The 57,671-nt window shown below is 60.4% G+C and carries 51 protein-coding genes, 4 tRNA genes and 1 riboswitch (2 of these 56 only partly in view); of the genes, 17 read left to right on the forward strand and 38 right to left on the reverse strand.

The window, feature by feature from the left end; translation table 11 throughout:
* From KUV45_RS17395 to KUV45_RS17415, 5 genes are all read right to left on the reverse strand, one after another.
* Window positions 1-605, reverse strand: partial view of a toll/interleukin-1 receptor domain-containing protein gene (locus tag KUV45_RS17395; RefSeq protein WP_222163593.1) — the 5' portion only. Its footprint begins 250 nt before the window's first position; the window shows 605 of its 855 coding nt (coding positions 1-605); it begins with the start codon at window positions 603-605; its stop codon lies beyond the left edge, outside the window.
* 962 nt (window positions 606-1,567) lie between these two features.
* Complete coding sequence (locus KUV45_RS17400; protein WP_222163595.1) at window positions 1,568-2,554, reverse strand: IS481 family transposase; 987 nt, start codon at window positions 2,552-2,554, stop codon at window positions 1,568-1,570.
* Between the two features lie 682 nt (window positions 2,555-3,236).
* Window positions 3,237-3,797, reverse strand: coding sequence for a hypothetical protein (locus KUV45_RS17405; RefSeq protein ID WP_222163597.1), 561 nt, complete (start codon window positions 3,795-3,797; stop codon window positions 3,237-3,239).
* Window positions 3,797-4,489 carry a hypothetical protein gene (locus tag KUV45_RS17410; protein ID WP_222163599.1) on the reverse strand — a complete coding sequence of 231 codons (693 nt, stop codon included), beginning with the start codon at window positions 4,487-4,489 and terminating at the stop codon, window positions 3,797-3,799. Before KUV45_RS17410 ends, KUV45_RS17405 begins: the two co-directional genes overlap by 1 nt.
* A 139-nt stretch (window positions 4,490-4,628) precedes the next feature.
* The gene (locus KUV45_RS17415; protein WP_222163601.1) at window positions 4,629-5,549 is read right to left on the reverse strand and encodes a hypothetical protein; all 921 of its coding nucleotides are present in this window, start codon (window positions 5,547-5,549) and stop codon (window positions 4,629-4,631) included.
* A 1,021-nt stretch (window positions 5,550-6,570) separates the two neighbouring features.
* Between KUV45_RS17415 and KUV45_RS17420 the strand changes: the two genes are divergently transcribed.
* Window positions 6,571-6,867, forward strand: a complete 297-nt coding sequence (locus KUV45_RS17420) for a damage-inducible protein J (protein WP_222163609.1) — start codon at window positions 6,571-6,573, stop codon at window positions 6,865-6,867.
* A gap of 196 nt (window positions 6,868-7,063) precedes the next feature.
* On the opposite strand, the gene KUV45_RS17425 is transcribed toward KUV45_RS17420, so the two are convergent.
* Window positions 7,064-7,780 carry a GntR family transcriptional regulator gene (locus KUV45_RS17425; protein WP_224852061.1) on the reverse strand — a complete coding sequence of 239 codons (717 nt, stop codon included), beginning with the start codon at window positions 7,778-7,780 and terminating at the stop codon, window positions 7,064-7,066.
* A gap of 288 nt (window positions 7,781-8,068) precedes the next feature.
* Here KUV45_RS17425 and KUV45_RS17430 point away from each other — a divergent pair, with 288 nt between their 5' ends.
* The 4 genes from KUV45_RS17430 (at window position 8,069) to KUV45_RS17445 (ending at window position 12,747) form a co-directional block, all read left to right on the forward strand.
* Window positions 8,069-9,478: a flagellar biosynthesis protein FlgA gene (locus KUV45_RS17430; RefSeq protein WP_222163611.1), complete on the forward strand. Its 1,410-nt coding sequence runs from the start codon at window positions 8,069-8,071 to the stop codon at window positions 9,476-9,478.
* Between the two features lie 74 nt (window positions 9,479-9,552).
* Entirely contained in the window at window positions 9,553-10,521 is a 969-nt protein-coding gene (locus KUV45_RS17435) for a tripartite tricarboxylate transporter substrate binding protein (protein WP_222163619.1), read from the forward strand.
* Between the two features lie 137 nt (window positions 10,522-10,658).
* A complete protein-coding gene (locus tag KUV45_RS17440; protein WP_222163621.1) occupies window positions 10,659-11,207 on the forward strand; it encodes a tripartite tricarboxylate transporter TctB family protein in 549 nt (182 codons plus the stop codon).
* A 46-nt stretch (window positions 11,208-11,253) separates the two neighbouring features.
* The gene (locus KUV45_RS17445) at window positions 11,254-12,747 is read left to right on the forward strand and encodes a tripartite tricarboxylate transporter permease (protein WP_206943470.1); all 1,494 of its coding nucleotides are present in this window, start codon (window positions 11,254-11,256) and stop codon (window positions 12,745-12,747) included.
* Between the two features lie 208 nt (window positions 12,748-12,955).
* Here KUV45_RS17445 and KUV45_RS17450 read toward each other — a convergent pair whose 3' ends face one another.
* The 6 genes from KUV45_RS17450 to KUV45_RS17475 form a co-directional block, all read right to left on the reverse strand.
* Window positions 12,956-13,261, reverse strand: a complete 306-nt coding sequence (locus KUV45_RS17450; RefSeq protein WP_222163623.1) for a YrhK family protein — start codon at window positions 13,259-13,261, stop codon at window positions 12,956-12,958.
* Window positions 13,262-13,586: 325 nt separating this feature from the next.
* Window positions 13,587-13,662 (reverse strand) — tRNA-Asn (locus tag KUV45_RS17455).
* 109 nt (window positions 13,663-13,771) lie between these two features.
* A tRNA-Asn gene (locus KUV45_RS17460) sits at window positions 13,772-13,847 on the reverse strand.
* A 46-nt stretch (window positions 13,848-13,893) separates the two neighbouring features.
* Window positions 13,894-13,969, reverse strand: a tRNA-Asn gene (locus tag KUV45_RS17465).
* A 263-nt stretch (window positions 13,970-14,232) separates the two neighbouring features.
* Window positions 14,233-14,309, reverse strand: a tRNA-Met gene (locus tag KUV45_RS17470).
* 134 nt (window positions 14,310-14,443) lie between these two features.
* Window positions 14,444-15,325 (reverse strand): choline ABC transporter substrate-binding protein, encoded by an 882-nt coding sequence (locus tag KUV45_RS17475; RefSeq protein ID WP_224852086.1) that lies wholly within the window; start codon window positions 15,323-15,325, stop codon window positions 14,444-14,446.
* A 277-nt stretch (window positions 15,326-15,602) separates the two neighbouring features.
* Between KUV45_RS17475 and betI the strand changes: the two genes are divergently transcribed.
* The 4 genes from betI (at window position 15,603) to KUV45_RS17495 (ending at window position 22,433) form a co-directional block, all read left to right on the forward strand.
* On the forward strand, window positions 15,603-16,199 hold the full coding sequence (gene betI / locus KUV45_RS17480; RefSeq protein ID WP_206943477.1) for a transcriptional regulator BetI: 597 nt from the start codon (window positions 15,603-15,605) through the stop codon (window positions 16,197-16,199).
* Window positions 16,200-16,370: 171 nt separating this feature from the next.
* Entirely contained in the window at window positions 16,371-17,840 is a 1,470-nt protein-coding gene (gene betB, locus KUV45_RS17485) for a betaine-aldehyde dehydrogenase (protein WP_222163624.1), read from the forward strand.
* 157 nt (window positions 17,841-17,997) lie between these two features.
* On the forward strand, window positions 17,998-19,755 hold the full coding sequence (gene betA / locus KUV45_RS17490) for a choline dehydrogenase (protein WP_224852060.1): 1,758 nt from the start codon (window positions 17,998-18,000) through the stop codon (window positions 19,753-19,755).
* A 227-nt stretch (window positions 19,756-19,982) separates the two neighbouring features.
* Window positions 19,983-22,433 (forward strand): acyl-CoA dehydrogenase, encoded by a 2,451-nt coding sequence (locus tag KUV45_RS17495; protein ID WP_222163626.1) that lies wholly within the window; start codon window positions 19,983-19,985, stop codon window positions 22,431-22,433.
* Window positions 22,434-22,510: 77 nt separating this feature from the next.
* Here the strand turns inward: KUV45_RS17495 and KUV45_RS17500 are convergent, their stop codons facing one another.
* The 3 genes from KUV45_RS17500 to KUV45_RS17510 all read right to left on the reverse strand — a co-directional run bounded on the left by KUV45_RS17500 (window position 22,511) and on the right by KUV45_RS17510 (window position 26,600).
* Entirely contained in the window at window positions 22,511-24,541 is a 2,031-nt protein-coding gene (locus KUV45_RS17500; protein WP_222163628.1) for an SLC13 family permease, read from the reverse strand.
* 86 nt (window positions 24,542-24,627) lie between these two features.
* On the reverse strand, window positions 24,628-25,194 hold the full coding sequence (locus KUV45_RS17505) for a carboxymuconolactone decarboxylase family protein (RefSeq protein ID WP_222163630.1): 567 nt from the start codon (window positions 25,192-25,194) through the stop codon (window positions 24,628-24,630).
* Between the two features lie 62 nt (window positions 25,195-25,256).
* Window positions 25,257-26,600: an aspartate aminotransferase family protein gene (locus tag KUV45_RS17510; protein ID WP_222163632.1), complete on the reverse strand. Its 1,344-nt coding sequence runs from the start codon at window positions 26,598-26,600 to the stop codon at window positions 25,257-25,259.
* 312 nt (window positions 26,601-26,912) lie between these two features.
* Here KUV45_RS17510 and KUV45_RS17515 point away from each other — a divergent pair, with 312 nt between their 5' ends.
* Window positions 26,913-27,830: a MurR/RpiR family transcriptional regulator gene (locus tag KUV45_RS17515; protein ID WP_222163634.1), complete on the forward strand. Its 918-nt coding sequence runs from the start codon at window positions 26,913-26,915 to the stop codon at window positions 27,828-27,830.
* Window positions 27,831-27,902: 72 nt separating this feature from the next.
* On the opposite strand, the gene KUV45_RS17520 is transcribed toward KUV45_RS17515, so the two are convergent.
* A complete protein-coding gene (locus tag KUV45_RS17520; RefSeq protein WP_222163636.1) occupies window positions 27,903-28,880 on the reverse strand; it encodes an NADPH:quinone reductase in 978 nt (325 codons plus the stop codon).
* Window positions 28,881-29,250: 370 nt separating this feature from the next.
* Here KUV45_RS17520 and azu point away from each other — a divergent pair, with 370 nt between their 5' ends.
* Window positions 29,251-29,745, forward strand: a complete 495-nt coding sequence (gene azu / locus KUV45_RS17525; protein ID WP_224852059.1) for an azurin — start codon at window positions 29,251-29,253, stop codon at window positions 29,743-29,745.
* 214 nt (window positions 29,746-29,959) lie between these two features.
* On the opposite strand, the gene KUV45_RS17530 is transcribed toward azu, so the two are convergent.
* Complete coding sequence (locus KUV45_RS17530; protein ID WP_222163637.1) at window positions 29,960-30,571, reverse strand: hypothetical protein; 612 nt, start codon at window positions 30,569-30,571, stop codon at window positions 29,960-29,962.
* Between the two features lie 290 nt (window positions 30,572-30,861).
* Between KUV45_RS17530 and KUV45_RS17535 the strand changes: the two genes are divergently transcribed.
* Window positions 30,862-31,626, forward strand: coding sequence for a glycerophosphodiester phosphodiesterase family protein (locus tag KUV45_RS17535; RefSeq protein ID WP_206943493.1), 765 nt, complete (start codon window positions 30,862-30,864; stop codon window positions 31,624-31,626).
* Window positions 31,627-31,794: 168 nt separating this feature from the next.
* A complete protein-coding gene (locus KUV45_RS17540) occupies window positions 31,795-32,643 on the forward strand; it encodes an alpha/beta fold hydrolase (protein WP_222163639.1) in 849 nt (282 codons plus the stop codon).
* A gap of 19 nt (window positions 32,644-32,662) precedes the next feature.
* On the opposite strand, the gene KUV45_RS17545 is transcribed toward KUV45_RS17540, so the two are convergent.
* The 13 genes from KUV45_RS17545 to cobT all read right to left on the reverse strand — a co-directional run bounded on the left by KUV45_RS17545 (window position 32,663) and on the right by cobT (window position 45,866).
* Window positions 32,663-34,126, reverse strand: coding sequence for a cobyric acid synthase (locus KUV45_RS17545; protein ID WP_222163641.1), 1,464 nt, complete (start codon window positions 34,124-34,126; stop codon window positions 32,663-32,665).
* Between the two features lie 89 nt (window positions 34,127-34,215).
* Window positions 34,216-34,842 carry a cob(I)yrinic acid a,c-diamide adenosyltransferase gene (cobO, locus tag KUV45_RS17550; protein WP_222163642.1) on the reverse strand — a complete coding sequence of 209 codons (627 nt, stop codon included), beginning with the start codon at window positions 34,840-34,842 and terminating at the stop codon, window positions 34,216-34,218.
* A complete protein-coding gene (locus tag KUV45_RS17555; RefSeq protein ID WP_222163643.1) occupies window positions 34,808-35,731 on the reverse strand; it encodes an ABC transporter ATP-binding protein in 924 nt (307 codons plus the stop codon). The genes cobO and KUV45_RS17555 overlap by 35 nt, the downstream gene beginning before the upstream one ends.
* 9 nt (window positions 35,732-35,740) lie before the next feature.
* Entirely contained in the window at window positions 35,741-36,739 is a 999-nt protein-coding gene (locus KUV45_RS17560) for an iron ABC transporter permease (protein WP_222163644.1), read from the reverse strand.
* Window positions 36,726-37,643, reverse strand: a complete 918-nt coding sequence (locus tag KUV45_RS17565) for a cobalamin-binding protein (protein ID WP_224852058.1) — start codon at window positions 37,641-37,643, stop codon at window positions 36,726-36,728. Before KUV45_RS17565 ends, KUV45_RS17560 begins: the two co-directional genes overlap by 14 nt.
* Window positions 37,640-39,592, reverse strand: a complete 1,953-nt coding sequence (locus KUV45_RS17570) for a TonB-dependent receptor domain-containing protein (protein ID WP_224852057.1) — start codon at window positions 39,590-39,592, stop codon at window positions 37,640-37,642. Before KUV45_RS17570 ends, KUV45_RS17565 begins: the two co-directional genes overlap by 4 nt.
* Window positions 39,593-39,798: 206 nt before the next feature.
* Window positions 39,799-40,017: riboswitch (cobalamin riboswitch) on the reverse strand.
* Between the two features lie 116 nt (window positions 40,018-40,133).
* Complete coding sequence (locus tag KUV45_RS17575) at window positions 40,134-40,553, reverse strand: bifunctional adenosylcobinamide kinase/adenosylcobinamide-phosphate guanylyltransferase (protein ID WP_222163645.1); 420 nt, start codon at window positions 40,551-40,553, stop codon at window positions 40,134-40,136.
* The gene (locus tag KUV45_RS17580; protein ID WP_222163646.1) at window positions 40,505-41,143 is read right to left on the reverse strand and encodes a histidine phosphatase family protein; all 639 of its coding nucleotides are present in this window, start codon (window positions 41,141-41,143) and stop codon (window positions 40,505-40,507) included. The genes KUV45_RS17575 and KUV45_RS17580 overlap by 49 nt, the downstream gene beginning before the upstream one ends.
* Complete coding sequence (locus KUV45_RS17585; protein ID WP_224852085.1) at window positions 41,095-41,868, reverse strand: adenosylcobinamide-GDP ribazoletransferase; 774 nt, start codon at window positions 41,866-41,868, stop codon at window positions 41,095-41,097. Before KUV45_RS17585 ends, KUV45_RS17580 begins: the two co-directional genes overlap by 49 nt.
* Before the next feature lie 68 nt (window positions 41,869-41,936).
* The gene (locus tag KUV45_RS17590; protein ID WP_222163647.1) at window positions 41,937-42,521 is read right to left on the reverse strand and encodes a bifunctional adenosylcobinamide kinase/adenosylcobinamide-phosphate guanylyltransferase; all 585 of its coding nucleotides are present in this window, start codon (window positions 42,519-42,521) and stop codon (window positions 41,937-41,939) included.
* Window positions 42,518-43,663 (reverse strand): threonine-phosphate decarboxylase CobD, encoded by a 1,146-nt coding sequence (cobD, locus tag KUV45_RS17595; RefSeq protein ID WP_224852056.1) that lies wholly within the window; start codon window positions 43,661-43,663, stop codon window positions 42,518-42,520. The genes KUV45_RS17590 and cobD overlap by 4 nt, the downstream gene beginning before the upstream one ends.
* Complete coding sequence (gene cbiB, locus KUV45_RS17600) at window positions 43,660-44,763, reverse strand: adenosylcobinamide-phosphate synthase CbiB (protein ID WP_222163648.1); 1,104 nt, start codon at window positions 44,761-44,763, stop codon at window positions 43,660-43,662. The genes cobD and cbiB overlap by 4 nt, the downstream gene beginning before the upstream one ends.
* A 35-nt stretch (window positions 44,764-44,798) precedes the next feature.
* Entirely contained in the window at window positions 44,799-45,866 is a 1,068-nt protein-coding gene (gene cobT, locus KUV45_RS17605) for a nicotinate-nucleotide--dimethylbenzimidazole phosphoribosyltransferase (RefSeq protein ID WP_374107043.1), read from the reverse strand.
* A 690-nt stretch (window positions 45,867-46,556) separates the two neighbouring features.
* Here cobT and KUV45_RS17610 point away from each other — a divergent pair.
* From KUV45_RS17610 to KUV45_RS17620, 3 genes are all read left to right on the forward strand, one after another.
* Complete coding sequence (locus KUV45_RS17610) at window positions 46,557-48,113, forward strand: arylsulfatase (RefSeq protein WP_222163649.1); 1,557 nt, start codon at window positions 46,557-46,559, stop codon at window positions 48,111-48,113.
* A 401-nt stretch (window positions 48,114-48,514) separates the two neighbouring features.
* Window positions 48,515-49,261 carry a nucleotidyltransferase domain-containing protein gene (locus KUV45_RS17615; RefSeq protein ID WP_222163650.1) on the forward strand — a complete coding sequence of 249 codons (747 nt, stop codon included), beginning with the start codon at window positions 48,515-48,517 and terminating at the stop codon, window positions 49,259-49,261.
* Between the two features lie 425 nt (window positions 49,262-49,686).
* Complete coding sequence (locus KUV45_RS17620; protein ID WP_222163651.1) at window positions 49,687-50,739, forward strand: PA0069 family radical SAM protein; 1,053 nt, start codon at window positions 49,687-49,689, stop codon at window positions 50,737-50,739.
* Window positions 50,740-50,778: 39 nt separating this feature from the next.
* Here KUV45_RS17620 and KUV45_RS17625 read toward each other — a convergent pair whose 3' ends face one another.
* The 8 genes from KUV45_RS17625 to KUV45_RS17660 form a co-directional block, all read right to left on the reverse strand.
* Window positions 50,779-51,474 (reverse strand): glutathione S-transferase family protein, encoded by a 696-nt coding sequence (locus tag KUV45_RS17625; protein ID WP_222163652.1) that lies wholly within the window; start codon window positions 51,472-51,474, stop codon window positions 50,779-50,781.
* Window positions 51,475-51,548: 74 nt separating this feature from the next.
* Window positions 51,549-52,385: a DUF2797 domain-containing protein gene (locus tag KUV45_RS17630; protein WP_374107044.1), complete on the reverse strand. Its 837-nt coding sequence runs from the start codon at window positions 52,383-52,385 to the stop codon at window positions 51,549-51,551.
* Window positions 52,369-52,653 carry a YeaC family protein gene (locus KUV45_RS17635; protein ID WP_206943524.1) on the reverse strand — a complete coding sequence of 95 codons (285 nt, stop codon included), beginning with the start codon at window positions 52,651-52,653 and terminating at the stop codon, window positions 52,369-52,371. Before KUV45_RS17635 ends, KUV45_RS17630 begins: the two co-directional genes overlap by 17 nt.
* A gap of 9 nt (window positions 52,654-52,662) precedes the next feature.
* Window positions 52,663-53,508: a rhomboid family intramembrane serine protease gene (locus KUV45_RS17640; protein ID WP_222163653.1), complete on the reverse strand. Its 846-nt coding sequence runs from the start codon at window positions 53,506-53,508 to the stop codon at window positions 52,663-52,665.
* A 201-nt stretch (window positions 53,509-53,709) separates the two neighbouring features.
* Complete coding sequence (locus tag KUV45_RS17645; protein WP_222163716.1) at window positions 53,710-54,696, reverse strand: metallophosphoesterase; 987 nt, start codon at window positions 54,694-54,696, stop codon at window positions 53,710-53,712.
* A gap of 10 nt (window positions 54,697-54,706) precedes the next feature.
* Complete coding sequence (locus KUV45_RS17650; protein ID WP_206943535.1) at window positions 54,707-55,588, reverse strand: NAD(+) kinase; 882 nt, start codon at window positions 55,586-55,588, stop codon at window positions 54,707-54,709.
* A gap of 71 nt (window positions 55,589-55,659) precedes the next feature.
* Window positions 55,660-56,529: a DMT family transporter gene (locus KUV45_RS17655; RefSeq protein ID WP_206943538.1), complete on the reverse strand. Its 870-nt coding sequence runs from the start codon at window positions 56,527-56,529 to the stop codon at window positions 55,660-55,662.
* Between the two features lie 184 nt (window positions 56,530-56,713).
* Complete coding sequence (locus tag KUV45_RS17660; protein WP_222163654.1) at window positions 56,714-57,355, reverse strand: YqaE/Pmp3 family membrane protein; 642 nt, start codon at window positions 57,353-57,355, stop codon at window positions 56,714-56,716.
* Between the two features lie 277 nt (window positions 57,356-57,632).
* On the opposite strand from KUV45_RS17660, the gene KUV45_RS17665 reads away from it, so the two are divergent.
* A protein-coding gene (locus KUV45_RS17665) for a dihydrolipoyl dehydrogenase (protein ID WP_222163655.1) crosses the window boundary here: on the forward strand, window positions 57,633-57,671 show its 5' portion. 1,428 nt of this gene lie beyond the right edge of the window; the window shows 39 of its 1,467 coding nt (coding positions 1-39); the start codon lies at window positions 57,633-57,635; its stop codon lies off the right edge, out of view.

The following is a 57,671-nucleotide window of genomic DNA, read 5'->3' on the forward strand; positions in this document are numbered from 1 at the left end:
ATTAGCCCATGATCAATACTTCGACGCAAACTATCACCAACTTTCAGTGTGAATTCATCATACCATACCTTGACGCCTTCGGCAGAAAGCGCTTCGGCTAGAGGCCGAACAAAATCATCCTTATCCTCGGAAGCATGAGATATGAAAATGTCATAATCTGCTCTTAGTACAGATTCCGATTTTCTTTCAAGATTTTCAGCAAGGTGAGAAGTGCTTTCGATTTCTCGTTTCAGCCTTCGATGAAACTCTAATTTATCTCTTTGTTGTTTTTTCTCTGCATCAGCTATTTTCTTGCGCTCTATTTCCTCTTCTTTGGCCAGGTCTTGCTTGTACTTCAATAATGTGGCTATTTTATCCGCCTCTTTCTTTGAAAGGTCGGATTTTTTCGCTTGCACTTTGGCGACTTGGCTCTGCTTCCTTTGAATATCAGATAGCTTAGATGTCAAGCTACTTGCGCTAGTTGACTTAGTTATAGACTTCTCAACCTGAAGTATTTGCCTCATCAAATCAGATTCTTTTTTCGTCTCTTGACTGATCTTTTTACTTAAATCAGCTATTTCCTTCTGGATCCTTGCGATGTTGCTACTAATTGAAGATATAGACATTAATCCATCCTCATTACAATTAGATCAAGGCATGCCGCCCGCCATCAGGCCTCCAGGTTTTTACATCGCCTGCCTGGCATTGTTATGAATTCACTTTCAGGTAGAAAAATCGTGATAATGAAAGCAAGGCACACTGGTACCATCGCTACGCGCCAAACTCTCCTCACAGTACGGGAAAACTTAACTTTGAGAGTGATAGTGGCTATCGCCTCACCAAGAATTTCGAGATAGTGGTTCTGTTCCAAGTTTTTCTGAGATGAAATCTGATTTAAATGTAGTAGAGGCTGATCATGCTTTAACTCGATCCAGACCTCGGCCCTCTTCATATCGTCGCACTCATAGATACTATTCATTGCCTACTACCATGTAATTCATAACGCCTACCATGAGAGGAGTTTTGGGATTGGAACGCAAAGCGCGTACCGGAAAAGCGTCCCTCTCCATGGTACTCATGATATGGCCTTGAAAATACTCTAACGGAAATTCTGGATAGCTAAAGCTAGGAGTAGCACTGAAACCAAACCGACAATAATAAGCGGGGTCTCCCACCAACAGACAACCTACGGCACCTTGATCTTTCAGCATCTCTAATGCGTTGATGATAAGCGCTGAATCGATAACTTTGCGCTGGTATTCCGGTGATACTGAGACTGGACCGAGCGCGTACCAGCCCAAGCCACCAGCCGAGATCGAGACTGCTGAAATTGCAATGCGGAAAACAAGACTGGAGTTAACCTTGGCAACCTATGAGATTGACAATGCCCGTCTAACTCGAAGTGCATCAACGGTTAAGTACTCCGTGTGAGCAGCGTGCGGCGCATTCAGAAGTACTTCCTTTGTGAGTGCGTGAATTGCATTTGTATCTGACGATTTTTATGCACGTAGCATCATTTGCTTGATATCCTGACTTTGGGCCTAAAGCCTGTAGCTGCGACAAATAGCAAGCACAGTGAGTAATTTTCCTACATGTCAGGTCCCGGATGATTAATTACACGCTTGGTGAATAGTTCAGGACGCCGGTTCTGCCAGTCTTTCATCGCAGAAATTGGGGCCTGGTGCTTCAATGCCTTCTGCGGGATGTGATGATTGTACAGCCAGCAGTGCCGTTTAAGCGTTTGCTCCAGGTCTTCTCCGGAGATATAGCGTCGCGTCGATAAGACGTCACTGATACGGCCATTGAAGCGTTCGACCATTCCGTTGGTTTGAGGGTGGCCCGGTCGAATCAGGCGGTGCTCCACGTGGTGCTCTGCACATGCCTGGTCAAACGGATGCTGTCCGGTGGGCTTGCGCTCTCCACTAGAGGTGAAGCGATCTGTGAAGCTCTTGCCATTGTCCGTCAGCACCTTTTGGACCTTGAACGGGGTCTTCTCAACGACCCGATGAAAAAACGCTTCAGCATCGCGTGCTGCCTGGCTGGAGCGTAGCTCTAGATAGACCCAGCGCGTAGCTCGGTCGATGGCAACGTACAGATAGCGGCGCTGCGTCTCATCAGGCATCTGCGGCAGATACTTGATATCGATATGGAGGTGGCCCGGTTCGTAGTCTCGAAAGGGCTTGGGGGCGTCCTTCTTGCCCTCCTGGTCCTTCTTAGCCAATTGGGCCAAGGTGGGCACCTGGCGGCGTTTCAGCATCCGGTGGAGCGCCGCTCTGGATAGCGTGGGGTGCAAGCACTCTCGGGCGACGACGAGCAGGTCGTCGAGCCCGAGACGAAGGAATTCGCGTACCGCAATCAGCACCTCTTCCTGCTCGTGGTTGAGCGTTGCCTTGAGGTTGTGACGGGTGTGTGGGCGATCATAGACATCGTCGCGGTGCCGCCACCGACGTATCGTCATGTCACTGACGCCAAAGCGCTCCGCCGGCGCCGTATCGGTAATGTGAGCGGGAGCCGCCTGGATCTCAGCGCGGATCTTTGGGGTCGTCCTCGCTTGTTTATGAAGTTTGATATCCACGGCCATGCTCCTGGATGAATTGACGGAGAAGCCCACGGGCGGCTATCAAAGGATAGCTTCTTTTTATCAATTGAACATCCGAGACACTACACCTACAGCCTACACTTGTTACGCGGTGCCACCCTCTGCTAGAACCTTTAAGATAGCGAATGCACCACCTATGAATGTTACCCATATTGGTATTAGAACCGTCCATCTTTGACTGCGGCGAACTTGCCTGCCATGTAACTCTATTGCTGAATTTAGTAGAGCTTGTGTATGCTCAGGAGAAAGTGGTGGCCGATTTTTATAACTCCCCCTCGATACATGTCGAGTTACCAACGATATTGGATATTTTCGTCCTTCAATAACCCGAAAAAATTCCTGATGCTCCTTTGCCAGTTGAAGCCAACTGCCAGCCGAGTTTGGCAATGCTGGAAGCACCAATTTCACACCTTCCTCGCTTCGATGCGAAGTCTTATCGAGAGCCAATACTTGAATCAAAGCCAGCACATCTTCTAGGCGACCATTTTTGAGATACTTATATTTTCTTCTATAGAAACACATGTGGTATTTTCTTTAACGCGTAACGCCGCGTTAGCGTATGAGCCCCTACACCCAAGCCTCCGCTTGTACCTTATTCACTTAACTTATTGAAGACACAAATGCTGCGGGGCAAATCACTGGTTAACGCTTTGTTATATCAATTTTTACTACCTCGAGGAGCTATTACATAGTAAACAACCTTGTTATCGCTAGAGTTATAGCGGTAATTTTCATCGACAGAAACACACAACTTACCATCGCAATTCGTGACGTAACCATACTGATTAAGCCTCTCTATCTGAGCTTGAAGTTGCGCTTTCTCACCTCTTAGCTCGTTAACCTCATTTATAGTGGGAACATCTTTGAAAAATAGCAACCAAATACTAACTACAACACCAATTAATGATAAAAGCATAATAAAGGATAGTTTTAATACCGAATATCTGCTTGCTTTCTCATACCTTAACGCTGCTTGTTCTGCTTTAATATGCGCATGCTCAAGTTTTTTTAATAATTGCTCTGAAACCTTATCCGCTATTTCATTTGATGCATTTTGGGTAGACTCTCTTATTGCTATTTTAGTCTCCGACTCAGCTCTGCTAACACTCCGGATAGTCTTTTCCATTGACGCGATTGTGGTAGAAAATTTTTGTTCATTTTTCTCACTTGCAGCAAGTAAATTAGCAGCTGCATCAAATAACTTATCTAACCTATCCATTACCGACTTATCCCAATATTGAAACTTCTGGTTTTATTAATACTTTTTTTCGCCTCTATACTTTTATTAAATTGATTCTTTATATCATTCACATATTCTTTATGTTGCAACCTGAGCTGCATAATGTCCGTAAACTGGAAATACTTAATACCACTCTCAGAAACGGCGATAATTATACCTCCAGTTCCCACCTCTCCTGTACCTTGGCACCTAGCAACCAAACTCAAATAGTTTTTAAAGTCATCATCGCTAAAGGTGGTGTCGTTACTAAATACATCGTCTACAATTTTTTCAATAAAAGTTTCTAACGTAAAACTGTCGTTAACATAACCATCGAAGGCATCCAGATAAGGTTTAATGTTGTTTACACAAAGATCATTAAAAGGCTCGGTTTCAACATACCAATGAATACTCTTAGACAAAAAAATATTTGCATAGCCTTTTCCCAATGCAGATTTTAATTGAGAGTGTCTTTGCATCTCTTTTTTTAAGCTACCAGCTTTGTTTTTAAACTCTATGAGTCTTACGACTCCAGGATATTCTAAAAGTACATCGCCCAGCTCTTTGTCTGCTGGCGTTTGTTGCAGCAGGTTTACAACTGACAAAACCTCATTTCCACCTTTCTTAGCAGCAACAGCGTAGCCTAATCCGTAAAGAAAGTTTCCAATGACTACATTTTCATATAGTTTCATTATTTTTGAGCCTATCCCTAGATTTTTATAACACCCAATTAAAGTGCTAGCCCCGACTCCCAAGCCAAAGGTGCGCACCGTAAACAATTAACTCACTGAAACCATTAAAGCACTGGTGCGAGTCATTTTGAATTGTTTGTTATGCGTAAATTGCGACCGGAATAATCTGGAATGCTGGCCCCTCCAAATCCAATTTTATTTCGGGAATATTGAACCCATCATCAGTACTCAAACCTGACATTTTTTCAAATGCTTGCATCTGTACAGTAGACGGCATTTTGCTCATTGCAGTTTTACGCAACAGGCTGATTTTGTCTTCTTCTCCAACACTTTTAATTACTTTCCCCAACACCCTAAAATTTCCGTCAACTAGGTCAGACATCTGCGGGTCATTTAAGAATGCCGTTTCAACCGTAATTAGTGCATTGTGCCCTGATTCCAGGTTTTCGATGGTCAAATCCGTAGTATTACCTGCTTTTAAGCTATCTGAAAATTGTAGCATTTGCTGACGCATTAATTTGTATTCATTCGTTTGACCACCCTTACCTTTTGGCGGTTTGGGCGTTTGATCGAACATCTCGGCCATTTCCATCATTTGAGCCATACTATCGACGGTTTCAACGATAGGATTGCGAGATAAAGAACCCTCAAACTCAATAAAATCACCCGCTTTAACATCGCAGGTTTCTGACAATAGCGATAAGTATTCTTTTTCAATTAGTAAGTTACGCAATTTAAAAAAGAGAGATGCTGGTGTATGAACTTTCTCTTCATTTGTTTCCAACGAATTTGTATCGGACTCGCGCTTACCTTGGCTTCCTGATAAATCGATTTTAAGTAAGGTTGAAAATGCTTCGCTTAAACCAAAACCAACTGAAAGCTTTTCACTTTGAGACGAAGAGTCTCCAGAAGTAGTATTAATAGCTTTGACTGTACTGATGCCATCTTGAAGCATTGCCAACAAATCGAACACTAGCTTTTGGTTTAAGTAAACTGGTACTATTAATTTTTCCACATATCCTCCATTACGAGTAACATTTTTATTAAACGGAACACTCATTTTTTCACAAACCTGTCTAGGTTGCAGACTATACCTTTAAATTATCAGGCAGTTTTCTCAATCTACGGGCATTAATCCGTAATAAAACGTGCATACTCATATTCAAAGCGCGCATTCCCAAAAACGCTCTTCTGTAATTTCAGCGCCATTGATTATCCGTAACTTTAAAACGCCCATGCGCAATAAATACGCTCTAAAATTCACCATCTCGAGCATGCCATTAAATTCTGTGCTCTATTTCGTATACACGTATGCATATTGCATGCAGAGAAGCACCAACACCATGTCACCGGGAGGTAAGGTACACCTCCCCTTTCACTTACAAACTACCGAACAGCCACGCTACCGCCACGGCGGCCACGGGAAATGACCACCCAGGCGACGAAGGCCGCTGTGCGATCAGGAGAAGGGGGGAGTCAGTGCGGGCAACCGGGTACGCAGCATCCCGCCAATTAGATGGCGCCGTGCTGCATTTAACGTCAGATTAGCGTTGGCTGGTTATCCCTTGCCATAGTCGGCTTTCCTATCCCTGCGCATGATCGTTTTGTCGTGCTCTAAACGGCACTTTTATGGCTTGGTATGTGCCAATGAGAGCAGAATAGACAAAATATGCGTGGAATGGGAAAGAATTTTCGCGTTTTTTAGCCTATGTCTTATAAGCTGTTGAAATTCGAAAACTCATTTCTGGGCCCAGCGTCTTACATAAGAACCGTTGAGAGAGATTTATGCTGATAGGATTGCGCCAACCCGCATGAGCAAGCGATCACTCACTTATGGCTGACGGAATTATGTCCTATTCATCTTGTCGCCGGATAATCACGATGTGTTGCAGATCAAGCCTGAGATACTTAGCCACCGTTGACGGGAACGGCTTCGCGCGTTTCTGAGGCTCCGCTTCCGAGGTAACTCTGTCGAGAGACGTCTTCATACCTACCTCTGCAACAGGACCTAGATTGCCTCATTGGACACCAAGACGAGCTAACATCTGTGTGCACGTCGGAATGAGCTATGAGGCCTTCAGATGGATACCCATATACAGTTTCGTATCGATGAAGAGACAAGGCGCCTAGCCCAGCGTATGGCAGAGAGCCAGGGCCACACGCTCAATGGCGCCTGCAGGGAATTGGCGGAACAGCTCGCCGAGCAACAGCGCCAAGCAACGTCACACCACGACTGGTTATCACTTCAGGTCAAGCGAGCGTTTGACAGGCTAGAAACCGGTGCGGCGACCTTTGTCGATCACGAAGCGGCTAAATCCCGGATGGAAGAACGAAAGTCACGGATCCGCGCCCGTTACCTTCCCCGCAGTCATCGGTAATGCGACTCCCGGGCTTGGCTGATGGAATTATCCCCGCAACATCACGCAACCGCCTAGTCAGCCGGCCCGGCCCCTTCGCTCGAGTCACTACCTCATATGCGCTGAACCTTGCCTACAAGTGCCTTGCTATCTCGACCATGGCTGGCCGGCGCCGCCTGCCTCGCCTACCGCACCTTCCTCCCTACTGGTCCCTCACCTACTGGCCGCTCTCGGTATCGGTATCGACATCGGCGTAGGGCTGGTCCTCCGCCGCGGGGTTGGCGTACTTCATCCACGTCTTCCCCAGGTGGTTGCGCAGTTCATTACCCACCTGCTTGGGGTCACGGGCTTCCAGGGCGGCCATGATCGCTTCGTGTTCTTCCATGGCCACCGACCACTTTTCGTTCTTCAGGTTGGAGAGGTAACGCACGCGATAGAGCTGTCGGCTCAGGGTGGCATGGATCTCGATCAGGGAGTTGTTGCCGGAGAGCGCGACGATGCGGTTATGAATCGCCTGGTTCAAGCGAAAGTAGTTCTGCCGGTCGCGACGCAGGAAGGCGGCTTTCATCTCGAAGTGCAGGGCCTGCAGTTCGGCGATGTCATCGTCGGTGGCATTGGCGCAGCAGAGCTCTGCGGCGGACTGTTCCAGCACGCTCAGCACGTAGGCCTTTTCCTGTACGTCCTGGGGGCTGACGTCGGCGACCACGGCGCCTCGCCGCGGAGAAATGACGACCAGACCCTCGGCCGCGAGGATCTTGAAGGCCTCGCGCATGGGGGTACGTGAGACGTCCAACTCTTCGGCCAGCTTGCGCTCTGGCAGCCGTTGCCCGGGCTGAAAACGGTCCATCACGATGTGCTCGCGCAGGTAGTTCGCCACCTTCTCTACCAGCCCTTCCCGTGGGTCCATTGCCGCTTCATCCATCGTCGTCGCCATCATGATCCTGAGGTGCGATAAGAATGGCATACCAAAAATTCTCAATCAAACTTGGCCGTGTTATGACACAAACTTTTAATCGTATACTTTTCATGTGCTTATACCTAAAGAACCGGGAATTACTACCAAGGTCTAGGTGCCCAATGTTTGACCTTAAAAATGGTATACCACTAAATTTCACAGCATCCATGAACCACTCGCCCCACCCAGCCCGCCGCCTGAAGCGAGCAAGGCTGCCCCTCAACAGCGGGGCGAAATGGGCCAGCCAGCACGGAGATGCCTCACTACATGAACTACTTACATCACTTTGATACCGCCGCTACCGTCGAAGCCTGCGTGGCAGGTGCCGGCGACTTTGGCCGAGGCATCCTCCGTCAGGCCCAGCAGATGCCGGGCATGAATGCCCGTATCGCGGTCGACATCAACGCCGCAGTAGCAGCAGAAGCCCTTGAAAAGGCGGGAATTCCGCTTTCGCGTATCGCGGTATGCCATTCTGCCGAGGAGGCTTCGGCTGCGTGGCAGGCTGGCCACTATCTGGCGACCGGTGACCTGGAGATCGTCAAGCACCTGGATTTCGATATCCTGGTGGAAAGCACTGGTATACCAAATGCAGGTGCGGCTCACGCTGCCAGCGCACTCAAGGCAGGTAAGCATGTTGGTATTGCTACCAAGGAAACAGAATCCGTGGTCGGTCCCTACCTGACCCGCCTGGGCAATCGTCACAATCGCCTGTTCACACCACTGGACGGTGACCAGCCGAGCCTGTTGATTGGACTGGTCAGCTGGGCGCAGACACTGGGATTCGACATCATCGCTGCCGGCAAGAGCAGTGAATACGACTTTGTCTGGGATGAGGACGACCAGGCGATCTGGTGCAACGGCACTCGCTATGACGCGCCGGACATGGCCAACCTGTGGACACTGCCAGAAGGCGATGAACGCAGCGTGGTGCGCGCACGGGGCGAACACCTCAACGCCATTCCACAGATCTCCGCTCCGGATCTGTGCGAGATGACCAATGTGGCCAACGCCACTGGCCTGCTGCCCGATGATCCTGCCTTTCATGCCCTGGTGCTGCGCACTCACGAAGTGCCGACGCTTCTGGACCTGGAGGCCAATGGTGGCGTGCTCGCCGGCAGTGGCCGCCTGGAGGTGTTCAACTGCCTGCGCCGCCCGGACGAGTTGAGCTTTGCCGGTGGCGTGTTTGTCGTCGTTCGCTGTGAAGATGACCACGCCTGGCAGGTGCTGGAAGGCAAGGGTCATATCCTGAGTCGCAGCAAGAAGAGCGCCATGGTCTATCTGCCGCGCCACCTGCTTGGCCTCGAAGCACCGATCTCCCTGCTTGACGCTGTGCTGAAGGGCCTGCCCTCCGGCGGCGGTCAGGCGACCCGCCCGGCAGTGGACCTGGTCGCAAGGGCGACGGCCCCGCTTGAAGGCGGCCAGGCGCTGGAAATGAAGGGCCACCACCGACACATCGCAGGTCTTCAGCCAGAGGTACATCCGGCCTCAGCCCTGGTCGCCAAGACGCCCGTGCCGTTCTACCTGCTTCCAGGCGCCACGCTGAAGCGCGATATCGCTGCAGGACAGCTGATTACCCTGGCCGATGTGACGCTTCCCGAGTCGACTCTGCTGACGCTGCGCCGTGAGCAGGATGCGATGTTCTTCTCGACTGCCGAACACATCTCGTCGCCGGCCTGACGTCGGGCCGAATCCACTGGCACTCAACGGGCTAAAGCCCACGCCTAACCACAACAATCCTTCCGGAGAACGCCATGCTTAGCCGACATCTCGTCCTTACTGCCAGCGCCCTTGGCCTGACCCTTACTGCTGCCAGTCCCGCTGCCTTCGCCGCCGATGACGCTGCGGACTTTCCGTCCAAGCCCCTGCAATTCCTGGTTGCCGCCGGCGCCGGTGGCGGTACCGACAACTTCGCGCGCACCATCAAGCCGCTGCTCGAAGAGGCCATGGATGCCCGCGTCACGGTGATCAACCTGCCGTCCGCATCCGGGGCACTGGCTCACCAGCGCACCGCCAATGGTGACGCCGATGGCCACACCCTGGACTTCGCCTCGTCCACCCTGGTGACCTCGCTGGCGGCCGGCCAGAACCCCACTGGCCTCGACCAGCTGACGCCGGTGGCGCGCATGCAGTCCGACGTGATGACCCTGATCGTCGATCCGGACAAGTACGCCGATTTCGACGCCTTCATGGAGCACGCCAAGGCCAATCCCGGCGAAGTGATCATCGGCGGCACCCACGCAGCAAGCCCGGACCGCATGGCCTTCCTGTCATTCCGTGACGCCACGGGCCTGGACATCAATTTCATCCCTTATGACGAAGAAGGCAGCGTGGCGGCCAACGTCATGGGCGGCAACATCGACGGCCTGTTCGGTGAAATCAGCTCGGTCCTGAGCTACATGGAGTCAGGCGAGATGATGCCGATCCTGGTCTTCGCGGAAGAGCGCCTGGGCAACTTCCCGGACATTCCCACCACGGTGGAAAACGGCTGGGACCTGACCGATGGCAACGAGCGCGGCATCTTCGTCCACGCCGACACGCCTGACGCCATCGTCGAAAAACTCGAGACCACCCTGAAGGGCGTCTACGACTCCGAGACGTACCAGGAGTACGAAGAGCGCGTCAACCTGCACTACCGTGAAGGCTGGCTGGGTAGCGACGCCTACCGCGAGAAGCTCGAGCAGAACCTGGAGCTGTACACGCGCCTGCTGGAAAACAACTGATCTGTACACCGGGTGTGCGCCGCAACGGCTCGTCAGGGCCGTGACGGCCACCCCCATGAGGGCCGGGCCATGCCCGGCTCCCACCCCGGGGCCAGAGACAGCGGTCTGCTCTGCCCCATCGTGAACCGAGCCTCACCATGCATACCAAGTTCACCGTCTTTGCAGTCCTGCTGCTGGTCCTTGCCGGCATCACGCTGGTACCGACCCTGAATTTCCCCAGCTCCGAGGACGTCTCGACCTTCATCGGCCCGCGCTTGTGGCCCTTGTCCTTGCTGCTGCTGTTGATCGTCCTGTCGGCCACTCTGCTGGTGAGCACGCGACTGACCCAGAAGAAGGAAGCCCAGCAAGGCCTCCGTCGTGAACGCGACCCAGAGTCAGCGACTGACGTGCCCAACGCCACGGCAGACGATCCACTGGTCGCGCCAACTGAGCTGAACACCTCGGCACCCCCTTCAGCGTCAGGCGTTATCGCGGCCTACCGCCACTGGTGGGTGATGGGGGCTACCGTGGCCTACACGCTGCTGATGCCCGTCACCGGATTCCTGCTGGCCACCGTCATGTTCACCCTGGCCTGCACGCTACTGCTCGGCGCGCGCCACTGGGCCGCCCTGCTGGCCACCGTGGTCATTGCAGCGGTGCTGATACAGGGCGTGTTCTCTACCCTGCTGGGCATACCGTTGCCATGACCCTCAGTCGATACGATCTTTTACCCGTGCTTCCCAGGAGCTGACGATGCTGGAGAGTTTTCTGAGTGGGCTAGGCGTGGTCTTCCAGCCCATGAACCTTCTGATACTGACCTCGGCCGTCTTCATCGGCTTCATCGGTGGCGCCCTGCCAGGCATAAGCGGTGTGATTCTGGTGGTCATCCTGCTGCCGGTCACCTATGGCATGGATCCGACCCAGGCGTTCATGCTGCTGACGGCCATCTACGGCTCTACCGTGTTCTCGGGGCTGATCACCGCCATTCTCTACCGCGCACCCGGCACCCCGGAAGCCGTGATGACGGCCTTCGACGGCTACCCCATGACCCAACAGGGGGAAGCGGGCAAGGCCCTGGGTATCGGCGTGCTCAGTTCTGCCATCGGCGGTCTGGTCGGCACCATCGCGCTGATCATCTTCACCCCCTTGCTGGCCTCGGTGGCGCTGAAGTTCTCATCGCCAGAGTACTTTGCCCTGGCCATTCTTGGCCTGACCGTGGTCGCCTCACTGGGCGGCAGACTGATCCTTGGACTGATCGGGGCTACCCTCGGTCTGTTGATCGCCACCATCGGCATTGACCCTCTTACCGGCACCAGTCGCTACACCTTCAACAACCTCAACCTGGCGGAAGGGGTTGGCCTGATTCCCGTCATCGTCGGGCTTTTTGCGGTGTCCGAGGTGATGAAGCGTTCACTTTCCCGGGATGCCGAACAGCCCCTGACCAAGGTCAAGATCAAGATCTTCGACGCCCCCATCCTGAAGAAGATCGGGGTGACCCTGTCGCGCTCGTCGATTCTCGGGGTGATCATCGGCATTCTGCCCGGCATCGGCGCCAGCACCGCCGCCATGGTCAGCTACAGCGAGACGGTGCGCTGGTCCAAGCATCCGGAAAAGTTCGGCAAGGGCGCACCGGAAGGCATTGCCGCACCGGAAGCCGCCAACAACGCCGCCGCCATGGGCGCCCTGGTGCCCCTATTTGCGCTGGGTATTCCGGGCAGTGGCACTACCGCGATCATCCTAGGCGCCTTTATCATGCATGGCCTGCAGCCGGGGCCGATGTTCATGCTGACCTCAAGCGACCTGATCTATGCGGTATTCGCCGGACTGTTCGTGGTGAACTTCATGATCCTGGCGTTCTCCAAGCCGTTCATCAAGCTGTTCACCCGCCTGCTCAACGTCCCTTACTCGGCACTCGGCCCGATCATCCTGATGTGCTGCATCGTCGGCACCTACTCGGTGCGCAATTCGATGTTCGACGTGTGGCTGATGCTGGGTTTCGGCGTCCTCGGCTTTCTTCTCGAGAAGATCAAGTTCCCGCTGGTGTCGATCATTCTCGGCCTGGTCCTCGGCCCCATCGCTGAAAGCGAATTGCGGCGCTCGCTGGCCATGTCCCAGGGGGATCTCAGCATCTTCTTCTCTCGCCCGATCAGCGCCAGCTTGATCGTGATTGCCGTACTGCTGCTAAGCACCACCATCATCATCGCCCTGCGCAAGCGGGCCAGAACCCGTGCAGCCGCGATGGGCTGAGGGGATAAAGCCGCACACTGGCGAATCTTCAACAACCCCCACGCAGAAACGACATCGCCCTCGCTGCCACAGGCAGCGAGGGCGATATTGTTTCTACTGATCGGCACCGCACCCCGCTGGGCCAAGACACCTCCCGTCCTACCAATCAGGCCCGCCGTCAATCAGGTCAGCTATCAAGGAGCGAACAAGGCAGCGATACAAGGGCGGATCAATAGTCATGCCCTGCATCCACCGCGGCAGGCGCTTCAGGGTGCAGGCGCTGGATATGCACCCGCCGGGCAAGGCGAATGAGCGGGCGTATCATCATCTCGATACTGCCGATCAGAAACAGCCAGGTCCCTATATAGGCAAGCGACTCGTAGAAAAACAGAATACTGCCGATGATAAACCAGGTGCCGATCAAGAGGTCGTTGACGATGCTGAGCACCTCATAGCGCTGGCGAATGATCAGCTCTTCATGACCGATCTGCAGGGTCAGAGTGGGCGTTTTCGACGACTGTTGCGAGGTTGTCATGGGGTCTTCCCTTTCGCAGTGGTTGTCCGGCGCCCCGTCGCGTTTCAGCGCAAGAGGGAGCAACCTGGTATCCAGAATAACCGTATGCAAAACAGGATAGAGGCAGTCAGTTTGGCGGAGCAAGACGAGGTAGCGCCACAGGCCTGCAACGCGAGCAGGACACAACACATAGACGAAAAATGGACGAAACGAGCGCAGCGATCGTTAACGCCAGGTACCAAAAACCGACAAGGAAAGCCCAGAATTTCAAGGACAATAACGAAAGGCAAGGAAGGAAAAGGAAGGCAGCAAACTCAGGAGTGTCGCTAGATAGCGCAGAATGCACTGGCTCCCCGAACAGGACTCGAACCTGTGACCCAATGATTAACAGTCATTTGCTCTACCAACTGAGCTATCGGGGAACGACAATGTGCAGTGCTAAATGATGCAACGCTAAATGGCATCAGGTAACGACCTTGAGCCGGGCGGCAATTCTTGCAAGGTACAGAGCATCGTGACGTTGCGCCAAGATGGCTCCCCGAACAGGACTCGAACCTGTGACCCAATGATTAACAGTCATTTGCTCTACCAACTGAGCTATCGGGGAATGACCTTGAATTGTCGGTGCAAGAGGCGGGATCAACCTTGGAGGTTGGCTCCCCGAACAGGACTCGAACCTGTGACCCAATGATTAACAGTCATTTGCTCTACCAACTGAGCTATCGGGGAATCGCCTTGAGCACGGGGCGTAGTATACGGATCACGCCGAGATCGTCAAGCCCACCTGAAGGTTTATTGCCGGACAGGTCGACTTAACTCGCTGATCCGCCTCACAACCTTGGATAGCGCCCCAGCCTGACGCCGACAGCATCACGGCGACATCGCTCTGACGACACCGGCTGACGACACCGGCTGACACCGGACGCCCTGGAACCAGGCATGCTGAAACGACAGCGCCCGCTGACCGAAGTCAGCGGGCGCTGTCTAAATCCTGGTGGCTACGCCCTGACTCGAACAGGGGACCCCATCATTATGAGTGATGTGCTCTAACCAACTGAGCTACGTAGCCTTTTGGCCGTCAGGCAATAACATCGCCGTGTCGACGGGGGTGAATTATGCACACCCCCCAAGGACTTGGCAAGCCTGACCGCCAAATTTTCAGCGACGAAGACTCACAAGGGCTGTCGCCACCTCTAAAAGGTGTCAGTCGATACCCAGCGACGCCTTGACGGCTGGCAGCGCGGGCTCGCCATCGGCGGTATTGACGCCTTCAAGCCATGCCTCCAGAAGTGCCGGATTCGCCTTCAGGTAATCCTGGGCAGCCTCCTCCGGCGCCACGCCATCGTCCATGATGGATCCCATCAACTGGTTCTCCATCTCCAGGGTAAAGCTCAGATTGTCGAGCAGTGCGCCAACGTTCGAGCAGCTCTCGCTGTAGCCGGCACGTGTGTTGGTGTAGACCGTGGCGCCCCCCAGGTCGGGACCAAAGTAATCGTCTGCCCCCTCCAGATAGGCCATATCGAAATTGGTATTCATCGGGTGAGGCTCCCACCCCAGGAAGACCATCCAGGACTCATCCGGGACCCTAGCCCGCAACTCGGCCAGCATGCCTGCTTCACTGGAGTCGACCAGCGACCAGTCGCCGAGACCGAAGGCGTCGTCGTCGATCATCTGCTGGATCAACTCATTGCCGTCGTTCCCGGCCTCGATGCCATGCAGCTCGCTGTCGAACTTGTCGGCGTGCTGGGCGAGATCTGCCACCGAGGTGACGCCCGCGTCGTGCACATACTGAGGCACCGCCAGGGTGTACTTGGCGCCTTCCAGGTTGGCACCCAGGCGGTCGACGTCACCCTGCTCCACGTAAGGGTCGCTGATGGACGCCATGGAAGGCATCCAGTTACCCAGGAACACGTCGAAGTCACCGTTCTTCATGCCTGAATAAGCAATCGGCACCGATACCGTATCGATGCGCGTCTCGTAGCCCATGGCCTGCAGCACCTGGGTGGTAAGCGCGGTGGTCGCGGTGATGTCGGTCCAGCCGACTTCAGCGAAACGCACCGGCTGGCAGCTGTCATCGGCGGCCATCGCCTGGGGGGCGGCAAGGCCGGCGATGGCAGCCGCCAGCACGGACAGAGCGGGAATCGTCGGGGTCGTCATGATGCACTCCTTATTCGGATTATCGGTTGCAGTATGGTGGCCTGTTCACAACGGTGCCGTTGAATCGACCAGATTTTGATTGAACGTCCAATCAATAAAAGGCATACTCTCTACATCCTAACCTCGGGGACACCTCGAGGAGCAAGTCACCGTTTCAACTCTCGAGCACCTGAAGGCTCGTGAGGCAGTGGTAGAGAGGTCTGTCATGCCCAAGGTAGGAATGGAGCCAATCCGCAGGCAACAGCTGATACAAGCCACCATGGCCGCCATCCATGAGGTCGGCCTGGCGGATGCCACCGTGATGCGTATCGCACGTCACGCGGGCGTGTCTGCTGGCATCATCAGCCACTATTTTGGCGGCAAGGACGGCCTGCTCGAAGCTACCATGCGGCAGATTCAGCACGACCTGGGCGACGCGGTCGCTGCACGTCGCAAAGCCCTCTCCGACAACAGCCCAAGAGCGCATCTGGAAGCCATCATCGATGGCAACTTTGATTCATCCCAGACCAACGCTCGCGCGGCCGGCACCTGGCTCGCCTTCTGGGCCAACTCGATGCACAAGGCTGACCTGCAGCGCCTGCAGAAGATCAACGATCGCCGGCTTTACGCCAACCTCTGCTACCAGTTCAAACGTCTGATGCCCCGTGACGAGGCACAGCGCGCCGCCAACGGCATGGCCGCCATGATCGACGGCCTGTGGCTTCGCGGCACCCTCTCGCCCGAGGGGCTGGACACCCGCCAGGCGCGTGAATTGGCGCGGGAGTACCTGCATCGTCTACTGGACCAGGCGGCCAGGACGTAGCGCATCCACTTGATCAGGCCGCCTGCCACCATCTGCAGAAAGCCTAGCCTGGATCAAGGGACGTCCCATCACCGTGCGAGGCGTACGCCCCAACGTCAGGGCACACTCGACGGCGCCGTCCGCGATTACCCCATCACCTTTATTAGCCCGCTCTCACCATAGGAGGATGTCATGGCAACGCTCGACACCCAGAAGCTCTATATCAACGGCCGTCTGACAGACGCCACCTCCAACGAGACGTTCAGCGTCACCAACCCCTACGACGGTAGCCACCTGGCAGACGTCCAGGTGGCCAGCGACGCCGACGTGGATGCCGCCGTGGCTGCCGCCCAGCAAGGCCAGAAGGTCTGGGGCGCCATGTCCGGCATGGAGCGAGGCCGCATTCTCAACCGCGCCGTGGCCCTGCTGCGTGAGCGCAACGATGAGATCGCGGAACTCGAGACCCGTAACACGGGCAAGCCCTTCAGCGAGACCTCCACGGTCGACATCGTCACCGGTGCCGACGTGCTGGAGTACTACGCCGGCCTGGCCGCCGCCATCGAAGGCAGCCAGATTCCGCTGCGCGAAGACAGCTTCGTCTACACCCGTCGCGAGCCGCTTGGCGTGATCGGTTCCATCGGCGCATGGAACTACCCGATCCAGATTGCCTGCTGGAAGTCAGCCCCTGCCCTCGCCGCCGGCAACGCGGTGGTCTTCAAGCCCAGCGAAGTCACCCCGCTGACCACCATGATCCTGGCCGAGGTGTTCACCGAAGCCGGCCTGCCGGATGGCGTCTTCAACGTCGTCCATGGCGAGGCTGAGGTGGGCCAGGCGATTACCGGCCATCCTGACATCGCCAAGGTGTCCTTCACTGGCGAGGTCGGCACCGGCAAGAAGGTCATGTCTGCCTCGGCGGCTTCCAGCCTCAAGGACGTGACCATGGAGCTGGGTGGCAAGTCACCGTTGATCGTATGTCGTGATGCGGACCTGGACCGTGCGGCCGACGCCGCCATGATGGCCAACTTCTACTCCAGCGGCCAGATCTGCACCAACGGCACGCGGGTCTTTGTCGATAACGCCATCAAGGCGGACTTCGAGGCGCGTCTGGCGACTCGTGTAGCGCGCATCAAGGCAGGCGATCCGATGGATCCGGCCGTGAACTTTGGCCCGCTGGTCAGCTTCGAGCATCAGCAGAAGGTCCTGTCCTACATCGCCCTGGGCCAGCAGGAAGGCGCGCATGTGTTGGCCGGTGGCGAGACCTGGGATGAGGGTGACTGGGCCAAGGGTGCCTGGGCGGCGCCTACGGTGTTCACCGACTGCACCGACGATATGCGCATCGTCCGCGAAGAGATTTTCGGCCCGGTCATGTCCGTGCTCGGCTTTGATAGCGAGGAAGAAGTGCTCCAGCGTGCCAACGCCACCACCTATGGCCTGGCGGCGGGTGTCTTTACCGAAAGCCTCAACCGCGCACACCGCATGATCCACCGCCTTGAAGCCGGCATCTGCTGGATCAACACCTGGGGCGAGTCACCGGCCGAAATGCCGGTCGGCGGCTACAAGCAATCGGGTGTCGGTCGTGAAAACGGTATCGAGACACTGGCCCACTACACCCAGACCAAGTCGGTCCAGGTCGAGATGGGACCCTTCGAGTCGGTTTTCTAACCTCACCACATCCAGGGTCGGGGCCCCCACCCCGACCCCATGTGACAGGCTTGCGCGGAACCCCCTGCCCTTTCTCTTGATGGCTCGCCCTCCGGGCCATCCGACACCGCGTCGCGCCTGACCCCGACATCTCACTTATTCTCCCGGGAGGCGTTTCATGCCACAGCATCGTGAATACGACTACGTCATCATTGGCGCCGGCTCAGCCGGCAACGTTCTAGCGACTCGCCTGACAGAAGATCCTGACGTCCAGGTGCTGCTGCTCGAAGCAGGTGGCAAGGATCACCGCTTCGACTTTCGCACCCAGATGCCCGCCGCGCTGGCATATCCGCTGCAGGGCAAGCGCTACAACTGGGCGTTTGAAACCGACCCTGAGCCGCACATGGACAATCGCCGCATGGAGTGCGGTCGCGGCAAGGGCCTGGGCGGCTCCTCGCTGATCAACGGCATGTGCTACATCCGTGGCAATGCCCTGGACTATGACGGCTGGGCCCAGCGTGCCGGGTTGGAAGACTGGCACTATGCCAACTGCCTTCCCTACTTCCGCAAGGCCGAGACCCGTGACATCGGCCCCAACGACTATCATGGTGGCGATGGCCCGGTCAGCGTGACCACGCCGAAGGAAGGCAACAATCCGCTTTATCACGCCTTTATCGAGGCAGGCCAACAGGCGGGCTACCCGGCCACTGAAGACGTCAACGGCTACCAGCAGGAAGGCTTCGGTCCCATGGACCGTTTCGTCACCCCCAATGGCCGTCGCGCCTCCACCGCCAGGGGCTATCTCGATGAAGCCAAGCAGCGTCCCAACCTGACCATCGAAAACCGCGCGACCACCGATGTGATCCTGTTCGAGGGCAAGCGCGCGGTCGGGGTACGCTATCAGCGCAAGGGCCAGGACCAGCAGGTGCGCATCCGTCGCGAAGTGCTGCTGTGTGCCGGCGCCATCGCCTCGCCGCAGATCCTGCAGCGCTCCGGCATCGGACCGGCCGACCTGCTCGAGGAGCTGGGTATCGAGGCCGTTCAGGTCAATGACAACGTCGGTGCCCATCTGCAGGACCACCTGGAGATGTACATCCAGTATGAGTGCAAGAAGCCGATCTCCCTCTACCCGGCGTTGAAGTGGTACAACCAGCCAGCCATCGGCGCAGAATGGATGTTCAAGGGCACCGGCATCGGCGCCAGCAATCAGTTCGAGGCAGCCGGGTTCATTCGTACCAGCCAGGAGGAAGCCTGGCCCAACCTGCAGTACCACTTCCTGCCCATCGCGATCAGCTATAACGGCAAGAGTGCGGTACAGGCCCACGGCTTCCAGGCCCACGTCGGCTCCATGCGCTCGGAAAGCGAGGGCCGCGTGCGCTTGACCTCTCTTGATCCCAAGGCGGCGCCGTCCATCCTGTTCAACTACATGTCCACCGAGAAGGACTGGGAAGAGTTCCGCGACGCCATTCGCCTGACCCGTGAGATCATCGCCCAGCCGGCCATGGACGAATATCGCGGTCGTGAGATCTCTCCGGGACCGGACGTCAACACCGACGAGGAACTCGACGCCTTCGTGCGCCAGCACGCCGAGACCGCCTACCACCCCTGCGGCACCTGCCGGATGGGAGATGGCGACGACTGCGTGGTAGATGGCGCAGGTCGCGTGCACGGGGTGGAACGCCTGCGCGTGGTAGACGCCTCGCTGTTCCCGGTGATTCCTACTGGCAACCTCAATGCGCCGACGATCATGCTGGCAGAGCGAATGGCCGACAAGATTCGTGGCCAGCAGACACTGCCGCCGAGCGACGCGCCCTATTACGTGGCCAACGGTGCCCCTGCCCAGGCCACCCCGCAGCGCCGGCTCGAGGACGCCCACCCGACCCAGGGTGAGCGCCGCCTTGCAGCAGGCACCGACGGCTCGACACCTACTGGCTAGCGAAGCCCGCTGCCACACGCAGCATGTCGACGTCATCCCCCTGGCCCTGTGTTCATCACAGGGCTTTTTTGTGCAGCTCAGAGACGTTTGATTCGACCATGGTGCAAGACCAGGCGTTTTAAGTGGCTGGTTGCCAGTCGATGGGCTAATCTGCAAGAATTCAAACAGGCGTTTTATTCCAATCACCGGCAACACTCTGCCTCTATCGCCAGCCAAGGAGACTCTCCATGCTCAGCCTGCTCCTGCTAGTCTTCACGGTCGTTGGCCTGATCGCCATCGCCCACCGTGAAGCAGGGTCTGCCCCCGCGACCGCTCTGCCTGCGGTACTGGGTATCGTCGGTCTACTGCTCGATGCCGAAGTCGTCGGCGTGCTGCTGTTGATCAGCGCTGCCGTGATCGCCGCGTGTGGCCTGCCCGCACTGCGCCGCCACTGGCTCTCGCCGCGCCTGTTCGCCATGTTCAAGAAGGTCGCGCCCAAGGTCTCTGACACCGAGCGCACCGCGCTGGAAGCAGGCAGTGTGGCCTGGGATGGAGAGCTGTTCTCCGGCCGCCCCGACTGGCAGCGCCTGCTCGACTTCAAGGACGATGGCCTCAGCGACGAGGAACGTGCCTTCATCGACCATCAGTGCACCGTCGCCGCCGGCATGTGCAACGCCTGGGACATTGCCCGCGAGCGCGCCGACCTGCCGCCGGAGCTGTGGGACTACCTGAAGAAGGAACGCTTCTTCGGCATGATCATTCCCAAGCAGTATGGCGGCCTCGGCTTCTCTGCCAAGGCACAGTCTGCGGTTCTGCAGAAGCTGGCCGTCAATGAGACCTTGATGTCCACCGTGGGCGTGCCCAACTCCCTCGGCCCCGGCGAACTGCTGCTCAAGTACGGCACCCAGGAACAGAAAGATCACTACCTGCCGCGCCTGGCCGATGGACGCGAGATCCCCTGTTTCGGCCTGACCGGCCCCCGTGCCGGCTCTGACGCCACGTCGCTGCCGGACGTCGGCATCGTGTGCAAGAAGGAGGTCGACGGCAAGGAGGTGCTTGGCCTGCGCCTGACCTTCAACAAGCGCTGGATCACCCTGGCGCCCATCGCCACCGTGGTTGGCCTGGCCTTCCGCATGTTCGATCCGGACCACCTGCTGGGCGACAAGGAAGATCTGGGTATCACCTGTGCCCTGGTGCCACGAGACACGGACGGCATGGACATCGGTCGCCGCCACCACCCCATCGGTAGCCCCTTCATGAATGGCCCGATCCGCGGCAAGGATGTGTTTGTCCCGCTGGATACCATCATTGGTGGCCCGGACATGGCGGGTGAAGGCTGGCGCATGTTGATCGAATGTCTGTCAGTGGGTCGCTGCATCACCCTGCCCTCCGGCGCCACGGGCACGGGACGCTACGCCATTGGCTGGGCTGGCGGCTTTGCCCGCATTCGCCGCCAGTTCAACGTGCCGGTGGCCGAGATGGAAGGCATCCAGGAGCCCCTGGCACGCCTCACCGCCAAGGCCTACATCGCCCAGGCAGCGGTCTACCAGACCGCCAACACGATCGACCACGGTCATGCACCGGCCGTGCCCTCCACCATCCTCAAGAGCCAGCTGACCGAGTTCCAGCGAGACATTCTCGCCGATGCCATGGACATTCATGGCGGCAAGGCCGTCACCCTGGGCCCGCGCAACTATCTGGGCATTGGCTACAGCGCGAACCCGGTGGCCATCACGGTGGAAGGCGCCAACATCATGACCCGCAACCTGATGGTATTTGGACAGGGTGCCATCCGCTGCCATCCCTACGTGCTTGAAGAGCTGGCGGCCAAGGATGCTGACGATGCAAAGGCCTTCGATCGCGCCTTCTTCCGCCATGCCGGCCTGATCTTCGGCAACGCGGCACGCGCCTTCTCCATGGGACTTGGCCTGGGCAAGCCTGCCAACCCCTTCGATGACGTCGCTGGGCCCTACGCCAAGGAGGTCTGCCGTCTTTCCGCTGGCTTCAGCCTGTGCGCGGATGCGGCCATGGCAAGCCTGGGAGCCGAACTCAAGCAGCGAGAAATGCTGTCGGCACGACTCGGTGACGTGCTGTCCAACCTCTACCTGGTCAGCATGGTGATCAAGCAGTGGCATGAGGGCGACAAAGTCGAAGGCGAAGCCGAGCTGATGCACTACGCCTGCCGCTTCCTGCTCAACCGCGCCGAGACCGCCTTTGTCGAGGTATTCGACAACTTGCCGAACAAGGCCCTGGGCAAGACATTGAAGGTGCTGGTCATGCCGCTGGGGCGGCGCTGGGCCCGTCCTCACGACGATCTTGCCCGGGCCATTGCCAGGTCCGTTTCCACGGGCTCGGCGCTGCGCAAGAAGCTGCTTCAGGGCGCCTGGGGCAGCAACGACCAGGTGCAGGACAACCCGGTGGCGCGCTACAACGCCCTGCTGGAGACCCAGGACCGCGCCGAGGCGCTGTATCGCCAGATCAATCGCGCCTATGCCAAAGGCAAGTTGCCGGTGCAGGCCCTGCATCCGGAAGAGCGTCTGGAAGCCGCACTGGCCGAAGGATTGATCAACGAAGACGACGCCGATTTCATGCGCAAGCGTGAGGCCGAGGTGCTGGATATGCTCAGCGTGGATGACTTTGCCTTCGATGCCTTTGTCACCGACAAGGACAAGGTCAACCAGCACAACGCGACCGCCTGAGTCATCGGCACTGCATCACCACAACGCCCGGCACTCGCCGGGCGTTGTCGTTGTGAAGAGCATTTTCCCTGTGGCCCCTACTTCAGCGGCCATACCAGCATGATGAGTGGTATCGCGACCAGCATCACCACCAGCGTCAGCGGCAAGCCAAGACGCCAGTAGTCGCTGAAGTGGTATCCCGCTGGGCCCATCACCAGAGTATTCGACTGATGACCGATGGGAGTGAGGAAGGCGCAGGAGGCGCTGATCGCCACGATCATCAGGAAGGGGTCGAGTGACAGCCCGAATCCGTTGGCCAGGCTGGCGGCAATCGGCGCCATCAGCAGCGCCGCTGCGGCATTGTTGATGACGTTGGAGAGCAAGGTGCTGACCATGAACAGCCCTGCGAGCACCAGCAAGGGTGGCCATTGGCTGCCCCACCCCAACAGCGTGTCCGCAATCAACTGAGCGCCACCGCTGGTTTCCAGCGACTGCCCCACCGGTATCATCGCTCCCAGCAGTACGATCACCGGACCATCGATGGCCCGGTAGCCCTCTCGCAGGGGCAGTACCCCGACCACCAGGGTCACCAGGGCGGCCAGGGACAGCGCCACCGCCGCCGGCAGCAGATCAAACAGCATGGCCATGATGGCCGCCACGAAGATGCCGATGGACAGGGCCAGCTGACGCGGCTGCCCCAGCGTCAGCCGACGATCCGCCAAGGGCAGGCAGCCCAGTACCGTCAGGCTCTCACCCAGTCCCTCCGGATCGCCCTGCAGCAACAGCACATCACCGGGGCGGAAGCGGATATCCCTGAGCCGCTGCTGCAGCCTTCCACCATCCCTGGCCACCGCCACCAGGTGTAGCCCGTATTGATGGTGCAAGCGCAGCTCCGCCGCGGTGCGACCGCTGATCGCGGCGTCATTGCGCACAATAGCCTCGATCAGATGAAGGTCCTCGTCCTCGGAGCGCTCCTTGCGGCTGTCCTCTTCTGCCTCGTCTTGCTGTGCCGAGTTGCCCGAGTGAGCTCCCCTCTGCGTCCCTTCCTCGTCACTACCGACATCATCCCGCGCCCGGTCCAGGGTCTGGCGACGCTCGATGGCTTCCTCGTCCTGGCTGAGCAGATGTCGCGTGCGCTGCGCCAGAGAAGCTGTCTCAAGGTTGTCGTCGTCGCGCTCTGGCAGGTCGTCGCCCTCGGCACGCTCTGGCAGGTCGTCGCCCTCTGGGGTAGGCACATCGCTCGGCGCCAGGCCAACGCGCAACCCGGCCTGATCCTCAAGCGCCTTCAGTTCGTCGGGGCCGGCCTCGAGCAGCAGGATATCGTCTTGTCGCAGTACCCCATAAAAGGAATGGCCCGCATAGCGCCGCCCATCACGTACCAGCGCCAGCACCGGCACGTTGTCGTCCAGCTTGCGCCTGAGCTTGTGCAACGACCAGCCCAGCGCCTTGGCATCCGCCCCGACCCGCACTTCGACCAGGTAGTGAGCGGTATCGAACATGGCATCCCGGCTGGCCTGGCCAGTGCGCCGTGGCACCAGTCGCCATCCCAGCAGGACAATGAAGGCAACTCCGGCCAGGGCCACGGCTCCGCCCACGGGCAAGAAGTCGAACATGGCGAAACGCTCACCCGAGAGCGAGGCGCGATAGCTGGAGATGATGATGTTGGGCGGCGTGCCGATCAGCGTGGTCAGGCCGCCCAGCAGTGACCCGAACGCCAGGGGCATCAGCAAGATGGACGGAGAGGTATCGTGTTCCCGGGAGAGTCTCAGCGCTACCGGCAACAGCAGCGCCAGCGCACCGACATTGTTCATGAAGCCGGACAACAGCGTGACCAGCCCGGTCAACGCCAGCAACTGCAGGAACAGGCGATCTCCAACCTTGAGTACCTGGGCGGAGATCACGTCGACCACGCCTGCGTGCTCGAAGCCCCTGGAAAGCACCAGCACCGCCACTACGGTAATCACCGCCGGGTGGCCGAAGCCGGTAAAGGCGTCGTCAGCCGGAACCAGCCCCAACACCACTGACGCCAGGAGTGATGCCAGAGCCACCAGGTCGAAGCGCCAGCGCCCCCATACAAAGGCCGCCAGCGTCAGCCCAAGCACCACAAACACCAGAAGACTGTCATCCATGTCGGCCTCCTCCATGGTCAGAGCACTACGAAACACTGCATCAGTGTCCAGCGAAACGCTGATTGAGAGTAGCCTACATCAGTGGATTACGTAGCAGGTTCCTCAAAAGGCAGGGGCTGTTGGCCTCGACGCACCTCGAACACATTCAGCGTCATCGCCACCAGCGCGTAGTACCCCAGCACTCCTACCAGCTCCACTACGGCCTCTTCGCCAAACGCATCCACCGCCTCACGGTAGGTGGACTCATCCACACGGCGGGTGTCGTAGAGCTGGTAGGCCAAGCGGTGCACCAGCGCCTCCTGGGGATCCTCGAAGGGCGGCTGCCGGCCCTCGCGCAGTGCCTCTACGACTGCCGGGGAGAGACCGGCCTCCAGCGCGATGGGGGCATGAATCTGCCACTCGGCCTGGGACTTCCACCACGCAGCGGTTGCCAGGATGGCAAGCTCCGTCAAGCGCAGTGGCAGGCGTGTCCCATAGCGGCAGAAGGCCCCAAGACGCTGGGCGTTATCGGCCAGCTCCGGGCTATGCACCCAGGCGAGAAACGGGCCGTCCAGGTTGCCGCGCGGTCCGCTGAGGATGTCGGACAGCACGCGCCGTTGCTCGTCGGTCATGCTGGCATCGGTGAGCTCCGGCAGGCGGGATCGGATGGACATCTTGGTTTCCTCAAATGGGGTCTTGGGTACAGAGAGTGAGCACCACAGCGCGCAGCCGACGCCTAGGCACCACCGGCAAGGCATTCGACCAGCGCTGTGTCGATGGCGGCCTCAAGCTTGTCGACGATCTCATCCAGGTGCCTGTCTTCGACAATATAGGGAGGGGCCAGCAGCACATGATCACCGCGCCGACCGTCGAGGGTGCCCCCCGCCGGGTAGCACATCAACCCCTGGGACATCGCAGCCGACTTGATCCGTGCATTCAGTCGACGCTCTGCCGGGAACGGTGCCTGGGTCTCACGGTCAGCGACCAGTTCCAGGCCAAGGAACAGGCCACGGCCACGCACATCACCCACCTGGGGATGATCGCCAAAGCGCTCCAGCAGACGGCGCTGCAAGCCTTCGCCCTGGTGACGCACCCGTTCAAGCAGTCCACGGTCCTCGATACTGCGCTGGACAGCAAGCGCCCCGGCACATGCCGTGGCGTGGCCAATGTAGGTATGCCCATGCTGAAAGAAGCCTGATCCCTCGGCAATGGCGTCGCGAATTCGCTGGCTTGCCAGCGTCGCACCAATCGGCTGGTAGCCACCTCCCAATCCCTTGGCAATGGTGACGATATCCGGGCTGATCCCCTCCTGCTCGCAGGCAAACAGCGAGCCTGTACGCCCCATGCCACACATCACCTCATCCAGAATCAACAGGATGCCGTGACGATCACAGATCTCGCGGACTCGCTGGAAGTACCCAGGCACGGCGGTCACCGCGCCGAGCGTAGCCCCGACGACAGGCTCTGCCACGAATGCCATGACACGCTCGGCGCCGAGCTGAGCGATGGTCTGCTCGAGCTCTTGTGCCAGGCGCTCGCCATAGGCGATGTCGCTCTCTCCCGCCTGTTTGCCGCGGTAGGCATAGCAGGGGCTGACATGTGTCGTCTCGCTGAGCAGCGGTTCGAACGGTTGGCGACGCCAGGCATTACCCCCGGTGGCCAGGGCTCCCAAGGTGTTGCCGTGGTAGCTCTGTCGACGAGCGATGACCTGGGTACGCTCCGGCTGGCCGATCTCGAGGAAGTACTGACGCGCCATCTTCAATGCTGCCTCTACCGCCTCGGAACCGCCGGAGACAAAGTACACGCTGGCGATACCCTCAGGGGCTCGCTCTACCAGAAAATCGGCCAGCGCTTCCATCGGTTCTGAGGTGAAAAAGCTGGAATGAGCGTAGGCCATCCTGGAGACCTGTTCAGCGATGGCCTGCTGCACCTGGGTATCGCTGTGGCCCAGGCAGGACACTGCCGCCCCGCCGCTGGCGTCCAGATAACGCTTGCCACTGGCATCAATGAGGTAGGGACCATCCCCGGCCACCGCGGTGGGGTAGGTAGAAGTGAGATGGCGATGAAAGACGCGGCTCATGCTGGCTCCCGGGGTGGTTGGCCCATGGCAGGTAGAAGGTACGGCGGATCACGTGCATCGAGGCGGCCAGGGCATCTGACCGAGACATCTGCTGGTGAGCACGAGCTCAGGATCAGGCGCTGGTCGAGTGGCTGGACGGCATCGACATCATTACCGCCAACAACAAATGCAAATATTAAATGCTTTTCAGATTGTTTCAATGCATTGTTTGCAAAAGCTCGCCTTCTCTACGCGTCTTCTGAGATAGCTGGCAAGATAAGCAGCTGTTTTCACATGGCCTCTATCGCCGAATGTTTCAGACAAGGAGCCAAGATGCCGTCCTCTCCCCCTGCTAACGCGCCGGTGCCTCGCCATCTTGCTGACCTTCAACGTCTCGCCGAGAGCATCCGTGAGGGGCATTCCTCGCTGCGTCTTGGGCGGCGCTCACTGGCCGTATTAACGGCCCTGATCGAGAGCCCTCAGTCCACTGCGGTGGCATCGATCAGCGAACTGGCGCAGCGCCTCGACGTGAATCCCTCCACGCTGACACGTCTTGCCCAGCGACTGGGGTTCGACGGGTTCGGCGAGCTGCAAGGGGTCTTTCGTCGCGAGGTGGCCGACGGCGGGGAGCATTTCTACAGCGACCTCGCTGCGAAGCTGTCGACGGACCAGGACGAGGGCAAGGGCGTGGCGCGACTGGCACGTCTGGGCCGCCAGGAAAGCGCGAACTTTGCCGCGCTGTTGCACCAGCTGGAAGCGGGCACCTATGACGCTGTCGTCGAGCTGCTGGCCACAGGACCCAGGGTGAGAATCCACGGCCAGCGCCAGTTTGCTTCGCTTGCACAGTTCATGGCCTATGGATTGGGCATGCTACGTGCCGACGCAGCCGAGCTCGATGCGGGGCGACAGGGAGTGGCCGATGCCCTTGCTCAACTGGACGCGGGTGACGTGCTGGTCGTGGTCAGTTGCTTTCCCTACACCACCAGCGTGCTGGAAACCGCGAAGGTAGCGGCGAAGGCAGGTATCCGAATCATTGCGCTAACAGACAGCGAATCGTCGCCGCTGTCACGGGTCGCAGAACACCGCTTCCTGGTACCCAACGACAGCCTGTTCTTTTCCAACGCCATGGGCGCCTTCTTCCTGTTGGCGCAAGGGCTACTGACTGAGGTGGCAGACCGACTCGGCCATGAAGGACTGGCCGCGCTGAGACGACGAGAAAAGATGATCCGAGAGTTAGGAGCATCACTATAGTGCTGGACCAGCGAGCCCGCCACGCGGGCTCGCTGCCTGCGCCCGACGATCGCCGTCAAGCGCGAGGGACTCTCAGGGCAGCAGCACCGTCGAGCCGGTTGTCTTGCGTGAGGCCAGCGCGTCCTGGGCCTTGCCCGCCTCTGCCAGCGAGAAACGCTGGGCCACATCAATCTTCACCTGGCCGCTCTCGATCATATCGAACAGCTCATCCGCCATGTCCTGCAGCCGCTCAGGCGTATCCGCGTAGCCATTGAGGCTGGGACGCGTCACATACAGCGCGCCCTTCTGGTTGAGGATGCCAATATTGACGCCTTCCACCGGCCCCGAGGCGTTGCCGAAGCTGACCATCAAGCCTCGCGGTTTCAGACAGTCGAGCGACGTCTCCCAGGTGTCCTTGCCAACGCTGTCATAGACCACGTCGACCATGGTACCGCCCGTCAACTCGCGCACGCGCTCCACCACGTCTTCCTTGGTGTAGTCGATGGTGGCCCAGGCGCCGTTACGCTTGGCAAGCTCAGCCTTCTCGTCGGAGCTGACCGTACCGATGAGCTTGACCCCAAGCGCCTTCGCCCATTGGCAGGCAATGGAACCCACGCCACCGGCGGCGGCATGGAACAGAATGGTCTCGCCGCCTTGCAGCGGATAGGTCTGGCGCAGCAGGTACTGCACGGTCAGGCCCTTCAGCATGGCCCCGGCAGCGGTCTCGCAGCTAATGCCTTCGGGCAAGGCCACGACCTTGTCGGCCGGCAGGGTATGCAACTCAGCGTAGGCGCCCAGAGGCCCCTGGGCATAGGCCACGCGATCCCCGACCTGCAAATGCTCGACGCCTTCACCCACGGCATCGATCACGCCTGCCCCTTCGGTGCCAAGCCCAGAGGGTAGCGATGGCGCCGGGTAGAGTCCGGTACGAAAATAGATATCGATGAAGTTGAGGCCGACCGCCTCGTTGGCAACGCGCACTTCACCCGGTCCGGGGGCCGACGTGGGCGTATCCACCAGTTCCAGTACGTCTGAACCACCGGTACGAGCGAACTGAATCCGCTTGGCCATGGAAAAGATTCCTTACACTGCTAACAGGATGTACGCCCAGTCAAGCGCTATGCGCGAGTGGGGTCAAGCCCAATGTCTTCCATCTTCCTCTGCCGGGCGGCATTTGAGGGTACACCCCACACCAGGTTGTGTGGGCAAAGCGAAGCGCCGCTCTCACTTCGCCTTGACAAGACAATAGATGTTATCGACACTCATCAAACTGTATACATTATCGACATTATAATGCATACATGAATAACGCGCTGCACAGAGGCAGAACCACCGCGATGGATCGCCGTTCATGGACCTTAACCTCATGCGACGACCGCCAGGCCCTGTTCAGTCCACTGAGAAAGGCGCACTGACGTCTCCCACTGACGAGATTGCTAACATGAAGAAGAGCCTGATTTCTGCTGCTGCCCTGCTGTCCTGCTCTGCCGCGCTAATGACGGTTGCGAGTGGAGCCTGGGCTGACGACGCCGCCCAGTCGGAGGTGGCCGAGGAGTGCCAGCTGACGATCGACAGTACCGACCAGATGCAGTACGACAAGAGCGAGATGAGCGTACCGGCGAGTTGCGAGACCGTCAGCCTGACGCTGACGCACTCCGGCACCATGGCCAAGAATGTCATGGGCCACAACTGGGTGTTGGCACCTAGCGATGCCTATCAGGAGATTGCCTCCGCGGGGATGCAGGCGGGGCTCGACAACAACTACCTGCCTGACGATGACCGCATTGTGGCTGCCACCGATGTCATCGGCGGCGGAGAGTCCACGCAAATCACCTTCAGCACCGAAGGGCTGGACGACAAGGACCTGACCTTCTTCTGCTCCTTCCCCGGCCACTCTTCGATCATGAAGGGCAGCTTCAGCCTGAGCGAAGGCTAAGCCCGCGCGCCTGCGACATAACGTCGACAGCGGCCTGCCTCCGGCTCCAGGGCCACCCTGGAGCCTCTGCCGGCGCGACCCGGGCTTCCTCCGTTCATGGTGCCAGTGAGCGGATCAACAACCACCTTGCCCGGTGAGCGCCGACCCGCCCGTCAGAGGGTGCGGGACATGATTCCTGCTACAGCCTTCGCTGTAGGGTGAGTCGACAAGTTGGCTACAGGGTCTGCGGAAAGCTCTCAAGCCCCCGCACAAAGCGATTCTTGTAGTCTTCGAACAAGGCCTTGTCCTGCTTGAAGTTCGCCACCACAGAAGCGTCGTCCACACTCAAGGTCCGCGGCAGATTATCCAGACTGGTCGCCGGATGCTTCGGTCCCAGTCCGATCTGCAGTCCACCCGGGCCCTGCAACCAACGCTGGATCCCCGCAGCGGTAAATTCCGCCTTCTGTGCGTCGCTGACCACATCCACCCGCAGCGGTGCGCGTAGCGCAAGCTCGGCAACCAGGCGCAGCGCCGGATTCAGGGTTTTCTTCTTGGGCGCATCGCCCTTGTCTCCCACGGTATCTGCGTCCGGGTCCAGCGAGGTCAGCTGTACCACGTTCATGCTGGTGCCCGCTTCATCACTGACCAGCAATGCCAGCGCAACCGGGCGAGATTGATCGTCGACCAGCGCGATCAGCCGGGCCGCTTCCTGCTTGAACAAGACCCCGATCACGCCAGCGAAGGTCACCAGCGGTGCGATGCCCGCCTGGTGCCCGTAGGCTTCTGCGCACAGGCGAGCCAGGCAGGCCTCTCGTTGCTGGGGCTGGTTGATTTTGACGACCTTCATCACTGACCTCTGATTGCTGATACCTTGGGCGCCACAACCGTGCAAGACTGGACGGCTGGAGCCTACATCGAAAGCCGCGAGACTAGCATATTCTTGACGCTCTCGCTGGAGTCCTGACCGCGTTCGAGGATCATGGCCGGTAGCTTCCTCAATCGGTCATCTTTATGTGTCACGATGACCTGGCACCAAGCCGACGACGCCGGATGGCAACGCCGTCAGCGGATCATCGGCCCATTGCGTGGCGCTGCCTTTTGCGATGGTCTTGCCGCCACGCCAGACAAGGAGAGCCCATGACTCACCGAAGCTTGCCGCCTCTGGCGCTGCCCCGCCAGATGGCCCACCGTGGACTATCGGCCCACGCCCCGGAGAACACCTTGAGTGCCGTGCAGCTGGCATGGGAGGCCGGTATTACTTGGGTGGAGCTCGACGTGCAGTTGCTCGGCGACGGAACCCCGGTGATCTGGCATGACCCGGGAATGCGTCGCTGCTCGAACGGTCGCGGCAAGCTGGCCAAGCTAAGACTGGAGCAGGCACAGGAGTACGATGTGGGCGCCTGGTACGCAGAGCGCTTTCGCGGGGAACGCATGGCGACACTCGACGACATGCTCAATCTGCTGGATCGCCGTGACATGGCGGTCAACCTGGAGCTCAAGATCACTCGCGGCCGCGACCCCGAAGCGCTGGCCGAATCGGTGATTCCCCGGTTGATGGAAGCCCTGCCCTACGACAGGCGCCTGGTTTCCTCCTTCAGCCCGGCCGCGCTGGATCATGCCCGCAGCATCGCTTCAGCAGAACACCTGGCACTGGGCGTGCTTACCGACAAGGTGGGCAAGGGGTGGCGCCAAGACGTCGAGGCGATAACGGCCTACAGCCTTCACTGCGACTGGAAGAAATTGAAGGAACCCCGCGCCCGTGAGGTGGTAGAAAGCGGCACCGCGCTCCTTTGCTACACCGCCAATGACCCCCTGGCCTTCCAGCGCTACTGGGACTGGGGGGTGACCAGCGTCATCTCCGATGATCCCGGCCGTTTTCTGAGTCCTCCTGTCGCCACCTGAACAGGCGGAAGCGTCGCCTGAGACTCATGAAACAAGACGCGAGATCACGTCACGAGAGAACGACGCGAGATCACGTCACGAGAGCACGACTCAACCAAGCGCTTGCTTGGCAAACCTGGGGCATGCTCGCTATGGTAGGACCAGCCTTCCACCAGCGAGCGCCTCGACATGCTCAACAGCGATGCCCCCGTTAGCCCCCAGACCTTCCACCGCCAACGTATGACGATCCCCTTGCACCAGGGCCTCGATACACTCGCCTCCTCAGCCGAGTCAGCGCATCTTGAGGTAGCACGTTGGCATCCCGGCAGTGACACCACTGGGGTGCCGCTCGTGCTGATGCACGACTCACTGGGCAGTATCGCGCTTTGGCGGGACTTTCCCGAACGGCTATGCCGGCAGACCGGTCGCGAGGTCATCGCCTACGACCGCCTGGGCTTCGGCCAGTCCAGCGCGCATCCTGGGCAGTTGCCCCACAGCTTCGTCACTGACGAAGCGCATCAAGGCTTCGCCGCGGTACACCGAGCACTGGGGTTGGAGGGCTTCATCCTTGTCGGGCACAGCGTGGGCGGAGCCATGGCGGCGGCGATAGCGGCTCGCTACCGTGACTGCCATGGGCTGATCACCATGGCCGCACAAGCCTTTGTGGAACCGCGCACTCTTGCCGGCATTGGCGAGGCCCGCGATGCCTTCGCTCGGCCCGGCCAGATGGAACGACTCGAAAAGTACCATGGCGCCAAGGCACGCTGGGTGCTGGACGCCTGGGTCGACACCTGGCTGGATCCCGATTTCCGCGGTTGGACGCTGGATGACCGCTTGGCCCAGATCACCTGTCCGGTGCTGGTTCTGCACGGTGATCAAGATGAGTATGGCTCCGAAGCCCAGCCCCGCCGCTACGCCGAACTGCCTGCCGGTCCCTGCCAGATGCAGATTCTGAAGGAATGCGGCCATGTACCCCACCGTGAACAACCCGACCGGGTGGTGGAGATCATCACATCCTTTGTGAACGAATCACGCTGATATCCGGGCAGGCCCCGGATTACTGCAGCAGTCGCATCAGGGCATCCATGTCCAGGTGCTGTTCGATGGCATCCGCCAGGCGATCGAGCTGCTGTTCCCGGTGGGCATTGAGGTCAACATGCCGCTGGGCCTGCGGGTCAAGTCCGAGCCTGGCGAGCAGCGCCTCGCAGGCATCGGGTCCATCGAACAGTCCGTGCAGATAGGTGCCCATGACCTGGCCATCCTCGCTGACGGCGCCCTCGTCACGGCCTTCCAGCCGCAGCAGGGGCCGGGACAGTGCCGGACCTCGACTCACTCCCTGATGAATCTCGTAGCCGTGGATACTGCGGTGCCCACCGGCGTGTTCAATCCGACCGCTGACCTGTTTCAACTGCTTGCGAGGCAGCATGGTCGTGGTCATGGCAAGCCAGCCGAGTCCTGCGACACCGCCCGGCTCGCCCTCGACTCCGTCGGGGTCGTCGATCCACTCTCCCAGCATCTGAAAGCCCCCGCAGATGCCGAGCACTCGACCACCGTAACGAAGATGCCGGCGAATTCGCGCCTCCCAGCCCTGGCGGCGCAGCCAAGCCAGGTCGGCGCGGGTGTTCTTGCTGCCCGGCAACAGGATGACATCGGCCGGAGGCGGTGGTTGGTCCGGACCCACCAGGCTCAGCTTGATGCCTGGGTGTAGCCGCAGCGGATCCAGGTCCGTGTGATTGCTGATGCGTGGCAGCGCAGGCACCACCACCCTGAGCGCTTCACCCTCGTGTTCATCGAGTGCCTGTTCCAGGGACAGGCTGTCCTCGGCGTCCAGCCACAGCCCCTGAAGATAGGGCAAAACGCCCAGCACCGGCCGTGCTTCACGCTGGGACAGCCAGCCGAGCCCCGGCTCCAGCAGCCCGATATCACCGCGAAAGCGATTGATCACAAACCCCTTGATACGCGCATTCTCGGTATCGCTGACCAGCGCCAGGGTGCCACAGAGCTGAGCGAACACGCCGCCGCGATCGATATCCCCCACCAACAGGACGGGGCAGTCCACGGCTTCAGCGAAGCCCATGTTGGCGATATCTCCCTCGCGCAGATTGATCTCCGCAGGACTGCCCGCCCCCTCGGCAATAATCACATCGAAGCGCTCGGACAGGCGGCGGTGGCAGTCCAGCACGGTCTGGCGCGCAGTGCTCTTGTACGCGTGGTAGTCCAGGGCCGCCATGCTGCCGTGTACCTGGCCGGCCAGAATTACCTGAGCGCCCTTGTCGCTCTCAGGCTTCAGCAGTACCGGATTCATGTCCGAGTGGGCGGCCACTCCGGCGGCCTGGGCTTGCAGCGCCGTCGAGCGACCGATTTCGCCGCCATCCACGGTCACGGCGCTGTTCAAGGCCATGTTCTGAGGCTTGAAGGGAGCCACCTTGACGCCACGACGGGCCAGCGCGCGACATAGTCCCGCCACCACCGTGGTCTTGCCGGCATCCGACGTGGTGCCCTGAATCATCAACGTTGCCATTACACCCTTCCCTCTCCTTTCCCGCGCACTTTCCCACGCACTCTCCCGCGAGCTTTCCCACGACGCCCAGGAACTGCCGTTCGGCCACCCTACAATTCGATGCCCTTCTGCGCCTTGATGCCCTGCTCCTTGAATGCGTGCTTGACGACCTTCATCTCGGTCACGGTATCGGCCAGTTCAATCAGTGGCTGCGGTGCATGTCTGCCCGTGACCACCACATGCTGCATGGGTGGCCTTGCCTGCAGGTCATCGAGTACCCGGTCAAGATCCAGGTATCCGTGGCGCAGCGCGATATTCAGCTCGTCGAGCAGCACCAGCGCGATGTCAGGGTCCGCCAGCAATTCCCTGGCCTTGTCCCATGCGGCTTCGGCAGCGGCCACGTCACGGCGTCGGTCCTGGGTATCCCAGGTATAGCCCTCTCCCATGACGTGAAAGGTGACGCCAGGCTGGCGACGATAGAAGGCCTCTTCGCCGGTAGAGAAGGCGCCCTTGATGAATTGCACCACCGCCACCTTCATGCCGTGGCCCAGGGCCCGACCCAGCATGCCGAAGCCGGAGGAACTCTTGCCCTTGCCAGGCCCGGTCAACACCAGCAGCACGCCCTGCTCCTTGTCGGCACGGGCGATGCGCTCATTCATGATGCGCTGCTTGGCTTCCCTGCGCCGGGCATGGCGCTCGGGATCAACGTGTCGTGATGAAGGTGTCGTCAGACTCATGGGGCCTTCCCTGTGTCGGTTTCAAGGAGCATGGGGCAGAGGCAACGCGAGGCACGAAGACACAGGCGCCGTCGACTTCAACAACGCTGAGTGGCTGCTGGTACAGCCGCTCCAGGGCGGCTGGCACCAGCATGGCGTCACTTGGCCCCCAGCAGGCACTGCCATCGGAATAGAGCAGCAACAGGTGATCACACCAGCGTGCTGCCAGGTTAAGATCATGCAAGCACATCACCACCGCGGCGCCATGGCTTGCCTGCTCGTGCAGCAGTGACATGGTGCCGACCTGATGATGCAGGTCGAGGTGGTTGGTGGGCTCATCCACCAACCAGATATCCGGGTCCTGAGTCAGCACTGTCGCCAGACTGACCCGCTGGCGCTCCCCCCCGGACAGGGACGACAACAGTCGCCCACCCAAGTGAGCGATGTCCAGGCGCTCCAGCGCCTGCCAGGCGCGTTGGATATCGTCTTCGGACTCGTTGTGCCAGGCGCGCAGGAAGGGATGTCGCCCCATCAAGGCGGTCTCCAGCACCGTGGCGGGAAATTCGTCGTGGCGTTCCTGAAAGACGACGCCCAGGCGCTGGGCCAAGGAGCGGCGGCGCCAACGAGGGAGCGCCTTGTCGGCCAGCGTCACGCTGCCACTTCTCGGCGATTTCAGTCCTGCCAGTGTATGCAGCAGGGTACTCTTGCCGGCCCCGTTGGGCCCGAGGATGCCCCAGCGGCTGCCGGGTTCGAACACCATCGACATGGGCTGGCCGCCCGAGCGCCCCGGCACATCGATGACCAGGTCGGAACAGGCCAGGCCTTTGCCGACATCGCTGTCCGCAGACCTCCCTGCCTCATGTCGCGGAGCTGACCTGTGGGCCTGTGCAGATGAGTTCGAGGTGGTCATCAGCGCTCCTCAGCCGCGGCTTCGATGCAGCAGATACAGAAAACTCGGGACCCCGACCAGCGCAGTGATCACCCCGACCGGCAGTTGCTGAGGGGCGATCAGGGTGCGCGCCAGGGTATCTGCCAGCGTCAGCAAGGCGCCACCGGCCAGCAACGAGGCCGGCAGTATCAGCCTCTGGTCGGCGCCTAAGCGCAGCCTCAACATATGGGGCACCATCAAGCCGACAAAGCCGACCGCACCGGCCGTGGTCACCGCCGTGGCGGTGGCCAGGCTAGCGCCCAGATACAGTCCCCATTCCAGAGGTCGCACGGCAACACCCAGCGCCAACGCCTGCTGGCCACCACGCGCCAGCACGTTCAGGGTCCTGCCCAGCGGTACCAGCACGGCTCCAGCCAGCGCGGCCACCACCAATACCGGCCAGGGACTGCGCGCGTAGGCCATGTCTCCCATCAGCCAATACAGCATGCCGGGTAGTTCCTCTACTGGGCTGACCGCCAGCAGGAAGGTGATAATGGCGCCCCAGCCGGACGCCATCACCACCCCCGTCAACAGCAGCCTTGCCGGCGACCAGCTGCCGCTGCCGTGGGCCAGGCCAAACACCAGCAGAATCGATATCAGGGCACCGCTAAAGGCGGATAGCGACACCAGGGCAGCGCCAAGACCGGCCAGCATGGCGCCAAGGGCAGCCACTGACGCGCCTCCCGACAGACCCAGCACATAGGGGTCTGCCAGCGGATTTCTCAACAACACCTGCATCAAGGCACCCGCCAGCGCCAGCAGCGCGCCAGTCCCGAAGGCCGCCAGGGCACGCGGCAGGCGCAGTTCCCACACCAGCGTGTGGTGCAGGGGGCTACCGTGTCCGAGCAGGGTCTGCCACAACTCCAGCGGCGACAGCGCGACACTGCCCACCGATACGGCCAGCAGCAAAGCCAGCACACCCACCAGCAGCAAAGCCCACAGCGGTCGCCGTCGGGAGGTGCGGGAGCTGAGCGTTCTAGCGCCGTTCACGTGCTGTCTCCAGGTGGTCGCACAGCCTGCGTGTTCCCTCGACCAGCCGCGGCGTGGCCCGCTGCACCAGGTCCGGATTGATGAAGAACAGATTGTCTTGAGCCACCGCGGTCATCTGTGGCCAGGCTCGCCAGGCATCCAGCCAGGTGGAATCGGCCTTGCCCATGCCTCCGGTAATGATGACCTCCGGGTCCGCCGCCAACACCGCCTCCCGTGAAAGGCGAGGCACCAATGGCGCCTCGCTGGCAAACAGATTGACGCCGCCGCAGAGTGCCAGCGCGCGACTGATCCAGTGTTCGCCGTTGACGGTCATCAGCGGTTTCTCCCATACCTGATAGAAGACCTCGACCGGCAGCGAGTCACTATAGCGCGCGCTGAGCGACGCCACCGAGTCGCGCAGCTTGCGGGCCGCGGCATCTCCGGTGTCCTGGGTACCGGCCAGGCGGCCGAAGCGCTCCAGCGTCGAGGCGATGTGCTCGAAGTCCGAGGCGTCCGAGCGGAACACCGGCAGACCGAATGCCTCCAGGCGATCCACCTGCTGGCCGGGATTACCCCCGGCCCAGGCCACCACCAGGTCCGGCTCCAGCGCCAGCAGGGCCTCCAGATCAAGGCGGTCGTAGCTGCCTACCTGAGGCAGCTCGCGGGCCGCTTCCGGATAGTCGCTGAAGCTGACGACACCCACCACCCGCTCTCCCGCTCCCGCGGCGAACAGAAGCTCCGTCACACTGGGCGACAGCGCGACGATGCGCTGGGCAGGCGACGCCAGGCATAGCTTCCGCTCGGTGTCATCAACCACGCAGATGTCGCCGTCCCCGTCGGGAGAGGAGGACGCCATGGCGGCACTGGTCAGCGCCGACAGCACCAGGCCAGCGCTGGCCGAGACAAGCGCGCGGCGGATGATCACAGGTTGAAGCCAACGCTCAGGTAGGCGGCACGGCCCGGGTTCTCGTAGTCCCAGCCACCCTGGAAGGCAGACGCACGGGACGTCGCGTACTCACGGTCGAACACGTTTTCAAGGGTCAGGTTGGCCTTCCAGTCCGGGGCAAAGGCCCAGCCAGCGCGAAGGTCCAGGGTGCCGTAGCCGGCCAGCCGCTGGTCGTTGTTCACATCGTTGTAGCGATGGTCCTGGGCGACAAAGGACGCTCCCAGGTTCCAGTCACCCAGCTGGCGATCGGCGTCCACACGCAGGGTCTGGGAAGCACGGCGAATCAGCTGTTTGCCGGTGTCTCGGTCTTCTGGATCGGTATAGGCCGCGCTGGCCGCCAGGCTCCATTGATCGAGCTCGACACCGGCGGCCAGCTCGACCCCGCGGATACGCGCTTCGTTGACGTTAAAGGGGGCAAAGCGGGTACCACGCTGCTCGCTGGCGATCAGGTCATCAACGTTGGTCTGGTAGACGGCCAGGTCCCAGAACCACAGGTCGTACTGGCCGCGCAGTCCGAGCTCATAGGTCTCGGAGTCTTCGGGGTCCAGATCACTGTTGCCGTAACCGGGAAAGTACAGCTCGTTGAAGGTGGGCGCGCGGAAGGCGGTGCCATAGCTGGCACGCAGGGTGTGCGAAGGGTCAAGTTCGTAGCCCAGCGCCAGGTGACCAGTGACTTCTTCACCGAAGGCCTCATTGTCATCGTGACGAAGCCCCGCCTGCACCGAGAATGGCTGAAAGTCCATCAGCGCCTGGGCAAACACCGCCACATTATCGCGACTGGTCTCTTCGTAATCCGTGGTGCTGTCGACCTTGTCTTCCAGGTACTCGGCCCCCGCGACCACTTCATGGGCGCCCAGGCGCACACTGTTGTCCCATCGCAGCGTGCGGGTCTCGGTGTCGAACATGGTCGTCGTGGCCGGGCCGAAGGCGGTCGGCTCTGCGTGATCTTCCAGTTCGTCCCGCGCTTCACTCAGGGTCAGCCTGGACGACCAGTCCTCGGTCATGGGCACCTCGGCATAGACTCCGGCCACCTGTTGAACGTAGTCCGAATCGCCGCCCTCGTATTCACTGTTACCGCTGGCCCGCAGGCCAAGAAACCCGAGGCGTGTACCGCTATCGAAGGTGTGCGACAGACTGACCAGGCCCGAGGTGTTGTCATAGCCCTTGTCGTCGCCGCCATCGCGGATCTCGGTGCCGTCACTGTCGAGGCGGGTGGCGCTGAGCTGATAGGAAGTGCCACCGTCACGGCCCGACAGGCTGGCCGAGGCCCGCTGCGTATTGAAGGAGCCACCGCCGACCTCGATGCTGGGCGTTGGCCCTTGCTCATCGGGGCTGTCGGTAAACAGCTGAACCACTCCACCTACCGCGTCGGCGCCATAAAGCGTGCCCCGGGGACCACGCACGACCTCGATACGCTCAAACATGCGCGGCTCGAGATACTGCCAGCCTGGCCCCCCGTTGGTGGCCGAACGCAGGCGAATGCCGTCGATCATCATCACGGTGGAAGAGGAACCGGTACCGCGCAGATAGACGCTGGCCTGCTTGCCAAAGCTTCCGTTGGTGGAAATGTCGACTCCGGGCTGGCCACGCAGCGCATCGACGATGCTGACCGGATCTCGCCGCTCGAGGGCCTGCTGATCGATGACGCTTACCGAGGACAGCGACTGACTGGCCGTGCGCGGCGCCAGCGTCGCAGATACGACCACAGGATCAAGCTCGGCTGTGACAGCTTCAGCAGAGGCAGATTCGGCAGAAACAGCGGGGAACGCAGACGCTGTGGAGACGGTAGACGTGGACGATTGCGCGTTGGCCTGCCCCACCAGCAACCAGGGGGCGGCGGCAAGTCCAGCGACCATCACGGCATGGCGAGCGGTCAAACGTTGACGACACTGAACTGACGGAACAGCAGAAGAGCAAGAAGACGACATCGGTGTATCCCTTGGTGCCGCGCGTCCCCGCACGGCATGAACCCTTGAGGGCCGAGGAGCGGGAGGGAAACCTGACGTGGCGCTGGCACGCCTGTCGTCGAATCATCGCCGGTCGCTGACGACGATGACCCGGCAGCTCGTCAAGGCATGAGGTCAGCCGAGACGCGCCAGCAACAAGAGATGCCGTGCACCGGGACCCCACCGCCCCTTGGCATGGCTCTTCAGGCCGGTCTCCGGGCTTACGAGCAGAACCCTTGTGGCTCTGGCGCGCTTGCCTTCCCGTGGCCTGTCTAGAGGCAGCACAGTGGCATGATGAAGCACGCTTGACTCGATCACCGTTGCGGGGGCAGCGCCGGGTTCACACCGACTTCCCGTTTCACCCCACGTGTCTATTGACGTTCGTGACCCGCGCGCCTTGCGAAGTAAGAAGGCTGACGCCGGGGCCGTCCTGCACGTTGGTTGGGGCACCTGAGAGTGGACGTAAGCTAGCAACCCGGGTGACGGGCGTCAACGACACAGATCAAGCGGCATGCCCCCAGCATCAAGGAAGGGCACCGGACAGCGGCATCATTAGACCATGGCGCACCAACGTGACCGAGTCAGCCTGTTGGCAGGCATCCTGGCCAAGCCAGCCCATCAGGTCACGCAGCCGACGCTGTTCGGGGTCGACGGGCACGATGCCACGCCCGACCTCCTGCACGATCGCGATACGCGGACCAGGCCCCGAGCGCAGCCGCGTGAAGGCGTCGCGCCACTGGCCTTGCAACTCCTGATCGGAAGCCCTGGGCAGCGCCCAGGTCAGCCAGTCCAACCAGTCGCAGACGACCAGCGACTCCGCTGAACCCAGCGCGTCGACGCTGCCGCTCAACCACTCATGCGCCTTACACCAGCGGGCGCCAGGGTACTGCTCTGCTACTCGCTGGTGCTTGCCACTGTGGGCACCGCCGAGGAAGACGTGCATGTGATCTCCCCTGCCTGTCGGGTCAGTGTCCAGCGTCGCCCGGCCGCCTGGCCAACGACACCCTGCCAGAACGGGACGCCCTCGAACTCACGTCTCAGTTCACGGATCACGCCGCCATGGGTGACCACCAGCACTCGCCGGTGCCCCGCCTCGACGGCGGCATCAAAGATCGCATCAAGCGCCAGCGCCAGTCGCTCGCGCAGATCCTGAGCGGATTCGCCCCCCGGCGGGGCCAGCTCGCCGGCGCTGTCGATCCAGTCGCGGTAAACCGGATCATCCTTGAGCTCTTCCCACTGGCGGCCTTCGAATTCACCAAAGTCATTCTCGCGCAGGCGCCGGTCCAACCGTGGAGCGGGCCAGCCTCGCCCCTCGGCAATATGGGCGAGCGTCTGACAGCAGCGCGTCAGGTCGCTGGCCACCACCGCGTCAAAGACCTCATCGGCGAGTTCGTCCCGCAGGCGGTCCATATCGCCAAGCGCGTCGGGCATCAGCAACGGAATATCCCGCTGACCTTGATACCGCTTGTCGAGATTCCATTGCGTCAGCCCGTGGCGAACCACCACCAGCTCGAGACAACTATCAGAAGCCATACTTCTCCTCCTTCGATGGCGCTGCCCAGCATATCGCCGTTGATACCGCGAAAGGCCTGGATCATCCCGCGACCAAAGCACCAGGTAAAGGCCCCCATGGCCAGCGCCATGCCCAGCAGCCCGAACAACGGAGCCACCAGCACCAGGGCCAGGCAGGGCAGCAAGGCAAGCGCGAGGTCGCCCCAGTAGAGCCCCTGTTGCCACTGATAGGCCAGCCCCTGGGGCCGGGCAGCGGGTACGCTGATCAGAAGCGCTACCGCCGCCCCCCGGGACAGGGCGGGCAGTACCACAAGCCCCCACAGTGGTGCCTCCAGCGCCAGCCAGCACCACAGCAGTGCTCCCTTCCATGCCAGCAGAAACACCAGCGCCAGGATGCCGAAACTGCCCACCTGGGGATCCTTCATGATCTCCCAGCGACGTTCCAGCGAGGTGTTGCTGCCAAGGGCGTCGGCCAGGTCCATGACACCATCCAGATGCAGCCCGCCGGTCGCGCCGACCCACAGGGTCAGCAGCAACAGCGCTCTCAGCGGGTCCGGCAAGGCACTGGAGGCAGCCGCCAGCGACGCCAATAGCCCGCCTATGGCGAGCCCCACCAGCGGGTAGCAACGTGCCGCCCAGCGCCGATTGGCGTCATTCCAGTCGATCGCGATCGGCAGCGGTATCCGGGTCAAAAACTGGATCGCCAGCCCCAGACCCGCCAGCATCGGCGCACAGCGTGTTGTCATGTCTTTCACCAGATTCTCCTGCCGCATCTTCCTTCCACGCTGTCCTGTCAGAGGTGCGGGCCCAGCCGTCAGGGAGCCACTGTCGCATCACTGGTCTTGGCCACTACCGGCCACTCAATCATCTGCCCTGCCACCACTTCGATCACCCGGTCGGCCCGACGTGCCAGTAGCCGATGTAGCCGCTGCAGTTCTCGCACATACCAGCGCACCAGCGCATCCTGGGCAGGTAGCTCCTCATTGAGGTCGTTGGACACCACGACCAGGTGGATATCCCGCTGACGCGCATCGGCCAGTACGGCCGCCAGCTCCGCCTGAGCAAGCCGTGCTGCCTGGCGCCTTGGGCCGGGATCGATGCCGTCGGCAAACAGGCGTTGGCTTGTCCATAGGGTCAGGCAATCCAGCAGGACGCTATCGCCAGGAGCCACGGTACGCCAGGGGTCGAGCAGCTGCAGCGGTGCTTCCAGGGTGCGCCAGTGGCGATCACGGCGGGCCCGGTGACGGGCCACTCGAGCCGCCATTTCGCGGTCACTGGAGCGAGCCGTCGCCAGATACCAGAGCTGGCTACTGGGCCTGTCAGCGTGCAGCGCAAGAGCCGCCTGTTCAGCGATACGACTCTTTCCGGAGCGAACGCCTCCCGCGATAAAGACGATCATGCGCCGCTGCCCCACCGCTCTGCCTGTGGCGAATCGCGCCACTCTTCCAGCCGCCGTATCAGCAGCTGATTCCCCTGTCGTTGCTGCAATGCCACACGCACCCAGGCACCGTCGAGGCCAGCGAAGGTGTGGGTGTGACGAACCAACACGCCATCACGCGCCAGGTGTCTGACGAGGCCTTCACCCCTTGCTCGGGATGGCGCCCCTGGCGGGCGAAACAGGACAAAGTTGGCTTGGGTCGGCAGAGCGACCAGGCCAAGCCTGCCCAGCGCCGGTGGCAGATAGGCACGCTCGGCCATGACCCAGTCCCGCGTCCTGCTGGCAAAGTCGGTATCCGCCAGAAGGGCCGGCACCAGGGCACTGGCCAGTCCATTGACGCTCCAGGCTGGCTGATGACGCTGCAGCCGTCGACAGCAGCTCGCCGACGCCACCAGGTAGCCAAGGCGCAGGCCGGCAAGGGCGTAAAATTTGGTCAATGAGCGCAGCAATATCAGCGGCAGCCCCTGATCCACCAGCGCCGTCAATGACATTCCAGGGTCGGCAAAGTCGACAAAGGCCTCGTCCACCACCACCAGAGCCCCACGGCGTCTTGCCGCCTCTAGCAATGTCACCACGTCCTCGCGGGCCATGCAGGCACCGGTGGGATTGTTGGGCCGACAGAGAAAGATCAGATCGACCTTGTCGGCGGAGGCGTCCAGGCGAGACGTCAACCGTTCGATATCCAGCGCCGCACCCTCGAGATGCAGCTCATATCGCTCGACGGCGATCCCATTGAGCGCGCAAGCTCGCGCATACTCTCCAAAGGTGGGTTCGACGATCAGCGCGCGCCCGCCTCGGTATGCACTGGCCACAAGGTGGATGGCTTCGGCGCCGCCATTGGTCAACAGCAACCGATCAGCGCCGAGACCCAACGCGGCTGCCAAGGCCGCATAGGCCGCGGGGTGGCCAGGATCAGGATAGTGCCGGGCGCTCTCCAGACTGTCCTTCAGCCAATCGGCCAGCCAATCGGGAGGCCCCAGGGGGTTGAGACTGGCACTGAGGTCGAGCCGCGGTTCGGTCCCCGCCAGGCCGAGCCGCTGCATTAACACCAGGCCCTGCCCGCCATGTTCGGGCCAGTCCGCCTTCGTCCCTCGCTGATTCACGCCACACTCCCCAGAGCCAGTATCGCCAACGACATCACTATCAGGCTGCCCAGAGTGCCGGCGTAAAGACAGTGAATCGCCGCCGCGATGTGTGCAGGCCTCAGTGGCTGCAACGGTGTGCCGAGTACGGCGCGCCGGCTGACCTGCTCGCCATACCGATTGATACCTCCCAGCTGCACCCCCAGCAGGTTTGCCACCATGGCTTCAGGCCAGCCCGCATTGGGACTGGGGTGAGACGGTGCCTGGCGGCGGGTCGCACCAAGCGCGCCCTGTACATTGCCATGCACCTGATAGTCGCCGCGCAGAGGCGCTGGCACTATCCACCGGACTAGCCACATGAACAGCCACATGACCAGCCACATGGCCAGCGCCGTCAGCCGTGCCGGCACCAGGTTGACCAGGTCATCGAGTCGCGCCGCTGCCCAGCCAAACGCCAGGTAGCGCTCACTGCGGTGGCCGACCATGGAATCCAGGGTATTGATCGCCTTGTAAGCCAGCGCCAGCGGCGCTCCGCCTACCAGCGCCCAGAACAGGGGGGCGGTGATACCATCGACGGTGTTCTCGGCCACGCTCTCCACGCAGGCGCGGGTCACACCGGTCTCATCGAGCTCGCGAGTATCGCGCCCCACGATCGCCGACACCGCCAGGCGTGCGCTCGCCAGGTCGCCGGCCATCAGAGGAACCGCCACCTGCCGCGCTGCCAGCACCAATCCTCGGCAGGCCAGGCACGTCCATATCAACAGCAGTTCCAGCGCCAGGCCCCACCAGGTGCTGACGGAGGCTGCCAGGCCAAGGGCGAACGCCGATGCGGCCCACACCAGCCCCACCACGATCAGCACCAGCGCTATGCCATTGAGGCGACGCCCTATCTGGCTGCCACGATTGAGGACGCTCTCCAGCTTGGCAATCAAGCGTCCCATCCCCACCACTGGGTGTGGCAGCCAGCGAGGATCACCCAGCCACAGGTCCAGGATCAGCGCCAGCACCACCACGATGAGCCCAACACTGCTGAAGGGGGCCAGGCCCAGCGGCTCAAACCAGGAAAAGCCCTCCGGCGCCTTTTCGGCAAGGATCGCCTGCCAGTCGCTTGCTGCGTTCATCGAGGCCCATCGACTCCCTTCGCTGCCATCGACACTCATTGGCCAGCATCGACGCCGGCATCATCGAAGGTCGCCATTTCTGCGAGCATGTCGCAGGCGCTTTGCAGCAGCGGATAGGCCAAGGCAGCCCCACTGCCCTCGCCCAGTCTGAGGCCAAGCGTCAGCAGTGGTTCTCCGCCGAGGGCGGCCAGGGCCTCGCCATGCCCCGCTTCATCGCTGCGATGACCAAACACCAGGTAGTCGCGCACACCGGGGGCCAGGCGCGTCGCGGCGAGCGCCGCCACCGTGGCGATAAAACCATCTACCAGCACCGGGGTGCGACTGGCCGCAGCGGACACGCAGGCTCCCGCCATGGCCACAATCTCAAGCCCACCGAATCGCGCCAGGGTATCCAGTGCCGTGCGCCCGGTTCCGCGGGCCAGCGCCCTGCCGATGACCTCACGCTTATGGCGTAGACGTTGATCGTCGATACCCGTGCCGCGTCCGGTCACGGCATCCACCGAGAGCCCGGTAAAGGCGGCCAGCAAGGCGCTGCTCGCGGTGGTATTGGCGATCCCCATTTCACCCAAGATCAAGCACCCGGCACCCTGGTCGGTGGCACGCTGCGCGGCGCGGACACCGACGTTCAGGGCAGCCAGCACGTCATCCTGGCTCATGGCATCTTCCCTGGCGATATTGCCGGTGCCGCTTCTGACTCGATCAACGACAACGCCTGCCACTCCCGCGCAGGATGTGGACACACCCACATCGACCACCTCCAGGCGAGCCTTGAGGCGTCTGGCGAATACATTGATGGCGGCCCCACCCTGGGCAAAGTTGGCCACCATCTGCGCAGTGACGGAGGCAGGGAACGCCGACACGCCCTCCGCCGCTACCCCGTGATCGGCAGCGAAGACAATGACGGCAGGAGGGTCGACACGCGGCAATGCCTGCCCGGTCATTGCCGCCAGGTCCGCCACAAGGTGTTCCAACTTGCCCAGGCTACCCGGCGGCTTGGTCAGACGGTCAAGACGAGCGCAGGCGCGCTGCCGTGCCAGAGGATCCAGAGGGGGAATGCTGTCAAGCAGCTCGGTGAGAGTCGGGGGCGGGTTCAGCTCGGGCACGTCAGATCATCCGGTGGGCTGGAGCGCTGCATACAGCGGCGTTTCAAGTGGTCCGCTCGCCGGACGACAGCGGCGGAGTCGAAAGGGCGAGCTTAGCAGATCGCCTCAACGGCTTCTGCATCACCTGAGTGTCGTGTACAACGCCGTGAGTCGACCTCCCTCCTGTGCTCCGCCCAGCCAGCCCCTCTTGAGGGAGCGCATCCCTTCGACGCTGCCACCAGACTCCAGCTGCAGGCCTCGGGAATCCTTGGAAGCGCACGTTCAAACGGCCAGCTGACCACCGAACGGCTGCTGACGGCAGTAACGCCATCTTGACGACATGCGAACCCACGGCGATCACGCACGAGCGGATGCTGGCGCCTGCGGAATGCCGCTCTGCCCGGCATAAATGTCTCATAACATTGATAATGATCAGGGAGTTGCCGAAATGTCATATCGACACAGGATATTCAGCAACTATGCTGATCTGCAGTCGCCTTACGCACTGAAGCATGCCTTGCGCATGCTTCAGTGCGTCGCGTTTAGGGAAAGCGCGCCCCCTCTCCCATGACACACAAGGACCTTACTCTCTCGCTTCAAGACGCCTGACCTGGCAAGGCGTCGCAAGACCCGGAGATACCGTAGCACCAGCGCGGTAACCAAGCCGTTTTCGCATCATGCACTGAAACACGCTAACGAAAAGGAGTGATCATGAGATTGCATTCGTCGGTATCCAGTACGCCCTGGAAGGGCATCGTGGTGGCATCGCTGGCAGCTGTCAGCCTTGCCGCAAGCATCCAGCCTGCCGCGGCTACCGAAGAGGACGATTCGTCGGACAAGCCAAACATCCTGGTGATCATGGGTGACGATATCGGCTGGTTCAACACCAGTGCCTATAACAGCGGCATGATGGGATATACCACCCCGAACATCGACAGCATTGCCGAGGAAGGTATCCGCTTTACCGATGCTTACGGACAGCAAAGCTGCACCGCGGGACGAGCCGCCTTCATTACTGGGCAGTCGCCCAAACGCACCGGACTCCTCAAGATCGGTATGCCGGGCGATCCCCTTGGCCTTCAGCCGGAAGACCCCACCATCGCTGAGATCCTCAAGCCGATGGGATACGCCACCGGCCAGTTCGGCAAGAACCACCTGGGTGATCGCGACGAGTACCTGCCGACCAATCACGGCTTCGACGAATTCTTCGGCAACCTCTACCACCTGAATGCGGAAGAAGAACCGGAAAACCCCGACTATCCGGGTGACCCAGAATTCCGTGAACAGTTCGGCCCACGTGGCGTCATTCACTCCACCGCCGATGGCCAGATCGAGGATACCGGCCCGCTGACCAAACAGCGCATGGAAACCATCGATGAGGAATTCCTGGCCGCGACAGAGGACTTCATCGAGCGTCAGGAAGCCTCCGATACCCCCTGGTTCGTGTGGTACAACACCACCCGAATGCACATCTTTACCCACCTGAAGGAAGAGAGCGAAGGCCGCACCGGGCTGGGTGTCTATGCCGACGGTATGGTCGAACATGACGCTCTGGTGGGTCGCCTGCTCGACAAGCTCGAAGAGCTGGGCGCTGATGACAACACCATCATCATCTACACCACCGACAACGGCGCCGAGAAGTTTACCTGGCCGGATGGCGGGACCACGCCGTTCCGCGGCGAAAAGGCGACCACCTGGGAAGGCGGTATTCGCGTTCCATTCATGATGAGCTGGCCGGGCCACATCGAACCGGGACAGGTCTCCAACGAGATCCTGTCACTGGAAGACATGTTCCCGACGCTGATTGCCGCCGCGGGTGAGCCCGACATCAAGCAGAAGCTGCTGGACGGCTACAGCGCCGGAGACAAGGACTTCAACGTTCATATCGATGGCTACAATCTGCTGCCTAACCTTACCGGTGCCGAGGATGCGGGCGAGTGGCCGCGCAACACCTTCTTTGCCTTCGTCGATGACGGATCTCTGGGTGCCGTGCGCTTCGATCGCTTCAAGGCCCACTTCAGCATCCAGGAGCATGAGGGGATGGACGCATGGCGGCGTCCGCAGACCCAGCTCAAGGCCCCGCTCTTGATCGACCTGCAGGCGGACCCCTTCGAGGCGGCCCCGCTGGATTCTTCCTACTATGACGACTGGCAGCTGCGTCGCATGTATGCCTTTGGTCCGGTAGGCAAGATCGTGGCGGACTTCATGGCCACCTTTGAAGAGTATCCCCAGCGCCAGGAAGCCGGCTCCTTTACGCCGAAGCAATAACGCTTCCCTGGTAAACCAACAAGAGGCCGCCCTTGGGCGGCCTCTTGCGGTTGTGTTCTCCGTCCAGTTCCCTGCTCAGCAGACGAACCGTGGAGAAGGTCGATTCGATGGGATTCATAGTGCGGATATACACCCAGTGCTCTACCGCGCAATCAAGGTGGTCAACTCCGCCTCCACAGCCTTGGAGATGAGGTCCCAAGCTCCTTGGCGCAACAGTAGCGGGTCAGTGACACCGGATTCTGGCTGTGACACCGCATGGAGGCTAGGATGAGATATCGCGTATCCATCCTGTGTTGGTTGTAATCTGGCGAAATCAGTCAACAGGAAACGCCACCCTTCCTATTGCCCGCCATACACAATATCCGGCTATCTCTCTTGTTCTACCAGCAAGGAGCTTGCAATTGAGCCAGAAGCTTTCAGCGGCTTTATCCACCGCAGAGAAAATTCGTGACCAGCTTTTTCCTGAAGCAAGCGCCTGCATGCTCGCGGGCTCGGTGGTTCGAGACGAAGCAACAGCTTATTCGGATCTTGACTTGGTGGTGGTCTTTGAGCGCACTGAAAACGCTCAAAGGCAGTCGTTTATTTTCGACGGCTGGCCCGTTGAGGCATTCATTCACGATCCTCAAACGTTGGAGTACTTCTTTCGGGAGGTGGACCGTCCATCGGGAGTGCCCACTCTGTCCAACATGGTCAGTGATGGCATCGAGATACCTCGTGAAACAAAATTAGGTAGTCTTATCAAAAGCCTAGCATCTCAAATTTTGGAAGAAGGCCCGTTCCGATGGGAGCAACATGAACGCGAAAACTCGCGCTATGTCATCAGCGATATGGTCGAAGATATCCGTGAGCCTCGCAACAAAGCGGAGCTTCGTATCGTCGTCTCAAATCTCTACTCGGCCATTGCCAATCACTTTCTCCGGTCGCAAAACCAGTGGTCAGCCAAAGGAAAGAGCATTCCCAGGAGGCTCATGAGCTTTGATCCCGAGTTCCACAGACGCTTCGAAGAGGCTTTTGAGGCCGCATTCACCAGTGGCGATACCACAGACGTCATTCGACTTTGCGAACACGTCCTGGAGCCGGATGGAGGCTTTCTATTTCAAGGCTATACCCGCGACGCACCAAAAGAGTGGCGTATGCCTGACGCGTGATGATGCGTCAGCCGCCATTCGTAGCCGATACAGCATCAAGGAGTTTGGCTCAAAGCAGCCATACGGTACTGCGACGAACCGCTTGACCATCTTGGCGGAGCAAAATGCGGTTTCCGTAACCGGTGTGCCGATCACACGCCGACGGGATAGTTCTTCGGGTGGCGCGTCACGATCACATGGAACTGGGTAGGGCCCCTTGCGGAAATCGATCGGTCCTGTCGTCACCTTTGAAGAGTATCCCCAGCGCCAGGAAGCCGGCTCCTTTACGCCGAAGCAATAACGCTTCCCTGGTAAACCAACAAGAGGCCGCCCTTAGGCGGCCTCTTGCGGTTGCCCCCCCTTCCCTCGCGAGCGCCAAAATACTGGATATAAAAACAGTTATCTACTAACCTATGACCATCGAAAACGGCCGAGGATCAGACCCGATGGAGCCGATCAAGGGACGCGGTGCCACCTTCTCACCGGCCAACCGCTTTGCCCCGACCCGCAGCGAAGCGGAGCATGACGGCTGGTGGCAGGAGGCGATGCCCGAGCGCATCGCTACGGTAACGGCAACAGAATCTGCCAAGAGCGCCCTGTCGTGGAATCGCTCACCCGATCTGCCCTTTGACCGTTCCATCAATCCTTACCGAGGCTGCGAGCATGGCTGCATCTACTGCTATGCGCGGCCAAGTCATGCCTATTGGGACATGTCCCCCGGGATCGATTTCGAAACACGCCTGATCGCCCGAACCGGGCTGGTGGAGCGGCTTCGTGAAGAGCTGTGCAAACCACAGTACGTCTGCCGCCCCATCAACCTGTCCGGCAATACCGATGCCTATCAACCCATCGAAGCCGAGTACCGCTCTACACGGGAGTTACTTGAGCTGCTGCTGGAATGCCGACACCCGGTCACCTTGATCACCAAGAGCACGCTGATCCTGCGCGACAAGGAGGTGTTACAGGCCTTGGCGAGACGGCGGCTGGTCAAGGTCATGATCAGCCTCACCAGCCTGGATGACGATCTCAAACGGCGCTTGGAGCCCAGGGCTGCCTCGCCCAAGGCAAGGCTGAAAACCTTGCATGAGCTGGCGGCTCTCGGCATCCCCACCGGCGCCCTGATATCACCGGTCATTCCCGGGTTGACCGATCATGAGCTTGAAACCTTGCTGACCGCTGCGAAAGACGCGGGGGCCAGCAGTGCAGGTTGGATGCTGCTGCGTCTACCCCATGAAGTCGCCCCACTGTTTGCAGAGTGGCTGGAGCACCATTACCCACAACGCGCAGCAAAGGTGATGAGCCTGATTCGCCAGTGTCGCAACGGACAGGACTACGACAGCCGTTTTGGTCACCGCATGCGCGGCCAAGGGGTCTTCGCCGACCTGCTCGATCAGCGCTACCGTAAGGCCTGCCGTCGCCTTGGCCTGCCACAGCGCGATGAAACGACGCTGGACACTTCCAGCTTCAGGCCTCCCCAGCGGCAGGGGTCACTGTTCTAACCCGTATCGGCTTCTCTTTGTAGCTGAACAGGCTCGGTATCAGCAGCCGCTGTCTTCCCGCAGGTCCTCAAGAATACGTCCGGTTGCGGCTATGTTGGCCTCCAAATGATCTTCCCGATGGGGCTCTTCCAGCGCCTCGCTTTGCCATTGTTGCATCGCAGGTAGCGCGCGCAGGCGCTCAAGATAGTCTCGCGCCTGACCCTCCATGGGAAGATCGTAGGTCTGCTGCCTGAAGGCTATCGGGGCGAAAAAGGCATCCACGGCAGAAAACGCCCCGCCGCCGAGGTAAGGGCCGCCAAAGCGCGCCAAGCCATCCTCAAACAGCTCATTGAGACGTTCGAGATCTCGCAACACTTCGGGGCTCAGCTGGTGGAGCCTGACGCGCAAGGCACAGTGCATTGGGCACTGCTCGCGCAGTGCGAGAAACCCTGAGTGCATCTCGGCGCAGGCACTTCTGGCCCAGGCCCGAGCCCCGGGGTCAGCGGGCCAGACGCCAGGATGGCGCTCAGCCAGATACTCGACAATGGATAAAGAATCCCACACGACCTGATGGCCATCATGCAGACAAGGGACCCTGCCGCTGGGTGAGAAGCGACGAAAGGCGTCAAAGCTGTCGCCCTGCTCATCAAACGGATGAAAGGCCAGCTCGAAGGGGATATCCCCCTGGCGCAGGGTCATCCAGGCCCGCAGTGACCAGGATGACATCTGACGATTGGCAATATGCAGCACGTACATGGCACCTCTCCTTGGCTCTTACCATCCACCGCGTCATTGACTGGGGGCGATCCTGGCAAGGCGGCAGAGGAACCTCAAGCAGCGAGGGAAATCTCGTACCCGGTGTACTTGCGCAGGTTGATCACTCCGCTATCGAACATCAGGTACTGCCCCTTGATGCCCATCAAGGTACCTTCCACCACCGGATGTTTATCCAGGTTATGCGACGTCACCTTGGTGGGATGTTCCAGTACAGGGTAGGCAAAATGCCGAACGCTATCATCCAGCACCCGGATGGCATCAGCACTGAAACGCTCACGCAGGCTCGATAGCCCGCTCGATAGCCGCTCCAGCAAAAGATCACGCTCGGCCACCAGGTCCAGCTCCTCGACCTGGCCCTTGAGCATGGCTCGCCAGTTGGTGCGATCAGAGACTTCCTCCTTGAACAGCACTTCGACGAAGCCCGACTGCTGGCGCGTATCGACCTCGAGAATGGGCAGTGCCTGAATGGCACCCTGGTCCAGCCAGCGAGTAGGTACCTGAGTACCGCGGGTGATACCGACCTTGAGCCCGGAAGCATTGGACAGGTACACCACATGGGGCTGAAAACAGAAGCGTTCACCCCACTGTGGGTCACGACAGGTCCCCGCGAAGAAGTGACACAGCTCAGGCTTCATGATGCAGCTGTCACACTGGGCGAGGCGCTTGAAGCAGGGATAGCAGTGCCCCTGGCCAAAACTCTTCTTGGTGGCTCGCCCACAGTGGGTGCAGGCGATGGCGCCACTCCACTCGAGGCGCAGAGTGTGGCCCAGGTAGTCGTTGAGCGGCAGACGGTTCTCGCCAGCCTTGAGGGTATAGCGCGCGGGGGAGTCGGGTTCGACCCCCATCTTGGACAGACAACCGTGGGCAAGCACTTCAGTCACGACTGGCATCCCGGGCAAGCCCCGCCATCTCCGCAGATACCCCCGCACCACTGGCAGCCGCACCGCAGGTACGCTGCTCGAGATAGCCAATACGGCTGTCCTCGGGCACGTTATTTTCATGCTCGTAGCGCATCACGGCTTCCATGCAAAGCTCGGTCTGCTCGGGGGTCAGCATCCGCCCGTCTGGCCACTTGCGCAGCGATACCGCCTGTTTCAGGCTCTGATAGATCGCCGGCGTCATTTGGGAAATCATTCGCTCGAAGGTCATGTCGCTCATGGGATCGCTCTAGTGTCGGCGTGATGTGCGTGAATGATACCAGCCTAGCAGCAGCCCCACGAGCAATCCGCCCAGGTGCGCCTCGTTGGCCACATTGCCAAAGCCGACGAAACCCGCCAGATCGGTCATGGTGAAGATCATCCAGCCCAGCATGAACACCACCAGCATCTGGGGCACGAAGAAGCCGCTGCTGGGAGCCCGCCGAGACATCAACCAGACATACCCCAGCAGGCCAAAGTCGACGCCGGACATGCCACCAAACAGCACCGTGCCGGTGGCATACTGGGCTAGGTTGCCCGCCAGCCCCGCCAGCACGACGATGATCAGCATTCTTCCTGGCCCATTCAGGCGCTCTACCTGGCGTCCGAAGTACCACAACCACATCATGTTGAAGACCAGGTGCATCCAGCCAAAATGCAGGAAGATCGGCGACAAGGGCCGCCACACCTGCCCCAATGCCAGGGCGTCAGGAATGGTACCGACAGCAAGGGCGCCCTGACTGATGCCCAGCGGCACGATCGCCAACCAGGCAAGCACCATGTCTCCCCACACGGCGATCGCTGCAAATACCACAACGCACAGCGCCAGCGTCGCGAGCGTCACCGGATGCTGACGCAACAGCAACGCCCAATCTACCTGGCCACGCGACCTCGAGGCTGCCGGCGGAGGCATCGCCTCACCCTGTTGCCAGCGCCTGACCAGCTCGGCCGTGGCATCACGTTGCTTGAGATCGGCCAGCCACAGGGTTTGTCCCTCTTCGTCTTGCGTGATGCGATGGCTGATGCGCTGCGCCCACAGCGCCTGACGCAGTTCGCGGGTGTCGATCTCATGTGGTATCAGCAAGACCCGATACATGGCGTCTCCATGGAGTGGCGATAAACGCGCTGCACGTCATGCCTGTGTACGGGTTTCCCCATACAAATGCTGCGCATACAAAAAGTCCGGCGGAGGGGGCCGCCGGACAAGAGCAAGGGATCATTCAAGGGAACACCTATTCAGACGTCCACTTGCCTAAAGGGTTCAACTCGTCGGCAAAATTTAATGTAACGCTTTGTATCAGTCGAAAGTAATCTCCCTCGGCAGCGGTCGCTGACTGACATCTCGAGGCACCGGCACCCACACAAAATGGTTGGCATCGAGTCGCGACTCGAAGCTGTAGCGATAGGCGACCAGGCGTCCGTACTTCACCGCACTGTAGTCCAGGCAGGCCACGTTGGGGGCTGGCAGCGCCGGTATTCCTTCGCACCAGTAGTGGCCAATGAACAGCGGTGGCTCATCGGGCCCATAGTAGCTGAGGGAGGCACGCTCGGCATCGCTGAGTGGACGACTCTCGAGATCGCCGGGCAGGTTGTCCGGCTGAAACACCACATCCCCCCAGGTGACGGGGCTGTTTGCCCAGAAATGGGTGCGAAAACTGCGTCGAGTAAAGCCGTCTCCAGAATGAATCGCAATGCCCTCAGGCAATGGAATGGAACCGCCACGCGTCAGGCGCTCAAGGATACGCGATTCGAGGGTGCCATGCTGGGAGGCGCGAAGCAGAAATTCCTGATCCACACGCCCGTCAGGCCGTAGCTGCTGAAAGGCCTGGACCAGAGCCGTATCCCAGCAGGCATGCACGACACGAATGCCATCCATCTCCAGATACAGCGGAATCTCTCGGAACCAGGCAAGAGCATCGTCCCACTCCTGGGGATGATCGCGATATTGCTCAAGCGTCTCCCGAATGATGCGGTTATGACGAGGCGTATGCGGACGCAGCCATTCACGGCCATGGCCTGGCGGCGCCTTCTGGGTGTAGGTCAAGGCGCTGATTTCGTGATTGCCAAGCACAATGTAGGCTTCGCCCTCCTCTACCATGCGTCGCGCAATGGTGACCGCCAGGCGAATACGCGGCCCGCGATCGATAAGATCGCCAAGGAAGATGACCTTGCGATGGGGGTGGCGATAGACGCCATTGCGCAGGTGATAGCCAAGACGCTCGAGCAGGGTTGCCAGGGTCGCCCCGCAGCCGTGCACATCGCCGATCAGATCGTAACCGTCCAGTCGACTCACCTCAGTCTCCCAACCTGTTGCTCCAGCCCAGCTTACTGCGCAGGACGTCGTAAAAATTGTGCCCGAGGGGGTGTACGAGTTGAACGTTCTGAGGCTTGCGGCGAATCACCAGGACATCGTCAGGCTTGGCGACGGCACGGGTCTGCCCATCGCAGCTGATGTGCGGGTAGGTCTGGTTGGTCTCACCGATATGACAGCGGATCTCGCAATCGGCATCGATGACGATGGGGCGACTCGACAGGGTGTGGGGAAACATGGGGACCAGGGTCACCACGTCGAGCTTGGGATGCATGATCGGGCCGCCACCGGACATCGCATAGGCAGTAGATCCAGTGGGTGTCGCGACAATCAGGCCGTCGCTACGCTGGCTGTAAACGAACTGACCATCAATGAACAACTCGAACTCGATCATGCGCACCGCCTTGCCCGGGTGCAGCACGATCTCGTTCAGCGCATCGCCGCTGCCGACCAACGCATCACCACGATACAGCTCGGCGTCCAGCAAAAAGCGCTGCTCGACCTCGTAATGGCCCGCCAGCACCTCCCCTACCCGGGCTTCCAGCTCGTCTGGCGAGATATCGGTCAGAAAGCCCAGCCTGCCTCGATTGACCCCTAGCACCAGGGTCCCGCTGCGGCACAGGGTGCGCGCGGCTCCCAGCAGGCTGCCATCACCACCGACGACAATCACCAGGTCGCACAGCTCGCCAAGCATTCGCCTGCTGGCCTCGGCATGGCCTCTCTCCAACAGCGCTGACGCCGTGCGATCTTCAATGATGACGTGGTACCCGCCATCATCCAGAAACCGAATCAGGCGTTTCAGGGTCTCGACCACCTTGGCGCTGCCCAGGCGCCCGATCAGCCCGATGTTCTTGAACGATTGCATCCACGCATCCTTCCCTTGACGACCGCTCATTATGGCGAGGGGGACGCGGCGGGGCAAACGAGGCCTGACGCTTACACCAACGCTTGGCCTCGACGCCGCTGCCACCAACCATTCAGCCACAGCGAGGCGGCGATGATCGCGCCACCCAGCAGCAAGCGCGGCAGGTCAGCGTCGCGATTCCAGATCACCAGGTTCACGACCAGGCCCGCGGGGATCAGCATGTTGTTCATGATGGCCAAGGCTCCGGCGTCCACCCTGACGGCGCCCAGATTCCACAGGAAAAAGCCGAGCCCTGAGGCAACCAGCCCCAGCCACAGCAGTACGCCCCATTGGGTCAAGGTCGTGGGCAGGCTGCTGCTGTCGCCCAACAGGGCAAAGGCCGGTAGCGCCACACAGGCAGCGCCAAGGTAGAACCAGGCGAACACGCTGTGACGCGGCAGTTCCTCCGGAAGCGCCGCGGACAGCCGCCGGTAACCGACCTGGCCCAGCGCAAAGCAGAGATTCGCCCCCTGGACGACAAGAAAGCCCAACCAGAAGTCCTCGTTGACGCCGTGGTAGCGAATGACCGCCGCCCCCAACACCGCCAAGCCCGCCGTGACCAGGTGAAAAGGGGTGAATCGGGAAAACGCCAGGTCGTCCAGAACAGCGATGTAAAGCGGAGTGAAGATGGTGAACAGCAGGACTTCAGGTACCGACAGCAGCAAGAACGATTGATAGAAGAAGATGTACATCACGCCCAATTGGACGGCACCCAGCGCCATCAGGATCAGGCGCTGCTGACCTGCCAGCAGGCGTGGCTTGAGCAGGGGCAGAAAGACCAGTGCCGCCAGGCTGACGCGCAGCATCACGGCAAAATAGCTGTCTACCTGGCCGGCGAGATAGACACCGATCAGCGAAAACGAAAATGCCCAAAGGACAGTGACCACGACCAGATAGCCCACCGTAAACTCCTTCCGCCTAAAAAGTTTACGGGAGTATACGCGATACCCAGCAAGCGCTGAACAGATCCGACGAACGCGATGAGGCGCAGGACGCCTCCAGCGCAGCGCCGCAGCGCCCACGCTGTCGGTTTAGAACGTCACCGCCTGTCGCCTTAGCCTCAGCGGGTGTGGCGATGAGCTGGCATCAGTGATTGATGCGCTTCAGCCACCAGGCGCCATACAGCACGCCGGGCAACCAACCCAGCAAGGTCAGCAGAAAGGCAATGGAGACGCGGCGCGCTCCACCCTCAGTGACAGCGACGGCCAGTGGAGGGACCAACAGCACCAGCAGCATCAGCGCGAGCCTGGCTGCCGGAGACGCCATCAAGGCCGATGCCACATGGGACTCACTATTGGTCGCCTTTCCCGAGGCCTTGCTGTCCGTATCACTTACCCCATGCTGGTTGGCCTCAGCGGTGGGTGTGTTCGAGGCCGCGTCATCTGTGGCTGGCTCACTCGACGTCTTTTCCTCGGCCCCCCCGTCTTGCTTTGTCGGGGGAAGGTATTGCTCCACCCCCGACGCCTGTGACGATGGCTTGTCGGCTTCGGTCGGTGACGCCTGACGATGGGCATCAACGTCGATCTTCTGTTCCAGCCGATCCGCGCCCTCAGCCAGCACCTCGTGATAGCGCTCCCAGTCCTCCCAGTCATGGGGCGTGCCCGCCTTGGGACGGTGGTCGTTGGACTCACGAGCACGATCCCAGGCCTTTTCTTCCAGGGTGTTGGGGCGCTCTCGATCTCGTTCGCCATCAAGCCCTTTACGGGCTAGATATTCACGCGCATCCACGGATCCGTTTCCTCCTCATTCTGTCATGGTCATCGGCACGGGAGCCCAATGATCGACGCGGCAAGGCGCCTGTGTCGCCGCCCTTTGTCACGCCAGCGCCCCCTACCTCATCGAGGGCCGTCACGGGTCTGATCGTGCAAGTGTGCCAATGCAGGCTTTGATGTAACAGTGACGCCTGATCTATGGGGCAATGAGTACCTCCTGTCCTACCTTTTTGATAGAGGCTGTGCCTATGGGTTCCCTTACCCCAGGCTGCCATCGCTCAAGGAGACATATCATGCAGGAAAGACAGGTCGATATCGCAATTATCGGTGCA

Source organism: Halomonas sp. DP3Y7-2 (assembly GCF_019800795.1).
Classification (GTDB): Bacteria; Pseudomonadota; Gammaproteobacteria; order Pseudomonadales; family Halomonadaceae; genus Halomonas; species Halomonas litopenaei_A.

Coding starts and splice junctions, on each gene's coding strand:
- KUV45_RS17530 (WP_222163637.1), bottom strand. CDS start 30,571: ATGAAGGTCGTCAAAATCAACCAGCCCCAGCAACGAGAGGCCTGCCTG.
- KUV45_RS17420 (WP_222163609.1), top strand. CDS start 6,571: ATGGATACCCATATACAGTTTCGTATCGATGAAGAGACAAGGCGCCTA.
- KUV45_RS17500 (WP_222163628.1), bottom strand. CDS start 24,541: ATGGATGACAGTCTTCTGGTGTTTGTGGTGCTTGGGCTGACGCTGGCG.
- KUV45_RS17505 (WP_222163630.1), bottom strand. CDS start 25,194: ATGTCCATCCGATCCCGCCTGCCGGAGCTCACCGATGCCAGCATGACC.
- KUV45_RS17515 (WP_222163634.1), top strand. CDS start 26,913: ATGCCGTCCTCTCCCCCTGCTAACGCGCCGGTGCCTCGCCATCTTGCT.
- KUV45_RS17540 (WP_222163639.1), top strand. CDS start 31,795: ATGCTCAACAGCGATGCCCCCGTTAGCCCCCAGACCTTCCACCGCCAA.
- cbiB (WP_222163648.1), bottom strand. CDS start 44,763: ATGAACGCAGCAAGCGACTGGCAGGCGATCCTTGCCGAAAAGGCGCCG.
- KUV45_RS17635 (WP_206943524.1), bottom strand. CDS start 52,653: ATGAGCGACATGACCTTCGAGCGAATGATTTCCCAAATGACGCCGGCG.
- KUV45_RS17495 (WP_222163626.1), top strand. CDS start 19,983: ATGCTCAGCCTGCTCCTGCTAGTCTTCACGGTCGTTGGCCTGATCGCC.
- KUV45_RS17440 (WP_222163621.1), top strand. CDS start 10,659: ATGCATACCAAGTTCACCGTCTTTGCAGTCCTGCTGCTGGTCCTTGCC.
- KUV45_RS17520 (WP_222163636.1), bottom strand. CDS start 28,880: ATGGCCAAGCGGATTCAGTTCGCTCGTACCGGTGGTTCAGACGTACTG.
- KUV45_RS17640 (WP_222163653.1), bottom strand. CDS start 53,508: ATGTATCGGGTCTTGCTGATACCACATGAGATCGACACCCGCGAACTG.
- cobO (WP_222163642.1), bottom strand. CDS start 34,842: ATGAGTCTGACGACACCTTCATCACGACACGTTGATCCCGAGCGCCAT.
- KUV45_RS17475 (WP_224852086.1), bottom strand. CDS start 15,325: ATGGCCGCCGATGACAGCTGCCAGCCGGTGCGTTTCGCTGAAGTCGGC.
- KUV45_RS17555 (WP_222163643.1), bottom strand. CDS start 35,731: ATGACCACCTCGAACTCATCTGCACAGGCCCACAGGTCAGCTCCGCGA.
- KUV45_RS17415 (WP_222163601.1), bottom strand. CDS start 5,549: ATGAGTGTTCCGTTTAATAAAAATGTTACTCGTAATGGAGGATATGTG.
- KUV45_RS17625 (WP_222163652.1), bottom strand. CDS start 51,474: ATGTACGTGCTGCATATTGCCAATCGTCAGATGTCATCCTGGTCACTG.
- KUV45_RS17590 (WP_222163647.1), bottom strand. CDS start 42,521: ATGATCGTCTTTATCGCGGGAGGCGTTCGCTCCGGAAAGAGTCGTATC.
- betI (WP_206943477.1), top strand. CDS start 15,603: ATGCCCAAGGTAGGAATGGAGCCAATCCGCAGGCAACAGCTGATACAA.
- KUV45_RS17535 (WP_206943493.1), top strand. CDS start 30,862: ATGACTCACCGAAGCTTGCCGCCTCTGGCGCTGCCCCGCCAGATGGCC.
- KUV45_RS17435 (WP_222163619.1), top strand. CDS start 9,553: ATGCTTAGCCGACATCTCGTCCTTACTGCCAGCGCCCTTGGCCTGACC.
- KUV45_RS17405 (WP_222163597.1), bottom strand. CDS start 3,797: ATGGATAGGTTAGATAAGTTATTTGATGCAGCTGCTAATTTACTTGCT.
- betA (WP_224852060.1), top strand. CDS start 17,998: ATGCCACAGCATCGTGAATACGACTACGTCATCATTGGCGCCGGCTCA.
- azu (WP_224852059.1), top strand. CDS start 29,251: ATGAAGAAGAGCCTGATTTCTGCTGCTGCCCTGCTGTCCTGCTCTGCC.
- KUV45_RS17650 (WP_206943535.1), bottom strand. CDS start 55,588: ATGCAATCGTTCAAGAACATCGGGCTGATCGGGCGCCTGGGCAGCGCC.
- KUV45_RS17630 (WP_374107044.1), bottom strand. CDS start 52,385: ATGCCAGTCGTGACTGAAGTGCTTGCCCACGGTTGTCTGTCCAAGATG.
- KUV45_RS17610 (WP_222163649.1), top strand. CDS start 46,557: ATGAGATTGCATTCGTCGGTATCCAGTACGCCCTGGAAGGGCATCGTG.
- KUV45_RS17580 (WP_222163646.1), bottom strand. CDS start 41,143: ATGGCTTCTGATAGTTGTCTCGAGCTGGTGGTGGTTCGCCACGGGCTG.
- KUV45_RS17430 (WP_222163611.1), top strand. CDS start 8,069: ATGAACTACTTACATCACTTTGATACCGCCGCTACCGTCGAAGCCTGC.
- KUV45_RS17620 (WP_222163651.1), top strand. CDS start 49,687: ATGGAGCCGATCAAGGGACGCGGTGCCACCTTCTCACCGGCCAACCGC.
- betB (WP_222163624.1), top strand. CDS start 16,371: ATGGCAACGCTCGACACCCAGAAGCTCTATATCAACGGCCGTCTGACA.
- KUV45_RS17510 (WP_222163632.1), bottom strand. CDS start 26,600: ATGAGCCGCGTCTTTCATCGCCATCTCACTTCTACCTACCCCACCGCG.
- KUV45_RS17570 (WP_224852057.1), bottom strand. CDS start 39,592: ATGTCGTCTTCTTGCTCTTCTGCTGTTCCGTCAGTTCAGTGTCGTCAA.
- KUV45_RS17410 (WP_222163599.1), bottom strand. CDS start 4,489: ATGAAACTATATGAAAATGTAGTCATTGGAAACTTTCTTTACGGATTA.
- KUV45_RS17450 (WP_222163623.1), bottom strand. CDS start 13,261: ATGACAACCTCGCAACAGTCGTCGAAAACGCCCACTCTGACCCTGCAG.
- KUV45_RS17585 (WP_224852085.1), bottom strand. CDS start 41,868: ATGACAACACGCTGTGCGCCGATGCTGGCGGGTCTGGGGCTGGCGATC.
- KUV45_RS17575 (WP_222163645.1), bottom strand. CDS start 40,553: ATGCACGTCTTCCTCGGCGGTGCCCACAGTGGCAAGCACCAGCGAGTA.
- KUV45_RS17545 (WP_222163641.1), bottom strand. CDS start 34,126: ATGGCAACGTTGATGATTCAGGGCACCACGTCGGATGCCGGCAAGACC.
- KUV45_RS17445 (WP_206943470.1), top strand. CDS start 11,254: ATGCTGGAGAGTTTTCTGAGTGGGCTAGGCGTGGTCTTCCAGCCCATG.
- KUV45_RS17425 (WP_224852061.1), bottom strand. CDS start 7,780: ATGGCGACGACGATGGATGAAGCGGCAATGGACCCACGGGAAGGGCTG.